The 57671-nt window shown below is 72.3% G+C and carries 49 protein-coding genes (2 of these 49 cut by a window edge); 34 read left to right on the top strand and 15 right to left on the bottom strand.

Features of this window, described 5'->3' with window-relative positions; translation table 11 throughout:
- On the top strand, positions 1-566 hold the 3' portion of the coding sequence (locus ACZ5ID_RS14110) for an acyltransferase domain-containing protein (RefSeq protein ID WP_468897208.1). The gene continues 376 nt to the left of window position 1, outside the view; 566 of the gene's 942 nt are visible here — the last part of the coding sequence; its start codon lies off the left edge, out of view; its stop codon occupies positions 564-566.
- Between the two features lie 46 nt (positions 567-612).
- Here ACZ5ID_RS14110 and ACZ5ID_RS14105 read toward each other — a convergent pair whose 3' ends face one another.
- Positions 613-1029 (bottom strand): hypothetical protein, encoded by a 417-nt coding sequence (locus ACZ5ID_RS14105; protein WP_468897206.1) that lies wholly within the window; start codon positions 1027-1029, stop codon positions 613-615.
- 299 nt (positions 1030-1328) lie between these two features.
- Between ACZ5ID_RS14105 and ACZ5ID_RS14100 the strand changes: the two genes are divergently transcribed.
- The 5 genes from ACZ5ID_RS14100 to ACZ5ID_RS14080 all read left to right on the top strand — a co-directional run bounded on the left by ACZ5ID_RS14100 (position 1329) and on the right by ACZ5ID_RS14080 (position 9755).
- Positions 1329-2621 carry an esterase/lipase family protein gene (locus ACZ5ID_RS14100; protein WP_468897204.1) on the top strand — a complete coding sequence of 431 codons (1293 nt, stop codon included), beginning with the start codon at positions 1329-1331 and terminating at the stop codon, positions 2619-2621.
- A gap of 83 nt (positions 2622-2704) precedes the next feature.
- Positions 2705-3754, top strand: a complete 1050-nt coding sequence (locus tag ACZ5ID_RS14095; protein WP_468897202.1) for an alpha/beta fold hydrolase — start codon at positions 2705-2707, stop codon at positions 3752-3754.
- A gap of 7 nt (positions 3755-3761) precedes the next feature.
- Positions 3762-5345 carry a carboxylesterase/lipase family protein gene (locus tag ACZ5ID_RS14090; RefSeq protein WP_468897200.1) on the top strand — a complete coding sequence of 528 codons (1584 nt, stop codon included), beginning with the start codon at positions 3762-3764 and terminating at the stop codon, positions 5343-5345.
- Between the two features lie 101 nt (positions 5346-5446).
- The gene (locus tag ACZ5ID_RS14085; RefSeq protein ID WP_468897198.1) at positions 5447-8272 is read left to right on the top strand and encodes a DEAD/DEAH box helicase; all 2826 of its coding nucleotides are present in this window, start codon (positions 5447-5449) and stop codon (positions 8270-8272) included.
- 247 nt (positions 8273-8519) lie between these two features.
- Positions 8520-9755 carry an SWIM zinc finger family protein gene (locus ACZ5ID_RS14080; protein ID WP_468897196.1) on the top strand — a complete coding sequence of 412 codons (1236 nt, stop codon included), beginning with the start codon at positions 8520-8522 and terminating at the stop codon, positions 9753-9755.
- Positions 9756-9774: 19 nt separating this feature from the next.
- Here the strand turns inward: ACZ5ID_RS14080 and ACZ5ID_RS14075 are convergent, their stop codons facing one another.
- The 3 genes from ACZ5ID_RS14075 to ACZ5ID_RS14065 form a co-directional block, all read right to left on the bottom strand.
- Positions 9775-11856, bottom strand: a complete 2082-nt coding sequence (locus tag ACZ5ID_RS14075; protein WP_468897194.1) for a TerD family protein — start codon at positions 11854-11856, stop codon at positions 9775-9777.
- 233 nt (positions 11857-12089) lie between these two features.
- Positions 12090-12740, bottom strand: a complete 651-nt coding sequence (locus ACZ5ID_RS14070) for a DUF2293 domain-containing protein (protein WP_468897495.1) — start codon at positions 12738-12740, stop codon at positions 12090-12092.
- 89 nt (positions 12741-12829) lie between these two features.
- On the bottom strand, positions 12830-14041 hold the full coding sequence (locus ACZ5ID_RS14065; RefSeq protein ID WP_468897192.1) for a pyridoxal phosphate-dependent aminotransferase: 1212 nt from the start codon (positions 14039-14041) through the stop codon (positions 12830-12832).
- Between the two features lie 130 nt (positions 14042-14171).
- Between ACZ5ID_RS14065 and ACZ5ID_RS14060 the strand changes: the two genes are divergently transcribed.
- Positions 14172-14837 carry a winged helix-turn-helix transcriptional regulator gene (locus tag ACZ5ID_RS14060; RefSeq protein WP_468897190.1) on the top strand — a complete coding sequence of 222 codons (666 nt, stop codon included), beginning with the start codon at positions 14172-14174 and terminating at the stop codon, positions 14835-14837.
- A 58-nt stretch (positions 14838-14895) separates the two neighbouring features.
- Entirely contained in the window at positions 14896-15537 is a 642-nt protein-coding gene (locus ACZ5ID_RS14055) for a nucleoside/nucleotide kinase family protein (protein WP_468897188.1), read from the top strand.
- Positions 15538-15605: 68 nt separating this feature from the next.
- Here ACZ5ID_RS14055 and ACZ5ID_RS14050 read toward each other — a convergent pair whose 3' ends face one another.
- Positions 15606-16544 (bottom strand): carbohydrate kinase family protein, encoded by a 939-nt coding sequence (locus ACZ5ID_RS14050; RefSeq protein ID WP_468897186.1) that lies wholly within the window; start codon positions 16542-16544, stop codon positions 15606-15608.
- Positions 16541-17446, bottom strand: coding sequence for a pseudouridine-5'-phosphate glycosidase (locus ACZ5ID_RS14045; protein WP_468897184.1), 906 nt, complete (start codon positions 17444-17446; stop codon positions 16541-16543). The genes ACZ5ID_RS14050 and ACZ5ID_RS14045 overlap by 4 nt, the downstream gene beginning before the upstream one ends.
- Before the next feature lie 210 nt (positions 17447-17656).
- Between ACZ5ID_RS14045 and ACZ5ID_RS14040 the strand changes: the two genes are divergently transcribed.
- Entirely contained in the window at positions 17657-18046 is a 390-nt protein-coding gene (locus tag ACZ5ID_RS14040) for a cupin domain-containing protein (RefSeq protein ID WP_468897182.1), read from the top strand.
- Positions 18047-18088: 42 nt separating this feature from the next.
- Here the strand turns inward: ACZ5ID_RS14040 and ACZ5ID_RS14035 are convergent, their stop codons facing one another.
- A complete protein-coding gene (locus ACZ5ID_RS14035; protein WP_468897180.1) occupies positions 18089-18667 on the bottom strand; it encodes a methylated-DNA--[protein]-cysteine S-methyltransferase in 579 nt (192 codons plus the stop codon).
- Between the two features lie 278 nt (positions 18668-18945).
- On the opposite strand from ACZ5ID_RS14035, the gene ACZ5ID_RS14030 reads away from it, so the two are divergent.
- The 6 genes from ACZ5ID_RS14030 (at position 18946) to ACZ5ID_RS14005 (ending at position 26459) form a co-directional block, all read left to right on the top strand.
- Positions 18946-19806, top strand: a complete 861-nt coding sequence (locus ACZ5ID_RS14030) for an MHYT domain-containing protein (protein WP_468897178.1) — start codon at positions 18946-18948, stop codon at positions 19804-19806.
- A gap of 83 nt (positions 19807-19889) precedes the next feature.
- Positions 19890-22022 (top strand): excinuclease ABC subunit UvrB, encoded by a 2133-nt coding sequence (uvrB, locus tag ACZ5ID_RS14025; protein ID WP_468897176.1) that lies wholly within the window; start codon positions 19890-19892, stop codon positions 22020-22022.
- Between the two features lie 118 nt (positions 22023-22140).
- Positions 22141-22719 carry a TerD family protein gene (locus tag ACZ5ID_RS14020; protein WP_101387801.1) on the top strand — a complete coding sequence of 193 codons (579 nt, stop codon included), beginning with the start codon at positions 22141-22143 and terminating at the stop codon, positions 22717-22719.
- Between the two features lie 121 nt (positions 22720-22840).
- A complete protein-coding gene (locus tag ACZ5ID_RS14015; protein ID WP_468897174.1) occupies positions 22841-24772 on the top strand; it encodes a TerD family protein in 1932 nt (643 codons plus the stop codon).
- Between the two features lie 264 nt (positions 24773-25036).
- Complete coding sequence (locus tag ACZ5ID_RS14010; protein ID WP_468897172.1) at positions 25037-26017, top strand: TerC family protein; 981 nt, start codon at positions 25037-25039, stop codon at positions 26015-26017.
- 136 nt (positions 26018-26153) lie between these two features.
- A complete protein-coding gene (locus ACZ5ID_RS14005; protein WP_468897170.1) occupies positions 26154-26459 on the top strand; it encodes a hypothetical protein in 306 nt (101 codons plus the stop codon).
- Between the two features lie 21 nt (positions 26460-26480).
- Here ACZ5ID_RS14005 and ACZ5ID_RS14000 read toward each other — a convergent pair whose 3' ends face one another.
- The 3 genes from ACZ5ID_RS14000 to ACZ5ID_RS13990 all read right to left on the bottom strand — a co-directional run bounded on the left by ACZ5ID_RS14000 (position 26481) and on the right by ACZ5ID_RS13990 (position 29266).
- On the bottom strand, positions 26481-27758 hold the full coding sequence (locus ACZ5ID_RS14000) for an MFS transporter (RefSeq protein WP_468897493.1): 1278 nt from the start codon (positions 27756-27758) through the stop codon (positions 26481-26483).
- A gap of 143 nt (positions 27759-27901) precedes the next feature.
- Entirely contained in the window at positions 27902-28558 is a 657-nt protein-coding gene (locus ACZ5ID_RS13995) for an MBL fold metallo-hydrolase (RefSeq protein WP_468897168.1), read from the bottom strand.
- A 21-nt stretch (positions 28559-28579) separates the two neighbouring features.
- Positions 28580-29266 carry a maleylpyruvate isomerase family mycothiol-dependent enzyme gene (locus tag ACZ5ID_RS13990; protein WP_468897166.1) on the bottom strand — a complete coding sequence of 229 codons (687 nt, stop codon included), beginning with the start codon at positions 29264-29266 and terminating at the stop codon, positions 28580-28582.
- Between the two features lie 193 nt (positions 29267-29459).
- Here ACZ5ID_RS13990 and uvrA point away from each other — a divergent pair, with 193 nt between their 5' ends.
- Positions 29460-32468, top strand: coding sequence for an excinuclease ABC subunit UvrA (uvrA, locus tag ACZ5ID_RS13985; protein WP_468897164.1), 3009 nt, complete (start codon positions 29460-29462; stop codon positions 32466-32468).
- A 399-nt stretch (positions 32469-32867) separates the two neighbouring features.
- On the opposite strand, the gene ACZ5ID_RS13980 is transcribed toward uvrA, so the two are convergent.
- Positions 32868-33770, bottom strand: a complete 903-nt coding sequence (locus ACZ5ID_RS13980) for a carbohydrate kinase family protein (protein ID WP_468897162.1) — start codon at positions 33768-33770, stop codon at positions 32868-32870.
- A 120-nt stretch (positions 33771-33890) separates the two neighbouring features.
- Between ACZ5ID_RS13980 and ACZ5ID_RS13975 the strand changes: the two genes are divergently transcribed.
- A complete protein-coding gene (locus ACZ5ID_RS13975; RefSeq protein ID WP_406550813.1) occupies positions 33891-34319 on the top strand; it encodes a Rieske (2Fe-2S) protein in 429 nt (142 codons plus the stop codon).
- A 70-nt stretch (positions 34320-34389) separates the two neighbouring features.
- Here the strand turns inward: ACZ5ID_RS13975 and ACZ5ID_RS13970 are convergent, their stop codons facing one another.
- Complete coding sequence (locus ACZ5ID_RS13970) at positions 34390-35316, bottom strand: hypothetical protein (protein WP_468897160.1); 927 nt, start codon at positions 35314-35316, stop codon at positions 34390-34392.
- 351 nt (positions 35317-35667) lie between these two features.
- Here ACZ5ID_RS13970 and ACZ5ID_RS13965 point away from each other — a divergent pair, with 351 nt between their 5' ends.
- From ACZ5ID_RS13965 to ACZ5ID_RS13885, 17 genes are all read left to right on the top strand, one after another.
- On the top strand, positions 35668-36333 hold the full coding sequence (locus tag ACZ5ID_RS13965; RefSeq protein ID WP_468897158.1) for a papain-like cysteine protease family protein: 666 nt from the start codon (positions 35668-35670) through the stop codon (positions 36331-36333).
- Positions 36334-36338: 5 nt separating this feature from the next.
- Positions 36339-37181, top strand: a complete 843-nt coding sequence (locus ACZ5ID_RS13960) for a hypothetical protein (RefSeq protein ID WP_468897492.1) — start codon at positions 36339-36341, stop codon at positions 37179-37181.
- Positions 37182-37304: 123 nt separating this feature from the next.
- Positions 37305-39344, top strand: a complete 2040-nt coding sequence (uvrC, locus tag ACZ5ID_RS13955; RefSeq protein WP_468897156.1) for an excinuclease ABC subunit UvrC — start codon at positions 37305-37307, stop codon at positions 39342-39344.
- Positions 39341-40282, top strand: coding sequence for an RNase adapter RapZ (gene rapZ / locus ACZ5ID_RS13950; RefSeq protein WP_406550806.1), 942 nt, complete (start codon positions 39341-39343; stop codon positions 40280-40282). Before uvrC ends, rapZ begins: the two co-directional genes overlap by 4 nt.
- On the top strand, positions 40279-41301 hold the full coding sequence (locus ACZ5ID_RS13945; RefSeq protein WP_406550805.1) for a gluconeogenesis factor YvcK family protein: 1023 nt from the start codon (positions 40279-40281) through the stop codon (positions 41299-41301). Before rapZ ends, ACZ5ID_RS13945 begins: the two co-directional genes overlap by 4 nt.
- On the top strand, positions 41292-42281 hold the full coding sequence (gene whiA, locus ACZ5ID_RS13940) for a DNA-binding protein WhiA (protein WP_283143977.1): 990 nt from the start codon (positions 41292-41294) through the stop codon (positions 42279-42281). The genes ACZ5ID_RS13945 and whiA overlap by 10 nt, the downstream gene beginning before the upstream one ends.
- Before the next feature lie 200 nt (positions 42282-42481).
- On the top strand, positions 42482-45436 hold the full coding sequence (locus tag ACZ5ID_RS13935) for a M14 family metallopeptidase (protein WP_468897153.1): 2955 nt from the start codon (positions 42482-42484) through the stop codon (positions 45434-45436).
- A gap of 266 nt (positions 45437-45702) precedes the next feature.
- Entirely contained in the window at positions 45703-46710 is a 1008-nt protein-coding gene (gap, locus tag ACZ5ID_RS13930; RefSeq protein WP_406550803.1) for a type I glyceraldehyde-3-phosphate dehydrogenase, read from the top strand.
- A 117-nt stretch (positions 46711-46827) separates the two neighbouring features.
- The gene (locus tag ACZ5ID_RS13925; protein WP_468897151.1) at positions 46828-48039 is read left to right on the top strand and encodes a phosphoglycerate kinase; all 1212 of its coding nucleotides are present in this window, start codon (positions 46828-46830) and stop codon (positions 48037-48039) included.
- A 5-nt stretch (positions 48040-48044) separates the two neighbouring features.
- Positions 48045-48821, top strand: coding sequence for a triose-phosphate isomerase (gene tpiA / locus ACZ5ID_RS13920; protein WP_468897149.1), 777 nt, complete (start codon positions 48045-48047; stop codon positions 48819-48821).
- Positions 48822-48931: 110 nt separating this feature from the next.
- The gene (secG, locus tag ACZ5ID_RS13915; RefSeq protein ID WP_190088918.1) at positions 48932-49168 is read left to right on the top strand and encodes a preprotein translocase subunit SecG; all 237 of its coding nucleotides are present in this window, start codon (positions 48932-48934) and stop codon (positions 49166-49168) included.
- A 109-nt stretch (positions 49169-49277) separates the two neighbouring features.
- Positions 49278-49613 carry an RNA polymerase-binding protein RbpA gene (locus ACZ5ID_RS13910; RefSeq protein ID WP_003976875.1) on the top strand — a complete coding sequence of 112 codons (336 nt, stop codon included), beginning with the start codon at positions 49278-49280 and terminating at the stop codon, positions 49611-49613.
- A 130-nt stretch (positions 49614-49743) separates the two neighbouring features.
- Positions 49744-50967: an MFS transporter gene (locus tag ACZ5ID_RS13905; protein WP_468897146.1), complete on the top strand. Its 1224-nt coding sequence runs from the start codon at positions 49744-49746 to the stop codon at positions 50965-50967.
- Between the two features lie 68 nt (positions 50968-51035).
- Positions 51036-52688, top strand: a complete 1653-nt coding sequence (gene pgi / locus ACZ5ID_RS13900) for a glucose-6-phosphate isomerase (RefSeq protein ID WP_468897490.1) — start codon at positions 51036-51038, stop codon at positions 52686-52688.
- 4 nt (positions 52689-52692) lie between these two features.
- Positions 52693-53190 carry a PH domain-containing protein gene (locus tag ACZ5ID_RS13895; protein ID WP_468897144.1) on the top strand — a complete coding sequence of 166 codons (498 nt, stop codon included), beginning with the start codon at positions 52693-52695 and terminating at the stop codon, positions 53188-53190.
- Positions 53187-54755 (top strand): PH domain-containing protein, encoded by a 1569-nt coding sequence (locus ACZ5ID_RS13890; RefSeq protein WP_468897142.1) that lies wholly within the window; start codon positions 53187-53189, stop codon positions 54753-54755. The genes ACZ5ID_RS13895 and ACZ5ID_RS13890 overlap by 4 nt, the downstream gene beginning before the upstream one ends.
- 59 nt (positions 54756-54814) lie before the next feature.
- Complete coding sequence (locus tag ACZ5ID_RS13885) at positions 54815-55660, top strand: poly-gamma-glutamate hydrolase family protein (RefSeq protein ID WP_468897140.1); 846 nt, start codon at positions 54815-54817, stop codon at positions 55658-55660.
- 81 nt (positions 55661-55741) lie between these two features.
- Here ACZ5ID_RS13885 and pgl read toward each other — a convergent pair whose 3' ends face one another.
- The 3 genes in view from pgl to zwf are tightly spaced (at most 7 nt apart) and all read right to left on the bottom strand, a layout consistent with a single transcriptional unit that may run on beyond the window.
- Positions 55742-56524: a 6-phosphogluconolactonase gene (gene pgl, locus ACZ5ID_RS13880; RefSeq protein WP_468897138.1), complete on the bottom strand. Its 783-nt coding sequence runs from the start codon at positions 56522-56524 to the stop codon at positions 55742-55744.
- Between the two features lie 7 nt (positions 56525-56531).
- Complete coding sequence (gene opcA / locus ACZ5ID_RS13875; protein WP_468897136.1) at positions 56532-57644, bottom strand: glucose-6-phosphate dehydrogenase assembly protein OpcA; 1113 nt, start codon at positions 57642-57644, stop codon at positions 56532-56534.
- A protein-coding gene (gene zwf / locus ACZ5ID_RS13870) for a glucose-6-phosphate dehydrogenase (RefSeq protein ID WP_468897488.1) crosses the window boundary here: on the bottom strand, positions 57641-57671 show its end. Its footprint extends 1493 nt past the window's final position; the window shows 31 of its 1524 coding nt (coding positions 1494-1524); its start codon lies off the right edge, out of view — the gene reads right to left on this strand; the stop codon is at positions 57641-57643. Before zwf ends, opcA begins: the two co-directional genes overlap by 4 nt.

Genomic DNA, 57671 nt, shown 5'->3' with positions numbered 1-57671 from the left:
GCCTGGCCCTGCACCGCCGGCGCCACGGCACCGCCGGTCTGGCGGTGCCGCACTGGCTCTGGCACCACTTTCGCGGAGAGCTCTACCAACTGGGGCGGCTGCAGTTCCAGCGCGCCCGGCTCGGCGAGCGCACCGGAGAGGCGGTGCGGGCCGCCGGGCTGCCGCTGGGGCCCGGCGATGCCTGCCTCAGCATCCACATCCCGGACTGCCGGGGTCCGCTCACCCCGCGGGCGTGCGACACCTCGCTCGCGCTGGCCAGGGACTTCTTCGCGCTCCACTACCCCGAGGAGACCTACCGCGTCGCCGTCTGCCATTCATGGCTGCTGGACACGCAGTTGGAGAAGTACCTGCCCGAGGAGTCGAACATCGTCCGCTTTCAGCGCCGCTTCCGCGTTCCGTACCGGGAGACGGAACCGGACGACGGAACTCCGGTGTTCTTCGTCTTCGGGGATCCGGACCTGCCGGTGGAGGCGCTGCTCCAGCGGACCGCCGTGGAGCGCGCGGTCGCGGGCCATCTGCTCGCGGGCGGGCACTGGTACGGCGGACACGGGTGGTTCGAACTGTGACCCGGCAGCCGGACGGGCGGGCCGCCCGGCGACGGCCTCAGCGCCGTCAGTGCACGAAGGCGTAGCTGCGCCAGGGCGGCGTCTTGGGCGCGATGTTGTCCCCGAGGCGACTCGGGAGGTACGTCGCCTCCTTGCCACGGCAGTCGAGCGTCCGGTACAGACGGACATCCGCCAGGGTGTTGTTGTGGACAGTCGTGGCACCCGTCGGCGCCATGCGGTGACAGCCCTTGACCGGCGGGCTGCCGATCTTGACAACCCGCTGCGCCGAGGTCGCGTACGAGAAGGTGCCGACCGCGGTCCGGTTCATGCCGGAACAGCCCGTGGTGGCGAGCGTGAGGAGCGCCGCCGCCCCGGCGGCGGCACCGAGACGCCTGGCAGACGCCGAGCGCCGCCGGGTGGAGCGCCGGGCGGACGGGGACGGCTCAAAGGGGCGTGGCACGAGCTGGGACACAGGCACGGACATGGGCGGTCCTCGTCTGTACGTGTACGGCGGTGGTACGGCGGTCAGTACCGCCACCCTGCCGGTTCGACGACCTCCGGGCATCCTGTGCGCGGCCGGCCGGGCGACCCGCACCCGCGAGCCTCAGCCGACGGCTCGCACCAGAGCGCCCCCCATATCCACTGGCCCGCTTATGTGGTGCGCGCACATCCCGTACCTGTGCACCCGCTGCCTAGCGTCAGGGGTGTAGCCAGATCAGCCTAGGCAAGGGGGGCCCGGACGTGCGCAACAGACACTGCGGGGGATGGAGAGCGGCACTGGCCGTGACAGCGGCACTCGGCGCGCTCCTGACGGCCGGAGGCACCGCCACCGCCGGAAGCGCCGCCGTCGCCGAGAGCACGGCTGCGGGGAGCAGCACCGCCGCCCCGCCCCCGTACCTCACCCTGGAAGCCTCCTACGGCTCCGGCACGGTCACCAACGGCTGGGAGAAGGTCGAGCGCTACCGCGACACCACCCCGGGCTTCCAGCCGGCCGCCGCCGAGGGCTATCCGCCGGACGGGCGGGGCAACCAGGACGGCGTTCGCGTCACGTACTTCGGAGGCGTCGCCCGCCCCACCTCCGACCGCTTCCTGCTCTACTCGGCGCCCGGCTGGAACACCGGCTCCAAGGCCACCCCGGTCCTCCTGGTGCACGGCGCCAACGACTCCGCGGACCGCGCCTGGGCCAATCCCGGCGAGTCCGGCGGCTACGGCTGCGGCGCCCTGTCGTGCCCCTCGACCGGGATGATGCAGTACCTCGCCGCCCGCGGTCACCGCGTCTTCGCCATCGGCTTCGCCCACAAACAGGGCGACAACCTGATGCAGGCCCAGACCGTCGGTGACGCAGTCGCCGTCATCAAGGCCAAGCTGGGGGTCGGCCGGGTGGACCTGGTCGGCTGGAGCAAGGGCGAGCTCGCCACGCGCGCGTACGTGTCCTCCCTCAAGCCTTCCTGGGGTCGTGCCTACGCCGGTGACGTACGGAAGCTGATCACGCTCGGCGGCCCCAACGGCGGCTTCGACTACCCGTACGCCCACGGCTGGGCCCATGACTTCTCGATCTGGCCGGAGTGCGGCGGCAAGATCAACGCGCCCTCCCCGCACTCCCGGATGACCTGCTACGGGACCTACACGGCGCACCCCGAGTTCTCCATGACGCCCTCCGGCGGCTACGACGACTACCCCGGGCAGCGGCAGATGCTGGCCCGCTGGGACGGCGTGTACGGCGTCGACCAGTCGGCGCAGGACTGGTACACGACGTACTACGGAGGCCAGGGCTTCTACACGGCCGGTGACGGCATCCAGCCGGCCATCGACGCGGGCTCGCTGGTCGCGCCGCTGCAGCGGGCTGGTGTTCCCGCCTCCGTGACCACGTACCTGCTGGCGGGCGGCACCCCGGACGTCGTGGGCATCTTCAACGAGAACCGGGGCCCGAGCGACGGGGTCGTCTTCGTCTCCAGCGCGCTCGACACGACCGGTGTAGCCACCGTCGGCGGCAAGACCACCGTGACCGGCGCCAACCACCTCGAACTCGGCTGGAACAGCACCTCGCAGGCCCAGGTCGCCACCTGGCTGGGCTGAGACAGCCGTCGCGCCCCGCCCCGCAGCCACGTACCAGCAGTCGCGTTCCAGCAGTCATGTTCCGAAGCCGAAGGACGGCCCGTATGCCCACGCTCACCGCACGCCGGGTACCGACCGCCCGGCTCACCCAGCACATCCTTGAGGACGCCTCCAGGGACACGGGCGAGCCGGTCGTCTTCGTGCACGGAAACGTCTCCTCTTCCGTCTTCTGGCAGGACGCCATGCTCGCCCTGCCCCAGCGCTACCGGCCGGTCGCCGTCGATCTGCGCGGCTTCGGCGGCACCGACCCGCTCCCGGTGGACGCGACCCGGGGCCTGCGCGACTACGCCGATGACTTGGTGGCGCTCCTTGAGGCGTTGCATATGGAGCGCGCACACTTCGTCGGCTGGTCCATGGGGGGTGGTGTGGTGCTGCAACATATGCGGGACCGTCCTGCCATGGTGCGGTCCGTGACGCTCGTCAACCCGGTGTCCCCGTACGGGTTCGGGGGCACCAGGGGCGTGGAGGGCCGTCTCAACGCTCCGGACGGCGCCGGTTCGGGCGGCGGCACAGCCAACCCCGAGTTCGTACGGCTGCTGGCCGAGCGCGACCGGGGCGAGGAATTCCCGCTCTCGCCCCGCAGCGTGCTCGCGCGCTGCTACGTCAGGCCGCCGTTGCGACCGGACCGGGAGGACGACTACGTGGAGTCGATGCTCAGCACCCGGCTCGGTGACGACCACTACCCCGGTGACAGCAGGCCCAGCGAGGCCTGGCCCGGCACCGCCCCGGGCGGGCGCGGGGTGCTGAACTGCCTCGCCCCGACCCACTTCCGCCTCGACGACCTGCACACCGCTCTCGCCGGGCTCCCTGCCAAGCCGCCGGTGACCTGGGTGCGCGGCGAGGACGACGTGATCGTCTCCGACGCCTCGCTCTTCGACCTCGCCCATCTGGGCGCGATCGGCGCGGTGCCCGGCTGGGACGGCACCCCGGCGCAGCCGATGGTCGCCCAGACGCGGCACGTTCTCGCCCTTTACGCGCGCGTGGGCGGCGCGGTACGAGAGGTCACGGTGCCCGGCGCGGGGCACGCGGTGCACGTCGAACGCCCCGAGGAGTTCGGCGCCGCCCTGCTGGAGACGCTGGCCGAAGGAGTCTGAGGCGCAGATGGAACCGACGGAGCAGATGGAACCGACCAAGCCGGTAGGCCCGGTCAAGCCGGTAGGCCCGGCCGAGGGGGTGAAACCGGCCGAGCGGGTGGAACCGTCCGCCACGCGCGTGTGCATGACCCGGCAGGGCGCGGTGCGCGGCCGGGCCGTGACCGAGACGGTGACGGCCTTCCTGGGGCTGCCGTACGCGGCCCCGCCCTTCGGCCCGCTGCGGTTTCGCGAACCGGCTCCGGCGGCTTCCTGGGAGGGCGTCCGGGATGCCTTCGAGCACGGCCCTTCGGCGCCCAGGGCCCCGTACGCCCCGCCCATGGACGTCCTGATCCCGGACGCCGACGGCGGCCAGGGCGAGGACTGCCTCAACCTCAGCGTCTGGACCCCGCATCCCGGCCCCGGCGGCGGGCTGCCGGTGATGGTCTGGCTGCACGGCGGCGCGTTCTCCAACGGGTCCGGCGTGGGCCCCGCGTACGACGGCACCGCGTTCGCGCGCGACGGCGTCGTCTGCGTCAACGTCAACTACCGCCTCGGTACCGACGGTTTCCTCCGGCTGCCGGGCCGGCCGGACAACCGGGGGCTGCTCGACCAGATCGCGGCCCTGGAGTGGGTACGCGACAACATCGGGGGCTTCGGCGGTGACCCGGACCGCGTGACCGTGTTCGGCGAGTCGGCGGGCGCGATGAGCATCGGCGTCCTGCTCGCGCTCCCCCGTGCGCGTGGACTGTTCCGCCGGGCCATCCTGCAGAGCGGCGCCGCCCACCACTTCCTGCGGCCCGCCACGGCGGACCTGATCACCGCGCGCCTCGCCGCCGAGCTGGGTGTCGAGGCGACCGGGACGGCGCTGACCGAGGCGTTCGCCCGCGTCCCCCTCGCACAGCTGCTGCCCGCCCAGGCCGGACTGCGGGCCGCTATGGGGGCCCGTCCGGACCCGGCACTGTGGGGCGAGGCGGTGCTCAACATGATGCCCTTCGAACCGGTCCTGGACGCGCTTCCGCTGCCGTCGGCCGACTGCGGCGTGGACCTGCTCGTCGGCAGCAACCGCGAGGAGTACCGCCTCTTCCTGGTCCCCACCGAGCGGCTGCGCCTGCTGAGCGAGCGGAAGCTGCGCGGCACGGTGGCGGAGTACGGACTCGACCCCGACAAGGCGCTCCCCGTCTACGCCGGCAGCCGCCCCGGCGCGGCCCCCGGCGAGCTCTTCGACGCGGTGGCGACCGACTGGTTCTACCGGATACCGGCCGTCCGCGTCGCCGAGTCCGTCCCCGGTACGCGGGTGTACGAGTTCGCCTGGCGCTCGCCGCGGTACGGCGGTGACCTCGGCGCCTGCCACGGGGCGGAGCTCGGGTTCGTCTTCGACAACCTGCGCGACCCCGTGTACGCCCCGATGCTCGGCGACCGGCCGCCGCAGGACCTCGCGGACGCGATGCACGGCGCGTGGGCGGCCTTCGCGACGACCGGCGACCCGGGCTGGGACGCCTACGGCCGCACGACCCGTACGACGATGGTCTTCGGCGCCTCGCCCCGCACCCCGGCCGAGCCGGTCCGGGACCCGCGTCCGGCGGAACGTGCCTTGTGGGAGGGGGTGCGCTGAGGGCTCGGTGCCCGATTGTCAGACCCCGCCCGTAAGGTCGTAGAGCAGTCGCGGATCGTGCGCCGATCCATGGCTCTGCGCACGAGGGGAGGTGACCTGACATGACGCGACCCGAGCGGACGCCGCCGACGGCGTGGCCCGGTGTGTCCGCGGCGGCGGTGTTCCTGCCCGCGGGGCTGCCCCGCGAGGGCAGGGTCGCCTTCTGGGACCCGGCGGGCGGACCGCTGCCCGGTGGGGACGGCGGGGCGGGCGAGGTCACCGAGCTGACCGTGGTGCGGCGCCACGGCTCCGGCGCCGCACGGCGTGCCGTCATGGCCCGCCTGCTGCCCGTCACCGAGGCCCTGCCCCTGCTCGTCCGGGCCCGCCACCACCCCGGCGCGCACCCCGCGACCGCCAGCTGGGGCGCCGCCGCGCTGCACGCCCTGCACCTGGTCGCGCGCGGCCGGCTGCTGCCCGGCCTGACCGGGACCGACCACGACGCCTGGCGGGCGGGCCCGCTGGACGCCGACGACATCGCCCAGCTCCGGGCCGTCGCCGCCGCCATGCCGTACGAGGCGTACGGAGTGCCCGTGCCGGGCCGGGGCCCGCTGCGGCTGCCCGACCCCGAGGCGCTGGTGCGCGCGTTCCTGGACGCGGTGGCGGACGGCCTGCCGCGCACCCCGGCCGCGGCCCACGCCGTGGGTCCGGCGTTCGCGGCGTCCGCGCCCCAGCACCTGCCCGGCGCGCGCGTGTGGGCGGCCGAGGCGGCGGCGGGCATGGACGCGGGCGTGCGGGTCTCCCTGCGCCTGGATCTGTCGGGGTACGGCATGTTCGACAGCGGCGACGAGGAGGACGCGCGGCGCGCGGGGTCCGCGGTCGTCCAGGTCCACAGCCTGGCCGACCCCACCCTGGTCGTCGACGCGGCGGAGCTGTGGGAGGGGGAGCGGCCCGAGGCGTTCGGACCGCGCGCGCGGATCGACGCCCTGCTCGCCCTGCGCCGGGCCGCGCGGGTCTGGCCACCCCTGGGGCTGCTGCTGGAGCGGCCGGTGCCGGATGTGCTGGCGCTCACCGAGAGCGAGCTCTACGACCTGCTCGGTTCGGCCGCGACCCGGCTGGACGCGGCGGGCGTCGCCGTGCACTGGCCGCGCGAGCTGGCCCGCAGCCTGAGCGCCACCGCTGTCGTCCGGCCCGCGCCGGGTTCGGCGACCGACGGCACCGCGTTCTTCGACGCCGGGGAGCTGCTCGCCTTCAACTGGGAGCTGGCGCTCGGCGGCGAACCGCTCAGCCAGTCCGAGATGGACACGCTGGCCGAGGCCCATCGGCCGATCGTGCGGCTGCGCGGCCAATGGGTGGTGGCCGACCCCGAGCTCGTACGCAAGGCGCGCAAGCGCGACCTGGGACTGCTCGACCCGGTGGACGCGCTGTCCGTCGCGCTCACCGGCACCGCCGAGGTCGACGGCGAGACCGTGGAGGCGGTGCCGACCGGCTCGCTGGCCGCCCTGCGCGACCGCCTCACCGAGGGCCCGCGGGCCACCGTCCAGCCCCCGGGCCTGGACGCCACGCTCCGCGACTACCAGCTGCGCGGCCTCGCCTGGCTGGACCTGATGACCTCCCTCGGTCTCGGCGGCTGCCTCGCGGACGACATGGGCCTCGGCAAGACGATCACCGTGATCGCGCTCCATCTGCGGCGCGCGCGTCCCGAACCGACCCTGGTGATCTGCCCGGCGTCGCTGCTCGGCAACTGGCAGCGGGAGATCGCCCGGTTCGCCCCCGGCGTGCCCGTGCGGCGCTTCCACGGCAGCGACCGCAGCCTCGTGGAGACGGAGGGCGGCTTCGTCCTCACCACGTACGGCACGATGCGCGGCAGCGCTCCCCAACTGGCCGCGCACACCTGGGGAATGGTCGTCGCGGACGAGGCGCAGCACGTCAAGAACCCCTTCTCGGCCACGGCGAAGGCGCTGCGCACCATCCCGGCGCCCGCGCGTATCGCCCTCACCGGCACGCCGGTCGAGAACAACCTCTCCGAGCTGTGGGCCCTGCTCGACTGGACCACCCCCGGGCTGCTGGGTCCCCTCAAGTCGTTCCGCGCCCGCCACGCGCGCGCGGTGGAGAACGGCGAGGACGCCCAGGCGGCCGAGCGGCTGGCCCGGCTGGTCCGGCCCTTCCTCCTGCGCAGGAAGAAGTCCGACCCGGGCATCGTGCCCGAGCTGCCGCCCAAGACGGAGACCGACCACCCGGTCCCGCTCACCCGCGAACAGGCCTCGCTCTACGAGGCGGTCGTCCGGGAGGCCATGGCCGGGGTCGAGGCCGCCGAGGGCATCGCCCGGCGCGCCCTGATCATGAAGCTGCTGACGGCCCTGAAGCAGATCTGCAACCACCCGGCGCAGTATCTGAAGGAGACCGCGCCCCGGCTGCACGCCCGGTCCGGCAAGCTCACCCTCCTCGACGAGCTGCTCGACACGATCCTGGCCGAGGACGGCTCGGTCCTGGTCTTCACCCAGTACGTGTCGATGGCCCGGCTGCTCTCCGCGCACCTCACCTCGCGCGGAGTCCCCTCCCAACTGCTGCACGGCGGAACACCGGTGGCGGAGCGGGACCGGCTGGTGGACGCGTTCCAGTCCGGCGAGGTCCCCGTCTTCATCCTCTCCCTGAAGGCGGCCGGCACCGGCCTCAACCTCACCCGCGCGGGCCACGTCGTCCACTACGACCGCTGGTGGAACCCGGCCGTGGAGGAGCAGGCCACCGACCGCGCCTACCGCATCGGCCAGACCCAGCCGGTGCAGGTCCACCGTCTGATCGCCGAGGGCACCGTGGAGGACCGCATCGCCGAGATGCTCGCCGCGAAACGCGCGCTGGCGGACGCGGTCCTGGGCTCGGGCGAGAGCGCCCTGACGGAGCTCACCGACCGGGAGCTGGCGGACCTCATCTCGCTGCGGAGAAGCGCATGAACGGACACCCGCGCCCCGGCCGGCCCACGCCCGCGACGGCCGCACCCACGACGGCCCGGCTGACGCCAGCCGGGCCGACGCCAGCCGTACTCACGACAGCCCGGCCCGCGACGCCCGCGTCCGCGACAGCCGTACCCGCGACGGTCCGCCTCACGACAGCAGGCCCCGCGACAGCAGGCCCCGCGAGATCAGGCGCCGCCACAGCAGGCCCCGCGACGCCCGGCCCCGCCGCCGACAGGAGGCCCGTATGAGTCCGCTCCCGGCGACCCGCTACGACGACCGGCGCCGCACCTTCCCGGCCCTGGGTGCCCGGTCGGAACGGACCGGCACCTGGTGGGGCGGGGCCTGGATCGAGGCCCTGGAGGGCCTGGCCCTGGACCCGGCCCGGCTGGCCCGTGGCCGCAGGTACGCGCAGGCGGGGAACGTCGACGCGATCACCGTCACCCCCGGCCGCATCACCGCGTACGTGCACGGCTCCCGCCCCCGTCCGTACCGTACGGAACTGCGTCTGCGCACCCTGCCCGACGGGGCCTGGGAGGACTTCCTCGACACCGCTGCCCAGAACCCCTCCCACATCGCCGCGCTGCTCGACAAGGACCTGCCGCACACCCTCGCCGACCAGGTCGATCTGCTTCCCGCCTCCGGTGACCTGGTCCCCGACTGCTCCTGCCCCGACGACGGCTACCCGTGCAAGCACGCGGCGGCGCTCTGCTACCAGACGGCCCGGCTCCTCGACGAGGACCCCTTCGTCCTGCTGCTGATGCGCGGCCGGGGCGAGCAGGAGACGCTCGCCGCGCTGGCCCGCCGCAACACCGCCCTGTCGGCGGTGGAGCGGGAGACGCCGGCGCCCGAACTGCCCACGGTCGCCGCCCGGGAGGCGGTCAGGTCCGGGGCGCGGCCCGAGCTGCCGCCCCCCTTCCCGGTCCCGGCGCGCGCGGGCCATCCGCCGGCCTTCCCCACCCTCCAGGGCGCCCCCGACCCGCTCGCGCTCGACCTGCTGGCCACCGAGGCGGCGGCCCGGGCGCACGCCCTGCTGACCACCGGCGAGGACCCGATCGCGTCCCTGTCGGCCTGGCAGGACGCGGTCCGTCTCGCGGCGGCGCACCCCGGCTCCGGTGTGACCTCCACGACCCGGGCGCTGTACGCCGCGCTGTCCCGGGCTACTGGGCGGACCACCACCGATCTGGCCCGCGCGGTGGCCGCCTGGCGCCAGGGCGGCCTCGCGGCGCTCGCCGTCCTGGAAACCCCCTGGGACCCGCCGGCGGGCCCCTTCGACCGCGCCCGCCCCGCCCTGATAGCGGCAGGCCACGCGGGCTTCCGCCCCTGGCGCAACCACCTCTCCGCCTCCACCACCCAGCTCCGCTACGGCCGCGACGGCCTCTGGTACGTATACGAGTCCGACCCCGGCAGAGAGGACTGGTGGCCGCGGGGGATACCGGGCTCCGACCCGGTGGCGGCACTCGACGCCTGGTCCGACCGCTGAACCATCCCGAAGGGCCGGGTCAGGCAGTGACTTCCAGAGGCGGGGCGGACCTGGGGCGCCGGGAGCCCCCGTGCTGCTCCAGCCTGGCCACCACGGTGGTGTGGAAGCGGTCGACCGCGGCGTCCACGCTGCGGATGAAGCCGCTCTCTGAGTTGCCGCGGGCATTGCCCACGCTCTTGGAGAGCGACAGCCGGAATCCGGTGATGCGCTCCGGTCCCTTCGCCAGCAGGTCTCCCGGCTCCAGCCGGAGCTTCTCCAGTGTCCCGCGCGGCCCCACGGCCTCGCCTTCCAGCAGTGTTTGTACATGGAGGTCAGCCGGTGCTTCGCTGAGCTGCTTCATCAGCCGTTTCACCCATGAAAGCGGGTAGCCCTGGTCGGGGGCGGCCACCTCGATGGAGGTCCGCAGCCTGCCCATGCGCAGATCGGCACTGATGGTGAGAATGCCGGGCACGCCGTCGATCCGGATCTCGGCGTCCAGTTTTCCGTCCACACAGAACCGGTCCGCCACCTCGATGCGACGCGACCGCGGGTCGGTCCCGCGCTTGGTGCGCTGAACCGGCACCACCTTGGCGCCGAGTTCCCCGCCGATGCGGAGGCAGACCTGACGTACCAGCCGCTCCCAGCTCTCCACGACCTGCACCGTCCGGGGGTCGCCGGGCGACAGGGTCTCCTCGTCGATCCCGTTGCGCACCGGGACCCAGGCGGGGCCCATGTTCTGGAAGCCGTGGCAGCCGGAGTTCTCGTGCTGGAGATAGTGGAGGAGTTCCTGCAACAGCCAGGCGTGCGATTCCTGGCGCACGCCCTCGTGGCGGAGCAGCATCTGCGCCTGCTGGGTCACCTCCGCCCAGGAGAGGTGCCACAGCGCCACTTTGTGCTTGCGCCGTCCGTCGACCTTCACATCGACCAGAGGGCTTCCTTCGAGGGCAACGTCGTTCGAGAGCGTGATGACGGCTTCGTAACCGCGTCGGGAGGCGATGTCCACGTAGTCCTGGATCTGCTCGGGCTTGAGCGCGTTGCCGTTCGTCTTCGTCTCCACGAGTGCGGTCCACAGTTTTCCGGCGCGTTCGACACGGAGGATTCCGTCAGGGCGCTTCGGGCTCTCGCCGTGCGGAAGTGAGACCTCGGTGAAGGTCTCCATGCGCCCTGCGGGCGCGCCGAAAGCGGCGGTGAGCCGGCGTCCGAATTCCGGAACCTGGGCCATCACCGACAGCAGGACGGATGTCGCCCGCACTTCGCGTTCCCGGTCGCTCTTGAGCGATGAGGCGGGGAAGAGACGTGCTGTCCGCCAGTTGTCGTTCTCCGCCAGGGAGGGCTTTGCCGTCCGGGGGAGGGTGACCTTCTTCTTGGCCGTACGCACCCTGCGGACCGGGGCAGGGGCCGTCGACTCCGGTTCCCGGGGCGCCGGGACGGCCAGGGGCGCGGCGACCGGCTTCGTGAAGGCCGCTGCCTGGACGGCGCCCGGGATCTCTGCGGGCGAGGTTCCAGCGGAACGGTTCCCGTCGGTGTCCCGTACGTCGCAGGCCTGGCCGTCGGTGGCACCGACGGCCTCGTCGTCCCGGTCGTCGTCCTCGTCGACCTCGATGCCGTAGTCGGTGGCCAGCCCCGCCAGACCGGTGTCGTAGCCCTGGCCGACGGCCCGGAACTTCCACTCGCCGTTGCGCCGGTAGATCTCACCGAAGACGAAGGCGCTCTCCACGGTCGCGTCGTCGATGGAGAATCCCAGAACGTCGTCGCCCGATCCGTCCTTGAGGGTGAGCCGAATGCTCTCCAGCTCGCCGAAGTGGGCCCGTCGATGCCGGCTCGCAGCGATGACGGCGCGGTCCACGTCGGCGGGGAGCGGGGTGAGATCCAGCCGGATGCGGTCCTCGGTGCCGTTCTCGGTAGGGGCCGATCCCAACAGCTGCACACTGCCGTCGGGTGCGGTGGGGTTGTTGTAGAAGTAGAAGTCGCTGTTGCCGCGGACTTTTCCGTCGGTGCCGATCAGGAGTACGGAGACATCGGCGTCACCTTCACCGCTGGGACTGCTCCAACTCAGACTCACCATCACGGAGTCGGCGTGCTCGCTGAGCGAGGACAGGCTGACGTTGGAACCCTTGGCCATTTCGTGCACGCGAGATCCCCCCACGGGACGCGAGGGCTGTACGGGCAGGCCCGAACTGCCCTCTCTTTCACGGGATGTTGAGGCTCTTCCCCAAGAGCCGGAAGTGCAGCCTACTCATCCGGAACCCGAAGACTGGGACATCCGCGTAAACACGTCACGTCTTGTATCAATGGGTCCGGACCGGTCAGCCAACCGCAGGGGAGTCGCGCCGCTCGACGGACCGTCTCCGGGAGCTACGTCCCGCCCTCCGCCCACCCCGCCAGCACCCCCTCGATCCGTGCCGCCACCCGCGCCCGTGCCCGGTTGCGCGGCACCCTGGCCATCAGGAGCTGGTCGTAGGGGGTGTCCAGGTGGCGTACGGAGGCGCGGACCGCCGCCGTCACCGCGTCCTCGTCCAGTGCGCGGCCCGCCGCAGTGCGGCCCACCCGGCCGCTGCCGCGCACCGAGGCGTGGACCGCGATGTCATGGGCCCGGGCGGGCGGGCAGCCGGGGAACAGGCGCAGGATCTCGGCCTCCAGGGCCGCGGTGAAGCGGACGTCCTCGGCGGCGCGCCGGAGCGCGTCGCGGGCGCGGCGGCGCGCACGGGCCTCGGAGTCGGCCAGACAGCGCTCCTCGGCGACGGCGAGCGCCGCCTCCTCGACGAGCACGCCCCGGCGTTCGTACCGGTGCCGTCGGCGGTTGAAGCGGATCACGACCGCCGAGAGCGTGCTCTCCTCGCGGGCGCGGCGCGTCAGGGCCGTGTCGCCGCGCGGCAGGAACACGAGGTGTCCGAGGTCGGCGCAGTCCAGGCAGCGCGGCGCTCCCGTGTCCGGGACCAGCCGGGGCAGGGGGCCCCGGTCGCAGTCGGCGCAGCGGTGCCGTCTTCTGGGTTCTATGACGAGAATGGCCCGCCTCCCTCACGCGCGCCCCCCTGCCCCCCTCTCCTGGATCCCTCAATGGCCGCCCGCGCAAACCGTGTCCGCCCCGGCGGCGCTCACTGCCGGTATCCGCTGAGGAAGCGCCCGATCCGGCTGATGGCCGCGTCCAGGTCGTCGGCGTGCGGCAGTGTCAGGATGCGGAAGTGGTCCGGGCGCGGCCAGTTGAAGCCCGTCCCCTGCACCACCTGGATCTTCTCCCGCAGCAGCAGGTCAAGGACGAACTTCTCGTCGTCTTCGATCGGGTGAACCTTGGGGTCGATCCGGGGAAACGCGTACAGCGCGCCCTTCGGCTTCACACAGGACACACCCGGGATCTCGTTCAGCTTCTCCCAGGCCCGGTCGCGCTGTTCGTGCAGCCGGCCGCCCGGCGCGGTCAGTTCCTGGATGGACTGACGGCCGCCGAGCGCCGCCTGGATGGCGTACTGGGCGGGTGCGTTGGGGCACAGCCGCATGGAGGCGAGCATGGTCAGGCCCTCCAGGTAGTTCCTGGCGTGCTGCTGGGGGCCGCTGACGACCAGCCAGCCGGAGCGGAACCCCGCGACGCGGTACGTCTTGGACAGCCCGCTGAAGGTGAGGACGACCAGGTCGGGAGCGAGCGCCGCGGCACAGTGGGCGACGGCGTCGTCGTAGACGATCTGGTCGTAGATCTCGTCGGCGAACACCATCAGCTGGTGGCGGCGGGCCAGGTCGAGGATGCCCTCGATGACCTCCTTGGGATACACCGCGCCCGTGGGGTTGTTGGGGTTGATGATGACGACCGCCCTGGTGCGGTCGGTGATCTTCGACGCCATGTCGTCGAGGTCGGGGTACCAGTCGGCCGACTCGTCGCAGATGTAGTGGACGGCCTTGCCGCCCGCGAGCTTGGTGACGGCCGTCCAGAGCGGGAAGTCCGGCGCGGGGATGAGGACTTCGTCCCCGTCCTCCAGGAGCGCCTGCACGGCCATGGAGACCAGCTCGGAGACGCCGTTGCCGAGGAAGACGTCGTCGACGGAGACGTCCGGCAGCCCCATCGCCTGGTAGCGCTGGGCGACGGCGCGCCGCGCCGAGAGGATGCCGCGCGAGTCCGTGTAGCCGTGGGCCCGCGGCAGCATCCGGATCATGTCCTGGAGGATCTCCTCGGGCGCCTCGAAGCCGAAGAGCGCCGGGTTGCCGGTGTTGAGGCGCAGCACGCTGTGGCCCGCCTCCTCCAGCGCGTTGGCCTGCTCGATGACCGGGCCGCGGATCTCGTAACAGACCTCGCTCAGCTTGCTCGACTGCCGGAACTCCATGCCGTGGCCCTCCCGAGGTGCCCAGATCCCTCTGGTGTGACTCGCCTGTCCTGCGTCACTCGAATGTGCGTCACTTGGTTTTACCAAGTTGGAGCTTGGAAAGTCCAACATCTTGTCTAGACTGCGTCGTATGCCACGTCAGCCACGCCGTCGAAGCTACGACCAGTACTGCGCCGCTGCCCGCGCCCTCGACGCCGTCGGGGACCGGTGGACGCTGCTGATCGTCCGGGAACTCCTCGCGGGCCCGCGCCGTTATACGGATCTGCACGCGGATCTCCCGGGCGTCTCCACGGACGTGCTGGCCTCCCGCCTCAAGGACATGGAGCGCGAGGAGCTGGCGACCCGCCGCAGGCTGCCCCCGCCGGCAGCCGCGACGGTGTACGAACTGACCGCGCGCGGACGCGAGTTGCTGCCCGTGCTGACCGCCCTCGCCGCCTGGGGCGCGCCGGACCTCGCCGAGCGGCGGCCCACCGACGCCGTGCGGGCGCACTGGTTCGCGATCCCGCTGATCCCGCTGCTGTGCCGCCTTCCCGGCGGCCCGGCGGTCCTCGACGTACGGTTGGACGAGGGCGAGTTCCACGTCCGGACCGACGGGGGCGCAGCCGCCACGGACGGCGCCGGCGCTGCGGTGTACGGGGAGGGGCCGGCGCCGGACGCCGACGCCCGGCTCGTCCTGGACGCCGACACCTGCCGCGCGCTCGCGGAGGGCGCGCTGACGGTCGAGGAGGGCGTCAGGGCCGGACGGATCGAGGTGACGGGCGAGGGGCCCGTCGCGGCGGCGCTGCGGGGCGCGTGAGCGCGCTTGCACCCCGGGCCCCCGCCGCGTACGCGCGAGCGGCCCGCATCATGGAGGCGTGCGACTCGAAGCGATCACATGGGAACGGCTGACCGAGGCCCTGGCGGAACGGTCCGTGGACGCGCGGTCCGAGGGCGGCGGCCCCTGGCTGCGCGTCGGCGTCGACGGCGCGCCCGCGGCCCGGCCCGGTGAGCTGGCGCACGCACTGGCCGAGGCGCTGCGCCTACGGGGCCGTTCGGTGCTCGTCCTGTCCACCGAGGGCTTCCTGCGGCCCGCCTCGCTGCGTTTCGAGTACGGCCGCGAGGACCCGGACAGCTACGCCGACGGCTGGTTCGACACGGCGGCGCTCTGGCGGGAGGTGTTCGGCCCGCTGGAGGCCGGGGGCAGCGGCCGGGTGCTGCCCGACCTCTGGGACCCGGTGACCGACCGGGCGACGCGGAGCGAGTACCGGGTCCTTCCGGAAGGGGGCGTGCTGGTGGTGCACGGGCCACTGCTGCTGGGGCGCTGGTTCCCCTTCGACCTCACCGTCCACCTCCGTCTCTCGCCGGGCGCGCTGCGGCGGCGCACGCCGGAGCGGGACCGGTGGACGCTCCCCGCGTTCGAGCGGTACGAGGAGGAGGTGCGGCCCGCCGAGGCCGCCGACGTCGTCGTGCGCGCCGACGACCCGAAACACCCGGCGTGGGACGGCGCGGCCCGCTAGGGCGTGTTGCGGAAGTCCCGCCTGCCCCGCGGGCGGACGGCGCCACTTTCGCAACACGCCCTGACGGATCAGCCGGGCGCCGGCGGCCGTCCGCCCACCACGGTCACCGCCAGCGCGCCCGCCCGGCAGCCGGCCTGAGCGGCCTCGGCCGGGCCCGCGCCCGCGAGGAGCGCGGCGAGGAAGCCGCCCGTGAAGGCGTCGCCCGCGCCCGTCGAGTCGACGGCGGCCGTGTCCGGCTCCGGTGCCGCCACCCGGGCGACGATCTCACCGCCCACCGCCACCAGCGCCCCGACCGCCCCGAGCGTCACCGCGACCAGCGGGAACCTTCGGCTCAACTCGGCCGCCGCCCCGGCCGGTTCGGCGAGGCCGCTGAGCAGCCGCGCCTCGTCGGCGTTGGGCAGCAGCGCCTGGACGCCCTCGGCCGCGGCCAGGAACCGCTCGACACCCAGCTCGGCCAGGAACCCCGCCGACGCCGGATCCAGACTCACCGGAACCCCGGCCTCCAGCGCTGAGCGGCACGCTGTGCGGGCCAGTTCACGGCTGGCGTCGGCGAAGAACAGATAGCCCGAGAGATGCAGCCGTCCGACGCCGTCCAGGAACGCCGGGTCCCAGTCGGCGGGGGATATGCGCAGCACGGCGCCGCTGTCGGTGAGGAAGGTGCGCTCGGCGGTCGCGGCGTCGACCAGCGAGACCACGGTGGCGGTGGGCGTCACCGGGTCCGCGACCAGCAGCGGCCGTACGCCCGCCCGCCGCAGCCCCCGCTCGTGCCAGTCCAGCGCGTCGGTCCCGACCCGGCCCAGGACGCGCACGTCCGTGCAGCCCGAACGGGCTGCCCAGCAGGCGGCGTTGGCGCCCGCACCGCCCGGAACCGTACGGATCTCGGCCGCCGTGTCCGTGGCCGGAGCCAGCGGCCCGCGGTGCCGGGCCACGACATCGGTCACCACGTCCCCGACGACCAGCAGGCCTCGCGGAGCAGCCGGTTCCGGTCCGGCGGGCGCGTCCGTCACAGCGCCGCCGCGATCGCCGCCGCCAGCCGTACGTTGCCGCGCACCGCCGCCACGTTCGCCTCCAGGGACGCCCCACCGGTGCGCCGCACCAGATGGTCGAGCAGGAACGGGGTGACGGCCTGGCCCGTGACGCCCTGCTCGCGGCAGGCGGCGAGGGCCTCGGCCAGTACCCGGTCGTGCAGCTCCGGATCGAGCTGCTCGGCCTCCGGGACCGGATTGGCCACGATCAGCGCCGAATCGAGGTCGATCGCCTCATGGGACCGCAGGACGTCGGCGACCTCCCGCGGGGTGTGCACCGTCCAGTCGACCGGCTCACCGGAGTCGGCCAGATAGAAGCCGGGGAAGCGGTCCGTTCCGTAACCCACCACCCCGATGCCGAGCGTCTCCATCCGCTGGAGCGTCGCCGGGACGTCGAGGATCGACTTCACTCCCGCGCACACCACCGCCACCGGGGTACGGGCCAGGAGCTGGAGGTCCGCCGACTCGTCCTGGGTCTCCGTCCAGCCGCGGTGGACCCCGCCGAGGCCGCCGGTGGCGAAGACGCGGATGTCCGCCCAGTGCGCCAGATAGGCGGTCGCGGAGACCGTGGTGGCCCCGCTCGCGCCCGTGGCCAGCGCCATGGGCAGATCGCGGTGGCCCAGCTTGCGCAGACCGCCGCCCGCGACCCGCTCCAACTGGTCCTTGTCCAGGCCGACGTGGGGGCGCCCGTCCAGCACCGCGACCGTGGCGGGGACGGCGCCCTGGGCCCGGACCAGCTCCTCCAGCTCCGTGGCCACCCGCAGATTGCGCGGGCGCGGCAGTCCGTGGGCGATGATCGTGGACTCCAGAGCGACCACGGGACGCCCCTCGGCCCGGGCCTCCCGCACCTCGGCGGACACCTTGAGTACGTCGTCGTAGGACATGCCCCATCCCTGGCGCGCCCGCGCACCGCGTAAACGTCCCCGGGGCGATCACCCGTGCGAGGCGCGCGGCAGGAGGTCCGCGGAGGCGGTGGCCGCGAGGCCTACGGGGCCCGCCCCCGCGACCCACTCGGCAGGAGTCCGCTCCCGGTCGGCGGTTCCGGCCGGAGGCGGCGTCGGGGGCGGCGCGGCAGGTGGCTAGATTGGCGCGCCATGACGACCAATGATCACATCGAGACCCCTTCCGCCGACGCGTTCGCACCGGCCTCCTTCGTCGTGCACATCCCGGACGCCGAGCTGGAGCCCGAACCCCTGGACCCCGGCCAGATCGTCTCCGGCACCCCGGAGGTCACCGGAAAGGTGCTCTGGGAATCGCCCGACGGCAAGCAGGTGCGCGGCATCTGGCAGATCACGCCCGGGGTGGTGACCGACACCGAGGCGAACGAGCTCTTCGTGGTGGTCGGCGGACGGGCGACCGTCGAGGTGGCGGGCGGCGACACCCTGGAGCTCGGCCCGGGCGACGCGTGCGTGCTGCGGGAGGGCGACCGGACGACCTGGACCGTGCACGAGACGCTGCGCAAGGCGTACCACATCAGCCTGTAGCCCCCTGCGGCTCCCGCCGGTCGGCCGCCCGCCCCGGAGCGCTCAGAACAGCGGCTGCGGCAGCACCCCCTCCAGGGCGAGCAGCCGCCGCTTGGTCTCCAGGCCGCCGCCGAACCCGCCCAGCCCGCCGTCGCTCTCCACCACCCGGTGGCAGGGCACCACCACGGGCAGCGGGTTGGACCCCATGGCGGCGCCCACCGCCTGCGCCGCCCGGGGGCGGCCGACCCGGTCGGCGAGGTCGCCGTACCCCACCACCGTCCCGTACGGAACGGTCGCCTCCAGTGCTTGCAGCACCTGCCGGTTGAAGCCGGAGGACAGCGACCAGTCCAGCGGCAGGTCGAAGACGCGCAGATCACCCGCGAAGTACGCCTCCAGCTGCCGTATGGGCTCGGCGAGCGGGCCCGTCCCGTGGCCGCGGGCCGGGGACGGTTCGGCCCCCAGCCGGGCCGCCAGGCCCCGCAGGGCCCTGTCCCGGACCGCCTCCCGGGCGTGGAAGACCACGCTCACCAGCCCCTGGTCGGTCGCGGCCAGCAGCAGAGGGCCGATGCCGCCGCCGACGACCGCCCACTCCACCCGCCCCGGCCCCCGCGGGGCGCCCTCGAACCGCACGTCGCTGTCCATGCCGTCACCGTACGGCGCGCCACTGACAACGCCGCCCGGCCGGCTCCGGGCGCCAGTCCGTCCGGACACCGGGGGGCCGTTCGCCGCCCGGCGGACCGGGGTCCGTTTGCTCTCGTGGAACTACGGAAAACAGGCCCTCCCGGTTCAAGGTGTCGACAAATTGGCGCGAAAATGTTTGCCTGTCGCTCGGCGAGCCTTAATGTCGCCCCGAACCAGGGCCTCGGCGACAGCAGTGGGCCTCTTCAGTCGGTAGTCGGTACGGGGTGAAGGGCACACATATGCACGGGACGGTCGACGGCTTCACCTACGGACTCGTCACGCCGGTGGTGGCGTTCCTCATGGCCTGTCTGGGCGGCGCGCTCGGGCTGCGCTGCACCGCCAGGTCCCTACGGGCCGACCGGCCCTTCAGAGCGCTGTGGCTGGCGCTCGGGGCCACCTCCATAGGCTCCGGCATCTGGACCATGCACTTCATCGCGATGATGGGCTTCTCGGTCCGCCAGGAGGTGCTCGGCTACGACCGGCCGATCACGTTCGCCAGTCTGGGCCTGGCCGTCGTGATGGTCGGCATCGGCATCTTCATCGTCGGCTACCGGGGCGCCACGCCCCTGGCACTGGTCACCGGCGGGACCATCACCGGGCTCGGCGTGGCGTCGATGCACTACCTCGGCATGGCCGGAATTCGACTGCACGGGGAGTTCGCTTACAACACCCTCACCGTCAGCCTCTCCGTGGTCATCGCGGTCGTCGCCGCCACCGCCGCGCTCTGGGCGGCCGTCTCCGTCAGGGGCTTCCTGGCCAGCCTCGGCGCCAGCGTCGTCATGGGCCTGGCCGTGAGCGGTATGCACTACACCGGCATGGCCGCGCTCAGCGTCCATCTGCACGAGGGCGCGGGCACCACCACCGGGGACTCACCGGCCACCGTGCTGGCGCCGATGCTGATCGGCCCGGTGGCCTTCCTGGTGCTCGCGGGCGTCGTCGTGATGTTCGACCCGCTCGTGGTGATGGGCAGGCCCGAGTGGGAGAAGCGACCGCCCCGCCCGGCGCCCGCCCCCCGCCACCTCCCGTCCTTCCCCGAGCGCACCCAGTGGGCCGCCCCGCACCGGCCCGGCGAGGGCTCCTCGTCCCCGCACGACTGGTGATCCGGGGCCGCGGGCACCCGGCCGCACCCCCGCCGCCGGGCCGATCACGCCCGACTGTCAGTGGGGGGTCGTACGGTGGTTGCATGCGGCCCGTTTCCAAGATCGAACGTACGGTGGCGCCTTTCGAGGTCGTCAGCCCCTACCAGCCCAGCGGCGACCAGCCGGCGGCCATCGCCGAGCTGGAGCGGCGCATCCGCGCAGGTGAGAAGGATGTCGTCCTGCTGGGTGCGACCGGCACCGGAAAGTCGGCGACGACTGCCTGGATGATCGAGAAGCTCCAGCGCCCCACGCTGGTCATGGCGCCGAACAAGACGCTGGCGGCCCAGCTGGCGAACGAGTTCCGCGAGCTCCTGCCCAACAACGCCGTCGAGTACTTCGTCTCGTACTACGACTACTACCAGCCCGAGGCGTACGTCCCGCAGTCGGACACGTACATCGAGAAGGACTCCTCGATCAACGAGGAGGTCGAGCGGCTGCGCCACTCGGCGACCAACTCGCTGCTGACCCGCCGCGACGTGATCGTGGTGGCCTCCGTCTCGTGCATCTACGGCCTGGGCACGCCGCAGGAGTACGTGGACCGGATGGTGCAGCTGAAGGTCGGCGAGGAGATCGACCGCGACCAGCTGCTGCGCCGCTTCGTCGACATCCAGTACACGCGCAACGACGTCGCCTTCGCGCGCGGCACGTTCCGGGTGCGCGGCGACACCATCGAGATCTTCCCGGTCTACGAGGAGCTGGCCGTCCGGATCGAGATGTTCGGCGACGAGATCGAGGCGCTGTCCACCCTGCACCCGCTGACCGGCGAGATCATCAGCGAGGACCGGGAGCTGTACGTCTTCCCCGCCAGCCACTACGTGGCGGGTCCCGAGCGCATGGAGAAGGCGGTCACCGGCATCGAGAAGGAGCTGGAGCAGCGCCTCGCCGAGCTGGAGAAGCAGGGCAAGCTCCTGGAGGCCCAGCGGCTGCGGATGCGGACCACGTACGACATCGAGATGCTGCGCCAGATCGGCAGCTGCTCCGGCGTCGAGAACTACTCGATGCACTTCGACGGCCGCGAGCCCGGCACCGCGCCCAACACCCTGCTCGACTACTTCCCGGACGACTTCCTGCTGGTCCTCGACGAGTCGCATGTGACCGTCCCCCAGATCGGCGCGATGTACGAGGGCGACGCCTCCCGCAAGCGCACCCTGGTCGACCACGGCTTCCGGCTGCCCTCCGCGATGGACAACCGGCCGCTGAAGTGGGAGGAGTTCCTGGGCCGCGTCGGCCAGACCGTCTACCTCTCCGCAACCCCCGGCAAGTACGAGCTGTCGCGCGGCGACGGCTTCGTGGAGCAGATCATCCGCCCCACCGGCCTGGTCGACCCCGAGGTCGTGGTCAAGCCCACCGAGGGACAGATCGACGACCTGGTGCACGAGATCCGCAAGCGCACCGAGAAGGACGAGCGCGTCCTGGTCACCACCCTCACCAAGAAGATGGCCGAGGACCTCACCGACTACTTCCTGGAGATGGGCATCCAGGTGCGGTACCTGCACAGCGACGTCGACACCCTGCGCCGGGTCGAGCTGCTGCGCGAGCTGCGCGCGGGCGAGTACGACGTGCTGGTCGGCATCAACCTGCTCCGGGAGGGCCTGGACCTGCCCGAGGTGTCGCTCGTCGCGATCCTCGACGCCGACAAGGAGGGCTTCCTGCGCTCGGGGACCTCGCTGATCCAGACCATCGGCCGCGCGGCGCGCAACGTCTCCGGCCAGGTCCATATGTACGCCGACAAGATCACCCCGGCGATGGAGAAGGCCATCGAGGAGACCAACCGCCGCCGGGAGAAGCAGGTCGCGTACAACAAGGAGCGCGGGATCGACCCGCAGCCGCTGCGCAAGAAGATCAACGACATCGTCGCGACCATCGCGCGCGAGGAGGTCGACACCGAGCAGCTCCTCGGCTCCGGCTACCGCAAGGCCAAGGACGGCAAGAGCGCCAAGGCGCCGGTGCCCGCGCTCGGCGCCAAGGCGGCCAAGGCGAAGGCCAAGGCGGGCAAGGGCGGCACGGTCCTCACCGACCGCCCGGCGGCCGAACTCGCCGAGCAGATCGAGGAGATGACCGAGCGGATGCGCGCCGCAGCCGCCGAGCTCCAGTTCGAGATCGCCGCCAGGCTGCGGGACGAAGTGGGGGAGCTGAAGAAGGAGTTGCGCCAGATGCGGGAGGCGGGTCAGGCCTGACGGTCCGGCACCCGGTGTGTTGCAAGACCGACACAAATCCGCCCCGCGCGGTGGCGCACATCGCGCCACTGCGTAGGGTCGGGGCCGAGAACGTAGGAATGCGGAGAGGGGACAGCGCGTGACGGTCAATCTGACCAAGGGCCAGGCCATCAGCCTGGAGAAGCAGGGTGGCGGCACCCTGACCGCGGTGCGGATGGGGCTCGGCTGGCAGGCGGCGCCCCGCCGCGGCCTGTTCGGCTCGCGCACCCGGGAGATCGACCTGGACGCGTCGGCGGTGCTCTTCGCCGACAAGCAGCCGGTGGACGTGGTGTTCTTCCGCCACCTCGTCAGCGACGACGGCTCGGTGCGCCACACCGGCGACAACCTGGTGGGCGGCGCCGGCCAGGGCGGCGACGACGAGTCGATCCTCGTCGACCTCCAGCGGGTCCCGGTCCACATCGACCAGATCGTCTTCACGGTGAACTCCTTCACCGGCCAGACGTTCCAGGAAGTGCAGAACGCGTTCTGCCGCATCGTCGACGAGACCAACGGCCAGGAGCTGGCGCGCTACACGCTGGACGGCGGCGGCCAGTACACCGCGCAGATCATGGCGAAGGTGCACCGCGCGGGCGCCGGCTGGCAGATGACCGCCATCGGCAACCCGTCCAACGGACGCACCTTCCAGGACCTGATGCCGGCGATCCTGCCGCACCTGTAGGCGCGGCTCCCCGCAGACACCGGCGGCCGTCACGGCCGCACCCGCAGCTCCCGGCGGCAAGGCCGCCGGGAGCTGCCCCGCACCACCGTGCACCACCGGCACTCGACGAGGGGACGAAGCGATGACGGCCGAGCTGGTACGGGGACAGAACCACCCCCTGCCCCGGACCCGACTGGAGATCCGGGTGTCGGCCGGCACCCCGGTCGTCGCCGGTGCCACCCTGGGCGACGAGAGCGGCACCGTGCGCGGGACCGAGTGGGTGGCCCACCCCGGCACGCCCACCCTGCCGGGCCTGGAGGTCTCCCGGCAGGCCGCCGCCGACCACCGCCTCGCCGTGGACCTGGAGGCGCTGCCACAGGGCGTGCACCGGGTGAGCGTGCTGCTGGCGCTGCCGCCGGGAGGCGGACCGAGCCGTTTCGCGGCCGTCGCCGCGCCCTTCGTGGCCGTCACCGGCCTCGACGGCACCGAGGTCGCCACCTACACGATCACCGGCCTGGACGCGGAGTCGGCGGTGGTCGCCCTGGAGCTCTACCGGCGCGACGGCGTGTGGAAGGTCCGCGCGATCGGCCAGGGCTACGCGGGCGGCCTCGCCGACATGCTCGTCGACCAGGGCCTGCCGCAGGCCCGCGAGCTCGCCGCCGTCGTCCTGGACGCGGTCGCCCTGGGCGCCTCCCGCTCGGTCGCGGCGCCCCCGCCGCGGACGGCCGACGCCCGTACGGCCGACGAGGGACAGGTGCGTACGGCGGCGGGCGCCGGCGGGAGCGACGCGGGCCCCGCGGGCGCCGCGCCCGCCCCGGAGGCGCCCCAGCAGCCCCTCACGGACAGCGGGCCCGTCGACTACGCCCACCCGCGCCGCAAGAACACCACGCCCCCGCCGCCGCCTCCCACCGCGGCGCCCGCCGCCCCCGGCGAGCCCCCGTCCCCGGTGGCGGGCGACGCCACCGGCTGGTCCATGGACGAGCGGCTCTACAACCAGGTGTGGGGCATGTTCGAGGACCTGGCCCGCACCACCGCCGCGTACCGCAGCGCCGTCGACTTCGCGGACTCGCGGATGGAGCAGGAGCTCGACCGGGCCCTGGCCGATCCGCGCAGCCGGATCGGCTCCACCGGCGACCTGGCCCGCCGGGAAGCCGAGGCCCGCCGCGAGCAGCTCGTCGCCCGCGCGCGCGAGGCGTTCGACCGGGACGTGGCGCAGTTGACCGCCGAGTCCGAGGTCGTCGAGCCCGCCCTGCCGGCCGCGTACGCCCGCTGGGACAACCCCGTCTGGCACGCCTACCGGGTGCCGATGGAGATCCCGATGGCCCTGCGCGTCGGGGACCTGCGGCTGCCCGAGCGGCCGGAGCTGCGCATTCCGATGCTGGTGCGGCTGCCGCTGGAGCGCGGGCTGTGGATCGACTCCGGCCGCTCCGGCTCCGAGGCCGCCGCCTTCATGGACGCCGAGCAGGTCAAGCGGCTCGCCAGGGAGACCGCGGTGGCGCTGGCGGCCCGGCTCCTCGCGGTGTACCCGGCGCACGAGTTCGCGGTGCACGTCGTGGACCCGGCGGGCGCGGCGGCGGGGGCGTTCGCGCCGCTCACGCGCGCGGGGGTGCTCGCCGCGCCGCCCGCGGCCGGGGCCCAGGGGGTGGCGGACGTGCTCGCCCGGCTCACCCAGCGCGTCGACCTGCTCCAGATGGCCGCGCGGGGCGGTGCCGGGGCGGACGCGCTGCCGCCCGGCACGGACACCGCCGAGCAGCTCCTGATCGTCAACGACTTCCCGCACGGCTTCGACGACCGCGCGGTCAACCAGCTTCGCTACCTGGCCGACGAGGGCCCCTCGGTCGGGGTCCATCTGCTGATGGTCGCGGACCGCGAGGACGCCGAGGCGTACGGGCCGGTGCTCCAGCCCCTGTGGCGGTCGCTGCTGCGGCTCACGCCGGTGCCGGAGGACCACCTGGCGGACCCGTGGGTGGGGCACGCCTGGACGTACGAGCCGCCGTTGGTCCCGGCCGGCAGCGCGGTCCTGGGGCAGGTGCTCGATCAGGTCGCGGACGCGAGGCGCGCCTGGCCGCGTTGACGTCCTTCCCCTGCCGACAGGGCTGTTCCGGGCCCGCGACCACCAGCGCCTTGGTTCTTCTTTACCCTTCCCTTTACCTTCTCTTGGTGATTGGGGTAGGGTTCTTGGTGCGGAGGGGAGTACTCCCGACTGCGGCGTTCCCGTCAGTACGGACCGACCTGACCGGTTCCGGGGCGCCGGCCCAGAGGCGACGGCACGACCTGGGTGGAGGAGACCTCCGGCAGCGACGACGCTGATCTGTAGCGGTACGAAGCCGGAGGCACTGTGGACGTTTCGATGACCCTGTGGGTACTGACCATTCTCGGTCTGTGCGCCCTGATCGCGGCCGACTTCTTCATCGGACGCAAACCCCATGACGTGTCGGTCAAGGAGGCCGGGATCTGGACGGTGGTCTGGATCGTGCTCGCCGCGCTCTTCGGAGTGGGCCTGCTGGTCTTCGGCAACAGCCAGGCGTCCGGCGAGTTCTTCGCGGGCTTCATCACCGAGAAGTCGCTCTCCGTGGACAACCTCTTCGTCTTCATCCTGATCATGGCGAAGTTCTCGGTGCCGACCCAGCTCCAGCAGCGCGTCCTGCTCTTCGGCGTGCTGATAGCCCTGGTGCTGCGGGCGGTCTTCATCGCGGCCGGCGCCGCCATCATCGCCAGCTTCTCCTGGGTCTTCTACCTCTTCGGCGCCTTCCTGATCTACACCGCCTGGAAGCTCGTCCAGGAGGCGCGCTCCGACGAGGAGGACGAGGAGTTCGAGGAGAACCGGCTGCTCAAGTCCGTGGAGCGGAAGTTCGGCGTCGCCGACCGGTACCACGGCACCAAGCTCTTCATCCAGGAGCACGGCAAGAAGGTCATGACGCCGCTGCTCGTCGTCATGCTCGCCATCGGTATGACCGACGTGCTGTTCGCGATGGACTCCATCCCCGCGATCTTCGGTCTGACCCAGGACCCGTACATCGTCTTCACCGCCAACGCCTTCGCGCTGATGGGCCTGCGCCAGCTGTACTTCCTCATCGGCGGACTGCTCGAGAAGCTGGTCCACCTCAGCTACGGCCTCTCGGTGATCCTCGGCTTCATCGGCGTGAAGCTGGTGCTGCACGCCCTGCACGAGAACGGGGTGAACGTCCCGGAGATCTCCATCCCCGTCTCGCTGGGCGTCATCTGCGGCGTACTGGTGATCACCACGGTCACCAGCCTGATGGCCACCAGGAAGCAGACGGCGGCCGAGGCGGACGAGAAGAAGAGCGTCGGGGTCTGACCCCGGGGCGCGCGGTGCATCGGCACCGGCGCGCGCACCGGCCGAGCGGGCGCCCGGTTGCCGCGCCCCTCGGCCGGTGCTTGCTTGGACGCAGAGAGCCCCCGGTCCGCGGGGGCCCTGCGGACCAGGAGGACCCATGAAGTTCGCGCAGATCATCGACTTCGAGACCGAGCGGGCGGACGAGATGCGCGAGCTCATCCGTCAGTACGAGGAGCGGGCCCGCTCGGAGGGCCGCAAGCTCGGCCCCACGCACCGCACCCTGCTGCGCGACCGGTCCAACCCGAACCGCTATCTGGCTGTCGTCGAGTTCGACTCGTACGAGGAGGCCATGGCCAACAGCGACGCTCCGGAGACGAGCGAGCTCGCGCAGCGGCTCGCGGCGCTCTCGACGAGGCCGCCCGTCTTCACGGACTGCGATGTGGCGGAGTCGGGGGCGCTGTAGCGGCGGCGTCCCGGTGGCCCCCTAGGCGGGCGCGGCCTCCGGTCGCGCCGGGGCCGCTCCGGCCACCGGCCGGGTCTCCGGCAGGAGCGCGACACAGCCCAGGCTCAGCAGCGCCACCCCGGTCAGATACGCCGCCACGCCCCACGGCGGCCCCCCGCCGCGCGCGAGGGCGGTCGCCATCAGCGGGGTCAGGGCGCCACCCAGCACCCCGCCCAGGTTGTAGCCGACGGCGGCGCCCGTGCAGCGCACCCGGGGCTCGTAGAGCTCGGGCAGATAGGCCGCGATCACCGCGAACATGGTGACGAAGGCGAGCAGCGCGCCCAGGGACCCGGCGAGGATCAGCAGCGGCTCGCCGGTCTGGAGCAGCGCCACCATCGGGAACATCCACAGGGCGCAGCCCGTGCACCCCGCAAGACAGAGCGGCCGACGTCCGTACCGGTCGGCGAGCAGGGCCGGAACGGGGGTCAGCGCGCCCTGGACGGCCACGGCGGCCAGCACACAGAGCAGCATGACCGTACGGCTCACCCCGAGCCGCTCGGTGGCGTACGACAGCGCCCAGGTGGTCACCGCGTAGAAGACGGCGTAGCAGACCGAGAGCGCCCCCGCCGTCAGCAGCACCAGCCGCCAGTGGTCGCGCAGCACCTCCGCCAGCGGCAGCCGGGCGCGGTCGCCGAGCTCCTGGAACCGCGGGCTCTCGGTGAGCGAGGAGCGCAGCAGCAGTCCGCCCGCGGCGAGCAGCCCCGCCCCCCAGAACGGCACCCGCCACCCCCAGGAGCGGAACTCGGCGTCGCTCAGCCCCGCCGACAGCGCCAGCGTCACCCCGTTGGCCAGGAGGAACCCCAGGGACGGGCCCATCTGCGGAAAGGACGTCCACAGCACCCGGCGCCGCGCGGGCGCGTGCTCCACGGTCAGCAGCACGGCCCCGCCCCACTCGCCGCCCAGGCCGAACCCCTGGACGAAGCGCAGCAGGAGCAGCAGCACGGGGGCGGCGGCCCCGATCGTCGCGTACGAGGGCACGCAGCCGACGGCGACCGTGGCGAGCCCGGTCAGGAACAGTGAGAGGAACAGCACCGGCCGTCGTCCGTACCGGTCACCGATGTGGCCGAAGACGACAGAACCGAGCGGACGGGCGATGAACCCGATCCCGAAGGTGCCGAAGGCGGCCAGGGTGCCGACGAGCGGCGAGAACGTCGGAAAGAAGAGCGGGCCCAGGACGAGGGCCGCGGCCGTGCCGTACACGAAGAAGTCGTAGAACTCGACAGCCGTCCCGGCGAGCGAGGCGGCGGCGAGCCGGGCCATGGAGGGTGGCGCGTGGCTGGAGGGGGCGGTGGGGGAGAAGCGCATGCCGCGCCAACTACCCGCGCGTATCGGCGGTTACGTGTCGCTGCGCAGGGCGTGCGGAAGCGCGCCCGCGCTGTGACGAGCGCCGCGGCGCGGTCCGGCTACCAGCCGCGCGCGTGCCACTCCGGCAGCTTGGGGCGCTCCTCGCCGAGCGTGGTGTCGTTGCCGTGGCCCGGGTACACCCACGTCTCGTCCGGCAGGACCGCGAAGAGCTTGGTCTCCACGTCGTGCATCAGGGCGGCGAAGGCCCGCGGGTCCTTGTGGGTGTTGCCGACCCCGCCCGGGAAGAGGCAGTCGCCGGTGAACAGATGCGGGTGGCCGTGCGGGTCGTCGTAGACCAGCGCGATCGAGCCGGGGGTGTGGCCGACCAGATGGCGGGCGGTCAGCTCGACCCGGCCCACGCGGATGGTGTCACCGTCCTCGACGAGGACGTCGGTCGGCACGGTGATGCCCTCGGCGTCGTGGCGTCCCGCGTAGGTCCTCGCGCCGGTGGCGGCGACGACCTCGGCGAGCGCCTGCCAGTGGTCGCCGTGGCGGTGGGTGGTGACGACGGACTTGATGCCGTCGTCACCGATCAGCGTCAGCAGGGTCGAGGGGTCGGCCGCCGCGTCGATCAGGAGCTGCTCACCCGTGGCGCGGCAGCGCAGCAGATACGCGTTGTTGTCCATCGGGCCCACCGCGACCTTGGAGATCATCAGATCGCCGAGCTCGTGGACATCCGCAGGACCGCCGACCCTGACCGTTCCGCTGTACGTCATGGGCTCAGCGTAGCCCGGGGCCTACAGGGGCGGCAGGGCGGGCAGCGGGCCGCCGGTGACCTCCAGGGCCGCTCCGCTCCTGCGGCCCGCGAGCCAGCCCAGCAGGTCCCAGGCGGGGCCGCCCACGGTCACCGCGGGGCCCTGGGTGCCGCCGGTGCGCAGGGTGTGGCCGTTGCCACCGGTGAGGGTGACCGGCGGCAGAGCGGCGTGCCCCGAGAAGCGGTCGGCCAGGAACTGGATCTCGCGCCGGACGAACTCGTCGGGCAGGTCCTCCAGCTCGTAGCCGGTGCCCAGGTCGACGTGGTGCAGCTCGACCTCGATCAGTCGCCGGAAGGGGATGCGGGCGGCCTGGTCCAGGACGCCGTTGCGGAGCTCGACGGTGCGGGTCCAGTCGGCGTCCCTGGCGCCCTCCTCCTGGAAGCGGGCTGCGCTCTCGCGCAGGTCGGCGAGGTGCACGTCGAGCGGGCGCGCGGCATCGCGCGCGATGTCGGCGTCGCGGGCCTCGGCGCTCTCGTACATCGGGCGCCCGGCGAGGACGTTCACCAGCGCGTCGGCGTTGCGGGCGAGGTGGGCGAGCACGTGCCCGCGGCTCCAGCCGGGCAGCCGTGACGGCTCGGAGAGCGCCGCGTTGTCCATTTTGCCCGCTGCGGTGAGCAGTCGTTCGGTGGCTTCCCGTACAGAGGCCAGGTCGTGCGCATGATCAATCATGGGGCCGACGATAGTCCCGCCACTCATTCGGGTGAAGGCGCTTGGACGAGTCCGTAAATCGAATGCGCGTGCTATAGGCTCGTCGGTGGCATCAGGCATCCTTGGTAATAGCAATCCATCGCCCAGGCGACCCCCCATAGTCTGAGACGGGGGCTCCGCCCCCTGCTTCTCTTCAAGAAAGGTGCGGACCGGCGTGGCCGACCGTCTCATCGTCCGTGGCGCGCGCGAGCACAATCTCAAGAACGTCTCGCTCGACCTCCCGCGCGACTCCCTCATCGTCTTCACCGGGCTCTCGGGGTCGGGCAAGTCGTCCCTCGCGTTCGACACGATCTTCGCCGAGGGGCAGCGCCGTTACGTCGAGTCGCTCTCCTCGTACGCCCGCCAGTTCCTCGGCCAGATGGACAAGCCGGACGTCGACTTCATCGAAGGTCTGTCGCCCGCGGTCTCCATCGACCAGAAGTCGACCTCGCGCAACCCGCGCTCGACGGTCGGCACCATCACCGAGGTCTACGACTACCTGCGTCTGCTCTTCGCGCGCATCGGCAAGCCGCACTGCCCCGAGTGCCGCCGGCCGATCACCCGCCAGTCGCCGCAGGCCATCGTCGACAAGGTGCTCGAACTGCCCGAGGGCAGCCGCTTCCAGGTGCTCTCGCCGCTGGTGCGCGAGCGCAAGGGCGAGTTCGTCGACCTCTTCGCGGACCTCCAGACCAAGGGCTACAGCCGCGCGCGCGTGGACGGCGAGACGGTCCAGCTCTCCGAGCCGCCCAAGCTCAAGAAGCAGGAGAAGCACACCATCGAGGTGGTCATCGACCGCCTCACGGTGAAGGACTCCGCCAAGCGCCGCCTCACCGACTCGGTGGAGACCGCGCTCGGCCTCTCCGGCGGCATGGTGGTGCTCGACTTCGTCGACCTCGCGGCCGACGACCCCGAGCGCGAGCGGATGTACTCGGAGCATCTCTACTGCCCGTACGACGACCTGTCCTTCGAGGAGCTGGAGCCGCGCTCCTTCTCCTTCAACTCGCCCTTCGGCGCCTGCCCCGACTGCACCGGCATCGGTACGCGCATGGAGGTCGACCCCGACCTGATCATCCCGGACGAGGACAAGTCCCTCGACGAGGGCGCCATCTCCCCCTGGTCGCTCGGCCACACCAAGGACTACTTCGCCCGGCTGGTCGGCGCGCTCGCCGACGAGCTCGGCTTCCGTACGGACATCCCCTGGGCGGGGCTGCCCCAGCGCGCCAAGAAGGCGCTGCTGAACGGCCACAAGACCCAGATCGAGGTGCGCTACCGCAACCGGTACGGACGGGAGCGGGCCTACACCACCGCCTTCGAGGGGGCGGTGCCGTTCGTCAAGCGGCGCCACTCGGAGGCGGAGTCCGACGGGGCGCGCGAGCGCTTCGAGGGCTATATGCGCGAGATCCCCTGCCCGACCTGTCAGGGCTCGCGACTGAAGCCGCTGGTCCTCGCGGTCACCGTGATGGACCGCTCCATCGCCGAGGTCTCCGCGATGTCGATCAGCGACTGCGCCGACTTCCTGGGCGAGCTCAAGCTCAACGCGCGCGACAAGAAGATCGCCGAGCGCGTCCTGAAGGAGGTCAACGAGCGGCTGCGCTTCCTCGTCGACGTCGGCCTCGACTACCTCTCGCTCAACCGCGCCGCCGGGACGCTCTCGGGCGGCGAGGCCCAGCGCATCCGCCTCGCCACCCAGATCGGCTCCGGCCTGGTCGGCGTGCTCTATGTGCTGGACGAGCCCTCGATCGGTCTGCACCAGCGGGACAACCACCGTCTGATCGAGACGCTGGTCCGCCTGCGCGACATGGGCAACACCTTGATCGTCGTCGAGCACGACGAGGACACCATCAAGGTGGCCGACTGGGTCGTCGACATCGGCCCCGGCGCAGGTGAGCACGGCGGCAAGGTCGTCCACAGCGGCCCGTTGAAGCAGCTCCTCGCCAACAAGGAGTCGATGACCGGGCAGTATCTGGCGGGCAAGAAGTCCATCCCGCTGCCGGACGTACGCCGTCCCGTGGACCCCTCGCGCAAGCTCACCGTGCAAGGGGCCAAGGAGAACAACCTCCGGGACATCGACGTCTCGTTCCCGCTGGGTGTGCTGACGGCCGTCACCGGTGTCTCCGGCTCGGGCAAGTCGACCCTGGTCAACGACATCCTCTACACCCACCTCGCGCGCGAACTGAACGGCGCGCGGACCGTGCCCGGGCGGCACACGCGCGTGGAGGGCGATGACCTGGTCGACAAGGTCGTCCACGTCGACCAGTCGCCCATCGGACGTACGCCCCGGTCGAACCCGGCGACGTACACCGGCGTCTTCGACAACGTGCGCAAGCTGTTCGCGGAGACGATGGAGGCGAAGGTGCGGGGCTACCTCCCGGGCCGCTTCTCCTTCAACGTCAAGGGCGGGCGCTGCGAGAACTGCTCGGGCGACGGCACGATCAAGATCGAGATGAACTTCCTGCCGGACGTGTACGTGCCGTGCGAGGTCTGCCACGGGGCGCGCTACAACCGGGAGACGCTGGAGGTCCACTACAAGGGCAAGTCCATCGCGGAAGTCCTCGACATGCCGATCGAGGAGGCGCTGGACTTCTTCGAGGCGGTGCCGACGATCGCCCGCCACCTGCGGACGCTGAACGAGGTGGGGCTCGGGTACGTCCGGCTCGGCCAGTCGGCGCCGACGCTGTCGGGCGGTGAGGCGCAGCGCGTGAAGCTGGCGTCCGAGCTCCAGAAGCGGTCCACGGGGCGGACGGTGTACGTGCTGGACGAGCCGACCACCGGTCTCCACTTCGAGGACATCTCGAAGCTGATCAAGGTCCTGTCGGGGCTTGTCGACAAGGGGAACTCGGTGATCGTCATCGAGCACAACCTCGACGTCATCAAGACGGCGGACTGGGTCGTGGACATGGGCCCCGAGGGCGGCAGCGGTGGCGGTCTGGTGATCGCCGAGGGTACGCCGGAGCAGGTCGCGTCCGTGGCGGCGAGCCACACCGGGAAGTTCCTGCGGGACATCCTGGGGGCGGACCGGATCAGCGACGCGGAGCCGGTCGCGCCGGTGTCGGCGCGGCGGGGGGTCAAGCGGGCGCCCGCGAAGAAGACGGTGGCGGCGAAGGGGGCCGCGGGGTCGGGGTCTGCCAAGGCCTCTGCGAAGGTTCCGGCGAAGAAGGCGGTGTCGCGGGCGCGGAAGGCCTGAGCGTCTCGGTCCCGGGGGAGTGTCCCCCGGGGCCCCGGGATCCCGGCTGGTTGGCGGGTGTCCGGCCGGCCGGGCCGGGTGGGGCGCCTGCGGCGGGCTGGATTCCCCACCCCGCCCCTTCCCGTAAGCCCTCGCCGGGCGGCCGGGTTTTTTGGGTGCGGGCCGTGGTGGGCTTGTCGCGCAGTTCCCCGCGCCCCTGGGGGTCGGCGGGTCGGCCCCGGTTTTTTGGGTGCGGGCCGTGCGGGCTGGTCGCGCGGTTCCCCGCGCCTCTGGGGGGTCGGCGGGTCGCCGGTTCTTTGGGTGCGGGCCGTGGGGGCTGGTCGCGCCGTTCCTCGCGCCCCTGGCCACTTCGGCGCCTTCGGTGATCGGGGAGTCGGTGGTCCTGGCGGAGGCGGTGGGTCAGGGTAGTCGTGGTGCGGGGGGCAGCGTCGCTGCGTGGGGTGGTTCCGCGCCTCGGTTCGCGCAGGTCAGGGCTGCCGCGTGGGCCGCGTAGGCCAGGGCCGACCGCCAGGCCGCCGCGGGCAGCGGACCCCGTCCCGCCACCACGTGCAGCAGCGCCGCGTTCACCGTGTCCCCCGCCCCGATCGTGTCGACCACCTCGACGCGCTCGCCGGGGACGGAGACCTCCTCCCCGGCGCGGGTCCACACCGTCAGCCCCGCCGCGCCCCGCGTCAGCACCACCGCCTCCGGGCCCGCCGCCAGCCACTCCCGTACCCCGCCGCCCAGCCACGCCGCGTCCTCCTCGGACAGCTTCAGCAGGGACACATACGGCAGCCAGGAGCGGAAGCGGGCCCGGTAGGCGTCCGGGTCGGGGATCAGGCCGGGACGGATGTTCGGGTCGAGCAGGGTGAACAGGCCCCGCCCCGACTCCCGCCGCAGCAGCGCCTCGTACGCGCTCGCCCCGGGCTCCAGGACCAGCGAACACGTGCCGAGCGCCAGCGCGCGTACGCCGGAGGGGAGGGCCGGCGGCAGCTCGAAGAGGCGGTCCGCGGTTCCGGAGGCGTAGAAGCCGTAGCCGGCGCCCCCGTCCGCCCCGACCGTCGCCACCGCCAGCGTCGTCGGCTCGGGGCCGCGCTGGACCAGCGAGGTGTCGACACCGGCGGCGCGCAGCCCGTCGAGCAGGGCCTCGCCGAAGCCGTCCGTCGACACCCGGGAGCAGAAGGCGGCCTCGGCGCCGAGCCGTCCCAGGGCCACCGCCGTGTTGTACGGGCCGCCGCCGCGCCGGGGCGACAGGGGGCCCAGCCGGTCACCGGCACGCTCCGGGACCAGGTCGATGAGGGCTTCTCCGGCGACGACGATCACGCGGCCGAACGTACACCCATCCGGACCCGCCCCGACTCGGCACCACCCCGCCCCTGGCCCCACCACCCCCGCCGGTATCGTCGGATACGTCACCAACCCCCCATGACCCGTGGAGACCCCATGTCCGGCCAGCCCGCCGCCCGTCGCACCGTGCTGAAAGGCGCGGCCCTCGCCGGGGCCGCGGGGCTGGGTGTGGCCGCCTGCTCCACCGACTCCAAGCTCGGCCACGCCCAGACGCCGACCCCGACCGCCCCGGTAGCCCTGGGCGCGCCCGAGGAGATCCCGGTCGGCGGGGCCAAGCTCTACCGTGAGCAGCGCCTGATGGTGTCCTGCCCGGCCAAGGGCGAGTACAAGGCGTTCAGCGCCCAGTGCACCCACGCCGGCTGCGTCCTGGACAAGATCGAGGACGGGCACGGGAACTGCCCCTGCCACGGCAGCCGCTTCAACGTCATGACCGGCCAGCCCGTGCACGGACCGGCGACCGTGCCGCTGCCCGCCGTCCCGGTGAAGGTGAAGGACGGCAGGCTGGTGGCCGGTCCCGACGCCTGAGCGGGGCATCCCGCCGCGCCTGGGGCGTGGTGCGAAAGTCCCGCCCGCCCCCGCGACGCCCGCACGCGCGCTAGGCCCAGTCCCAGTCGATCCCCAGGATCCCCGGCCGCACCCCCTGCTCGACCAGGTGCACCGTCCGGTGCTGCCCGCTCAGCGTCAGATCGCCCCGGGCCGAGCGGGCCGAGCCGGCCGAGTTCCGGGCGAAGCGCCGGCACCGTACCGGCAGGGCGTGCTCGTCGAAACGGACCTGGAGCACGTACTGCCCGCCCGCGAAGCTGAAGCCGCGTACGTACTCGCTGCTCGGGCCCGCCGTGCCGTCCTCGAAGCCGTAGCCGAAGAGGTACGTCTCCCCGGCTCTGAGCCGGGCGTCGAAGAGCAGCTCGGCCACCAGGACCCCGGTGTCGGCGTCCCAGCGCACCCGGCCGGTGCGGCAGTTCTCGACGGCGCGCACCCGCACCCGGGACGGGTCGCAGCCGGGGTCGCCGTGGTGGATGGCGAGATAGCGGTCGATCCCGTCCCGGTGGGCCCGCACCACCTGCTGGGAGTCGCGGCCGAGCAGTTCGCGGCCCGCCCCGACGCGTACCCGCTCGTGGTGGCCGACCGTGTGCAGGCCGCCGTCCACCGGTGACTCCAGGTCCGTGATCAGCCGCTCGACGATCCCGGAGGCCTCCACCAGCGAGCGGTAGGAGCGGGCCGCCGGGCGCTCCGCCCCGTCGCGGGCCTCGCCGTCGTCGAGCAGCCGCAGCAGCGAGCGGTCCGGCAGCCCGAGGACCTCCTCCAGGGCACGCACGGCCCGCAGCGACTCGGCGCGCTGCGGCCGTCGGGCACCCTGCTGCCAGTAACTGAGGCTGGTCACACCGACCTTGACCCCGCGCCCCGCGAGATGGTGCTGGACGCGCTGGAGCGGAAGACCGCGAACGGCGAGCGCGGTGCGCAGCGCCAGATGGAACGGGCCGGTGTGCAGCACCTGTGCGAGATCGGCATCGGTGTGGAGCATGGGGGACTCCTCGGGACGGCTTCGGATCCGGTGGGGGGTGGCCGTACGGGTCCGGTCCCGCCGTGTCGGTGGCCGGGAGGGCCGTACGGACCTGGTTCAACCGCGCTGCCGGTCAGGGGGCTTCGGGCCGCACAGTGAACGTTCACGGCGGGGGGTGGTCACGGGTCGCCGCGGGACCCGGGTGGCCTGGTGGGCCGGGAAGGCCTGTTCACATGGAGGCCACTCCGTTCACACCCGCGTCTCACCCCGCATTGAAGCGCGTTGACCAGCCCACGACAACGTTCGATGCTCACCGAAAGCGTCCGGACGCGCTCCTCCAATCCCCACACCCCCCGCTTCGGGAGGAACGCGATGCACAACCGCAAGAGACGGCTTCCGGCCCTCGCCCTCGTGGTGACGGCCCTGCTCGTCGCCCCCACGGCGAGCGCCGTCGCATCCCCGCACGAGCACGCCGCCACCGCAGCCGCCACGTCCACGACCGCCGCCGACACCCGTACCGCCGCCGATACGCCGTCCGCCGCCGCGGTGACGACCGCCACGTCGAAACGGCTCGACATCACCATGCAGGCCCAGCAGAAGGACAACTGGTGCTGGGCCGCGTCCGGCAACACCATCGCCACCTGGTTCGGGCGCTCCTACAGCCAGAACCAGTTCTGCAACGCCGCCTTCGGGCGCCAGCAGGGGTACGACTGCCCGAACTGGCAGGCGGACCTGGGCAATGTGCAGACCGCCCTGGACTGGGCCGGGATCAGCTCCGGCTCCTACGTGAGCGGCTGGCTGCGCTACTCGACCGTCCAGACCGAGATCAACGCCAACCGGCCCATGGAGAGCCGCATCCAGTGGTCGAGCGGCGGCGGTCATATGCAGGTGATCTACGGGTACGACACCGCGAACAGCTGGGTGTACTGGGGCGACCCCTGGCCCTCCAGCAACCGCTACAACTGGGCCTCGCACGCCTGGTACGTCGACAACGACTCGTTCTCCTGGACCCACTCGCTCTACCGGATCGGGGCGTGACGACGATGACCCTGCGACGTCTGTCCTCCTCCTGCGCCGCCGTCGCGGCGCTGCTCACCGGGCTCACCGGACTCTGCGCCCCGGGCGCGGCGGCCGACCCGAACCCCCTCGCGTCGGCGGACTCCAGGGCCGCCGCCCACCGGGCCGCGGCGGCGCCCGCGACCCTCGCCACGCTCTCCCGCTTCTTCGCCCGGGACGGCAAGGTGTCCCTGGCCGCCGTCGCCCCGCGCATCCAGGGCGAGCCGGTGCCCGTCTACGCGCTCTCCCCGGAGTTCGTCGCCGGGCGGGCGGGGGCGCCGGTCGCGAAGCTGGAGTACCTCGCCTCCACGGCCGTCTCCTCGGACGGGCAGAAGGCCTCCCTGTGGGCGGTGCCGCAGGGCGGGACCTGGCAGGTCGTGAACATCGCCACCGGTGACGACGAGGCCCGCTACGCCGCGGCGGGCGCGAGCCGGCTGCCGGGCGGCACGGTCTTCCAGGAGCCGCAGATCAACGCCTGGTACGTCCAGAAGGGCGCCACCGTGCTCCCGCTGGACGAGGACGCCGTGCGCGCGGTCGGCGCCCGGGGCACCACGCTGGCCGCCTACAGGCAGCGCGTCCGGCGGGCCTACGGCGACAAGCTGCCCGGCTCCGCGTACGCGAGGTCCGGCAAGGCCGGCGGGTTCGGGCGGACCCCCGAGGAGACCCGGGCCCAGGCCGCGGCTGCCTCCTCCGCCGCGGCTGTCTCCGCAGGCCACGGTGGCGGTACGGGCACGGCCGCCTCGGTGACCGCCGGCGCGGGCGCGCTCGCGGCGGCGGGCCTGGGCGCGGTGGCGCTGCGCCGCCGCAGGCGCGGGGTGAACCCGGCGTAGGCCGCCGGACGGACCGGGTGACCGGCCGCGGATCGTACGCGGCCGGTCACGCGGTTCCCCGCGCCCGAAGAGGGCCCGCCCCGTGAAACCGCGTTGTCGGTCCCCGCCAGTAGGGTGGTGGCCATGGCAGACCCCTCCACCTACCGCCCCAAGCCGGGACAGATCCCCGACTCGCCGGGGGTCTACAAGTTCCGGGACGACCACCGCCGGGTGATCTACGTCGGCAAGGCCAAGTCCCTGCGCCAGCGGCTCGCGAACTACTTCCAGCCGCTCACCAGCCTGCACCCGCGCACGGCGACGATGGTCACCACGGCCGCGTCCGTGGAGTGGACGGTCGTCTCCACCGAGGTCGAGGCGCTCCAGCTCGAGTATTCGTGGATCAAGGAGTTCGATCCCCGCTTCAACGTCAAGTACCGCGACGACAAGAGCTATCCCTATCTGGCGGTCACCCTCAACGAACAGTTCCCGAGGGTGCAGGTGATGCGGGGCGCCAAGAAGAAGGGCGTGCGCTACTTCGGTCCGTACGCGCACGCGTGGGCGATCCGCGAGACCGTGGACCTGATGCTCCGCGTCTTCCCGGTGAGGACCTGCTCCGCCGGGGTGTTCAAGCGCTCCACCCAGATCGGCCGGCCCTGTCTGCTCGGCTACATCGGCAAGTGCGCGGCCCCCTGCGTCGGCCGGGTCACACCCGAGGAGCACCGCGAACTGGCCGACGACTTCTGCGACTTCATGGCCGGGCGCACGGGTACGTACATCCGCCGCCTGGAGAAGGACATGGCGGCGGCGGCCGAGGAGATGGAGTACGAGCGGGCCGCGCGGCTGCGCGACGACATCGGGGCGCTGCGCCGGGCCCTGGAGAAGAACGCTGTGGTGTTCGCCGACGCCACCGACGCGGACCTGATCGCGGTCGCCGAGGACGAGCTGGAGGCGGCCGTGCAGATCTTCCATGTGCGCGGCGGACGGGTGCGCGGCCAGCGCGGCTGGGTCACCGACAAGGTCGAGGCCGTCGACACGGCGGGCCTGGTGGAGCACGCCCTCCAGCAGCTGTACGGGGAGGAGACCGGCGACTCCGTACCGAAGGAGGTGCTGGTCCCGGCGCTGCCCGAGGACGCCGAGTCGGTCGGCGCGTGGCTGGCCGGGCGGCGCGGGTCGCAGGTGTCGCTGCGCATCCCGCAGCGCGGCGACAAGAAGGACCTGATGGCGACGGTCGCGCGCAACGCGCAGCAGGCGCTCGCGCTGCACAAGACCAAGCGCGCCTCCGACCTGACCACCCGCTCCCGGGCCCTGGAGGAGATCGCGCAGGCCCTTGACCTGGACAGCGCGCCGCTGCGGATCGAGTGCTTCGACATCTCCCACCTCCAGGGCGAGGACGTGGTGGCCTCCATGGTCGTCTTCGAGGACGGCCTGGCCCGCAAGAGCGAGTACCGGCGCTTCCAGATCAAGGGCTTCGAGGGCCAGGACGACGTCCGGTCCATGCACGAGGTCATCACCCGCCGCTTCAAGCGGTACCTGGCGGAGAGCGCCCGGCTGGGGGAGTGGGCGGACGGCGAGGAGGGCGCTGCCGGACCGGCTCCCTCCGGTGAGGTCCCGGCGCCCGGCGAGGCCCCGGCGGAGGCCGGACCCCGTACCGAGGACGGGCGGCCCAAGCGGTTCGCCTATCCGCCGCAGCTCGTGGTGGTCGACGGCGGGCAGCCGCAGGTGGCCGCCGCCAAGCGGGCCCTGGACGAGCTGGGGATGGACGATGTGGCGGTCTGCGGGCTCGCCAAGCGTCTGGAGGAGGTCTGGCTGCCGGACGACGACGACCCCGTCGTCCTGCCGCGCTCCAGCGAGGGGCTGTATCTGCTCCAGCGCGTGCGTGACGAGGCCCACCGGTTCGCCATCACCTACCAGCGGGTCAAGCGGACCAAGCGGTTCAAGGCGAGCCCCCTGGACGACGTGGCGGGCCTGGGCGAGTCCCGCAAACAGGCTCTGATCAAGCATTTCGGCTCGGTGAAGCGGCTGCGGTCGGCGACAATCGAGCAGATCTGTGAAGTTCCCGGGATAGGCCGCAAGACGGCCGAGACCGTGGCGGCGGCCCTGGCACAGGCAGCTCCGGCCGCACCCGCCGTGAACACGGCGACAGGAGAGATCATTGAAGAGGACGACGGGGGATCCGCGAAATGACTGAGCACGACCGAACAGACGCAGAAGCTGGAGCCGCACACGTGAGTACGGGCACGACGAACGACGCCGTAGAGCCGGCCATCCCCGAGCTGGTGATCATCTCCGGCATGTCCGGCGCCGGACGCAGCACCGCCGCCAAGTGCCTGGAGGACCTCGGCTGGTTCGTCGTCGACAACCTGCCGCCCGCGCTGATTCCCACCATGGTGGAGCTCGGCGCCCGCTCCCAGGGCAATGTGGCCCGCATCGCCGTCGTCGTCGACGTGCGGGGCCGCCGGTTCTTCGACAACCTCCGCGAGTCGCTGGCCGACCTGGACTCCAAGCAGGTCACCCGGCGGATCGTCTTCCTGGAGTCCTCGGACGACGCGCTGGTGCGCCGCTTCGAGTCGGTCCGCCGCCCGCACCCCCTCCAGGGCGACGGCCGGATCGTCGACGGCATCGCGGCCGAGCGCGACCTGCTGCGCGAGCTGCGCGGCGACGCCGACCTGGTGATCGACACCTCCAGCCTCAACGTCCACGAGCTGCGCGCCAAGATGGACGCCCAGTTCGCCGGGGACGAGGAGCCGGAGCTGCGCGCCACGGTGATGTCGTTCGGCTACAAGTACGGTCTGCCGGTCGACGCCGACCTGGTGGTGGACTGCCGCTTCCTGCCGAACCCGCACTGGGTGCCGGAGCTGCGCCCGTACACGGGCCTGAACGAGGAGGTGTCCGGTTACGTCTTCAACCAGCCGGGCGCCAAGGAGTTCCTCAACCAGTACAGCGAACTGCTCCAGCTGATCGCCACGGGCTACCGCCGCGAGGGCAAGCGGTACGTGACGATCGCCGTCGGCTGCACGGGCGGCAAGCACCGCTCCGTGGCCATGTCCGAGAAGCTGGCCGCCCGTCTCGCCTCCGAGGGAATCGAGACCGTCGTCGTCCACCGGGACATGGGGCGCGAGTGAAGGTGTACCGACGGCGCACGCGCGGGCCGGTGCCGGGCACCGGCCGCAAGCGTGGCGCCCAGCCCAAGGTCGTCGCCCTCGGTGGCGGCATGGGCCTCTCCGCGTCGCTCGCGGCGCTGCGCCGGATCACCGGCGACCTGACCGCCGTCGTCACCGTGGCCGACGACGGCGGTTCCAGCGGCCGGCTCCGCGAGGAGCTGGGCGTGCTGCCGCCGGGCGATCTGCGCAAGGCCCTGGCGGCTCTCTGCGGCGACGACGACTGGGGCCAGACCTGGGCCCGGGTCATCCAGCACCGCTTCCAGTCCCAGGGCGAGCTGCACGAGCACGCGGTCGGCAATCTGCTGATCGTCGCCCTGTGGGAGCAGCTGGGCGACCACGTCCAGGCGCTCGACCTGGTCGGCAGGCTCCTGGGGGCGCACGGCAGGGTGCTGCCGATGTCCGCGGTCCCACTGGAGCTGCAGGCGCTGGTGCGCGGCCACGACCCGGACCGCCCCGACGACGTGGACACCGTCCGGGGCCAGGCCACGGTGGCGCTCACCCCGGGCGAGGTGCAGTCGGTCAACCTGGTGCCGCACGACCCGCCGGCCGTCCCGGAGGCGGTGGAGGCCGTCCTGGACGCCGACTGGGTGGTGCTGGGGCCCGGCTCCTGGTTCTCCTCGGTGATCCCGCATCTGCTGGTGCCCGAGCTGCTCGACGCGCTCACGGTGACCAAGGCCCGCAAGGTGCTCTCGCTGAACCTGGCGCCCCAGCCCGGCGAAACCGATGGCTTCTCTCCGCAGCGTCATTTGGAGGTTTTGGGACGACACGCCCCTAAACTCGCCCTGGACGTGGTGCTGGCCGACGTGGCCGCCGTGCCCGACCGCGAGTCCCTCGCCGACGCCGCCAAACAGCTCGGCGCCGTGGTCGAGCTGGCGGCGGTCGCCGCGCCCGACGGGTCCCCCAAGCACGACCGGGAGCTGTTGGCCGCCGCGTACGACCGTATTTTTCGGATGCATGGAAGGATCGGCCCATGGCGATGACGGCAGCGGTGAAGGATGAGATCTCCCGGCTTCCCGTCACCCGGACCTGCTGCAGAAAGGCGGAGGTCTCGTCGATCCTGCGGTTCGCCGGCGGCCTCCACCTGGTCAGCGGTCGCATCGTGATCGAGGCGGAGCTCGACACCGCGATGGCGGCGCGCCGCCTCAAGCGGGACATCCTGGAGATCTTCGGCCACAGCTCCGAGCTGATCGTGATGGCTCCGGGCGGTCTGCGCCGCGGTTCGCGCTTCGTCGTACGGGTGGTGGCGGGCGGCGACCAGCTGGCACGCCAGACCGGTCTGGTCGACGGCCGGGGCCGCCCCATCCGGGGTCTCCCGCCGCAGGTGGTCTCGGGGGCCACTTGTGACGCCGAGGCGGCCTGGCGCGGGGCCTTCCTCGCCCACGGCTCGCTCACCGAGCCGGGCCGCTCCTCCTCCCTGGAGGTGACCTGCCCGGGGCCGGAGGCCGCCCTCGCGCTGGTCGGCGCGGCCCGCAGGCTTCAGATCGCCGCCAAGGCCCGCGAGGTGCGCGGTGTGGACCGCGTGGTCGTGCGCGACGGGGACGCGATCGGCGCGCTGCTCACCCGCCTCGGGGCGCACGAGTCGGTGCTCGCCTGGGAGGAGCGGCGGATGCGCCGGGAGGTCCGGGCCACCGCCAACCGCCTGGCCAACTTCGACGACGCCAATCTGCGCCGCTCGGCGCGGGCCGCCGTCGCCGCCGGGGCCCGGGTGCAGCGCGCCCTGGAGATCCTGGGCGAGGAGGTGCCGGAGCACCTGGCCGCCGCCGGACGGCTGCGCATGGAGCACAAGCAGGCCTCTCTGGAGGAACTGGGCGCTCTCGCCGAGCCGCCGCTGACCAAGGACGCGGTCGCGGGCCGGATCCGCCGGCTGCTGGCCATGGCGGACAAGCGGGCGCAGGATCTGGGCATCCCCGGCACGGAGTCCAATCTGACCGAGGAGATGGCCGACGGCCTGGTCGGCTGACCGGGGGGAGTACCGCTCCGTTTCGCGTCGGCCCGGCTCCCGTACCGGCGGCGCCCCCAGGCTCCACCCTGTCGCGAACGGCGCCCACTTGGTGGGCGCCGGTTCCGGTTCCGCCCCCCTCGCGCGGTATTGACATGATCATGAAGTGTCATGAGCCTGGCGTCTGTCACTTTCGTGGCACACAACAGCAAGGGGGGCCAATGAGACGCAGAGCGAGAGCGATCCTCGCCGCGGCTTCACTGCTCACGGCCGGCCTGGCGGCGGTACCAGCCGCCCACGCCAGTCCGGGCGGCAAGGGCGGCACCGGCGAAGGTCTGTCCGTCTGGTACGCCGACGTCACCAAGGCACAGCTGCCGCTCCTGCTCGCGCAGGGCGCGGACGGCCGGGAACTGACCGCGCAGGTCCCCGCGAAGGGGACCGCCAAGGTCGAGCTCTACCTCACGAAGACGCAGGCCGGCACCTTGCGGCAACAAGGCGTCGACCTCAGCGAGCACACGCTCTCCACGACGACCGAGAAGCGCCTCAAGGCCCAGGGGGACGGTGTCTTCCGCCCCTACAGCGGGGCGGGCGGCCTGCGGCAGGAGATCGTCGACACCCAGCTCGCCCACCCCGCCCTCACCAAGGTCGAGTCGATCGGCAAGACGGTCAAGGGCCAGGACATCCTCGCGCTCAAGCTCACCAAGGGCGCGAACCGGGCCAAGGACGGCTCCAAGCCCTCCGTGCTGTACATGTCGAACCAGCACGCGCGTGAGTGGATCACTCCGGAGATGACCCGGCGGCTGATGCACTACTACCTCGACAACTACGGCAAGGACCCGCGGATCACCAAGATCGTGGACTCCACCGAGCTGTGGTTCGTCCTCTCCGCCAACCCCGACGGGTACGACTACACCTTCACCGGCACCCAGCAGCGGCTGTGGCGCAAGAACCTGCGCGACAACAACGGCGACGGGAAGATCACCGCGGGCGACGGCGTCGACCCCAACCGCAACTTCCCGTACAAGTGGGGCTACGACAACGAGGGTTCCTCCCCCGACCCCGCCGACGAGACCTACCGCGGCCCCTCCGCCGGCTCCGAGCCGGAGACCAGGGCGCTGGACTCCTTCGAGAAGCGGGTCGGGTTCTCGTACGCCATCAACTACCACTCCGCGGCCGAACTGCTGCTGTACGGCGTGGGCTGGCAGGTCGCCACCCCGACCCCGGACGACGTCCTCCTCAAGGCGCTGGCCGGCACGCCCGCCAAGCCCGCGATCCCCGGTTACCGCTCACAGCTCTCCTCCGAGCTGTACACCACCAACGGCGAGGCCGACGGACACGCGGGGAACGTCAACGGGATCCATATGTTCACCCCGGAGATGTCGACCTGTCAGACGGCCTCCCGGATCGACCCCGCCGACCAGTGGAAGCCGGGCGACTGCCAGTCGGTCTTCAACTTCCCCGACGACGAGAAGCTGATCCAGCAGGAGTTCGCCAAGAACATCCCGTTCGCGCTGGCCGTCGCCGACACCGCGCGCCACCCCGACCAGCCGGTCTCCCCGGTCGGCATCGACGCCCCCGACTTCACCCCGGACGCCTTCACCACCTCGTACGCGCGCGGCGAGGACCAGGAAGTCGCCGTCACCGTACGCAGGTCGGTGCACGACAAGAGGCTCAACTACCGCGTCGACGGCGGCCGTACCCACACCGAGGACCTCAAGGCCTGGAAGGGCGGCGACGTCTACGGCGGCGAGGACGACATCCACTTCGGCCAGTACCGGGCCACCGTCGAGGGCGCGGACACCGGGTCCAAGGTGGAGGTCTGGTTCACCGGGCGCACCCGGGCCGGCAAACGGACCTCCAGCACGCCCTTCACCTACACCGTGGCCGCCCGGCCCCGGGGCGACACCCTGGTGATCGCGGAGGAGGGCGGCACCGCGCCCGCCCAGCACGCCGCCGCGTACACCAAGGCGCTCGCCGACAACGGCCGCCGGTCCGCGGTCTGGGACGTGGCCACCCAGGGCACCCCGAGCGCGCTCGGCGTGCTCAGCCACTTCAGGACGGCCGTCTGGTACACGGGCGCCGAGCGGCCCACCGCCGCCGTCACCCTGGCCGTGCGCGACTTCCTCAATGAGGGCGGCCGGCTCGTCAACGCCGGTGAACAGGCGGGCGGCACGGTCGACCTCGGCGGCGCCGACTCCGACGACTTCGCCCAGTACTACCTCGGCGCCTACAACCGCGTCGGCCTGAAATCGCCGCCGGCCTTCCAGGGCGCGGGGAAGCTGGCGGGGGCCAAGGCGCCGCTGGGCAACGCCAGCGACAACCCGCTGAACCTGGCCGGGGCCTACACGATCACCTCGGACACCCTCAAGCCCGACCGGTTCCCGCAGTTCAAGAGCGCCGCCGCGGGCACCTACCCGGGCATCCGCACCCCCTTCGAGCCGGCCGCGGGCGACTGGTTCGCGGCGGCGGTGCACCAGGACAACGCCTATATGCGGCTGTCCAGGACCGTCGATCTGAGCGGCACGGCGGCGGCCGACAGGCCGAGCCTGCAGTTCCAGCTCAGCTATGACACCGAGCCCGGCTTCGACAACGTGGTCGTCGAGGCGCACACCGTGGGGCAGGAGGACTGGACGACCCTGCCGGACACCAACGGCGGCACCAGCCAGGCGGTACCCGCCCAGTGCGAGCAGGGCTACTACGTCCAGGCGCACCCGTTCCTGGCGCACTACCTGAGCGTCGGCGCGAGCGCCTGCACGCCGAGCGGCACCTCGGGCGCGTGGAACCGGTTCACCGGCTCCTCCAACGGCTGGCAGCCGGTCTCGGTCGACCTGAGCCCGTACGCGGGCAAGCAGGTCGAGCTCTCCGTCTCCTATGTGTCCGACCCGGGCACCGGGGGCGTGGGCGCCTTCGTCGACGACACCAGGCTCGTCATCGGCGGAACCGCCCAGGGCGCCGAGGGCTTCGAGACGGCGCTCGGCCCGTGGAGCGTGCCGGGACCGCCGGCCGGCAGCCCCGGAAACGCCGGCGACTGGGCCCGCTCCCAGGCGCTGTTCCACTCCCAGGCGGCCGTCACCACCCACGACACCGTGCTGCTCGGCTTCGGCCTGGAGCACGTGCCGTCGGCGGCCGACCGCAAGAACGTGATCGGCAGGGCGCTCCGCGCCCTGCGGGACTGATCCGCCGGGCACCTCCGTACTCCGGACCACGGAGGTGCCCCCGGCCCGTCCATCACGCTCCGTAATCGGGACCAAAGTCCCGTCGACGGCCCTTACCCGTTGGTAGGTATGGGCCGTCGGCCATGTCCGGGCCGTCGTGGCCGCTCACGGGAGTGCGCTCGATGTCACTCCACGGCTCCGGGAGAGGTAGGGTCATAAGCGGTCGGGGACATCCCATACAACTCGCCGGCGTCGAAAACCGGCGTACCTAACGAGGAGATCGGTTCGTGACGATCCGCGTAGGCATCAACGGCTTTGGCCGCATCGGGCGCAACTACTTCCGCGCGCTGCTGGAGCAGGGTGCTGACATCGAGATCGTGGCTGTCAACGACCTGGGTGACACCGCGACCACTGCTCACCTGCTCAAGTACGACACGATCCTGGGCCGCCTCAAGGCCGAGGTCACGCACACCGCCGACACCATCACCGTGGACGGCCACACCATCAAGGTGCTCTCCGAGCGCAACCCGGCCGACATCCCCTGGGGTCAGCTGGGCGTCGACATCGTCATCGAGTCGACCGGCATCTTCACCAAGAAGGCCGACGCCGAGAAGCACATCGCGGGCGGCGCCAAGAAGGTCCTCATCTCGGCTCCGGCCAAGGACGAGGACATCACCATCGTGATGGGCGTCAACCAGGACAAGTACGACGCGGCCAGCCACCACGTCATCTCCAACGCCTCCTGCACCACCAACTGTGTGGCGCCGATGGCCAAGGTCCTCGACGAGAACTTCGGCATCGTCAAGGGTCTGATGACGACCGTCCACGCGTACACGAACGACCAGCGCATCCTGGACTTCCCGCACTCGGACCTGCGCCGCGCCCGCGCCGCCGCCGAGAACATCATCCCCACCACCACCGGTGCCGCCAAGGCCACCGCGCTGGTGCTGCCCAAGCTCAAGGGCAAGCTCGACGGCATCGCCATGCGCGTCCCGGTCCCGACCGGTTCGGCCACCGACCTCGTCGTGGAGCTGGAGCGCGAGGTGACCAAGGACGAGGTCAACGCCGCGTTCAAGAAGGCCGCCGAGGGCGAGCTCCAGGGCATCCTGGAGTACACGGAGGACGCGATCGTGTCCTCCGACATCGTCGGCGAGCCGGCCTCCTGCACCTTCGACTCCTCCCTGACCATGGTCCAGGAGGGCAAGTCGGTGAAGATCCTCGGCTGGTACGACAATGAGTGGGGCTACTCGAACCGCCTCGTCGACCTCACCGTCTTCGTGGGCGGCCAGCTCTAAGTCTGATAAGTCTCAGGGCAGGCAACTCGATGTGAGCACAGGGCTCGGGCAGCGCGACGATGCGCCGCACGAGCCCTGTCGCTTGCCTCGTCCTTCTCCAAGGAGTCGCAGAAACACATGAAGACGATCGACGAACTTCTCGCCGAGGGCGTCTCCGGCAAGCGGGTATTCGTCCGCGCCGACCTCAACGTGCCGCTCGACGGCACCTCCATCACCGACGACGGCCGTATCCGCGCCGTCCAGCCCACGATCGCCAAGCTCGCCGAGGCCGGCGCGCGCGTAGTCGTCGCCTCGCACCTGGGCCGCCCCAAGGGAGCCCCGGACCCGGCCTTCTCGCTCGCCCCGGCGGCGCGGCGGCTCGGGGAGCTGCTGGGCGCGGACGTCGCCTTCGCCACCGACACCGTGGGCGACTCCGCCAAGCAGACCGTCGCGGCGCTGGCCGACGGCCAGGTGGCCGTCCTGGAGAACCTGCGCTTCAACGCCGGTGAGACGAGCAAGGACGACGCCGAGCGCGGAGCCTTCGCCGACCGGCTCGCCGAGCTCGCCGACCTCTACGTGGGCGACGGCTTCGGCGCGGTGCACCGCAAGCACGCCTCGGTCTTCGACCTGCCCGCGCGGCTGCCGCACGCGGCCGGCTTCCTCATCGCCACCGAGGTCGGCGTCCTGAAGAAGCTGACCGACGACGTCAAGCGCCCGTACGTGGTCGTCCTCGGCGGCGCCAAGGTCTCCGACAAGCTCGCCGTCATCGACCAGCTGCTCGCCAAGGCCGACCGCATCCTCATCGGCGGCGGCATGGCGTACACCTTCCTCAAGGCCCAGGGCCACGAGGTCGGCATCTCGCTGCTCCAGGAGGACCAGCTCCCGGTCGTCACGGAGTACATGGAGCGCGCCGCCAAGAGCGGCGTCGAGCTGGTCCTGCCGGTCGACATCCTGGCCTCGTCCGACTTCCCGGACCTGAAGACCAAGGCGCCGGCCGACTTCGTCACCGTCGACGCGGACAAGATCCCCGCCGACAAGGAGGGCCTGGACATCGGCCCCCGCACCCGTGAGCTGTACGCGTCGAAGATCGCGGACGCGGAGACGGTCTTCTGGAACGGCCCGGTCGGCGTCTTCGAGCACCCCGACTACGCGGGCGGCACCCAGGCGATCGCGCGGGCGCTGCTCAACTGCGACGGCTTCACCGTCGTGGGCGGCGGCGACTCGGCCGCCGCCGTGCGCACCCTCGGCTTCGACGAGAACGCCTTCGGTCACATCTCGACCGGCGGCGGCGCGAGCCTCGAATACCTTGAGGGCAAGACCCTTCCCGGCCTTGCCGCACTGGAGGACTGAACACCGTGACCACGCGTATGCCGCTGATGGCCGGCAACTGGAAGATGAACCTCAACCACCTTGAGGCCATCGCGCACGTCCAGAAGCTCGCCTTCGCCCTGGCCGACAAGGACTACGACGCCGTCGAGGTCGCGGTCCTGCCGCCCTTCGTGGACCTGCGGTCGGTCCAGACCCTGGTCGACGGCGACAAGCTCAAGATCAAGTACGGCGCCCAGGACATCTCGGCGCAGGACTCCGGTGCCTACACCGGTGAGATCTCGGGCGCCATGCTGGCCAAGCTGAAGTGCACCTATGTGGCCGTCGGCCACTCCGAGCGCCGCCAGTACCACAACGAGAGCGACGAGCTCTGCAACGCCAAGGTCAAGGCCGCGTTCAAGCACGGTCTGACCCCGATCCTCTGCGTCGGCGAGGGCCTGGACATCCGCAAGGCCGGTGACCAGGTCTCCTACACGCTGGCCCAGCTGGACGGCGGCCTCAAGGACGTCCCGGCCGAGCAGGCCGAGTCCGTCGTGATCGCGTACGAGCCGGTGTGGGCCATCGGCACCGGCGAGGTCGCCACGCCCGAGGATGCCCAGGAGGTGTGCGGGGCGATCCGCGGCCGTCTCGCGGAGCTCTACTCGCAGGAGCTGGCCGACAAGGTCCGCATCCAGTACGGCGGCTCGGTCAAGGCCTCGAACGTGGCCGCGATCATGGCGCAGCCGGACGTGGACGGCGCCCTCGTGGGCGGCGCGGCACTGGACGCCGACGAGTTCGTCAAGATCGTCCGCTTCCGCGACCAGTGAGTATGCGGTAGCGCGGATCCGTCGTACCCTTGCGGGGGCCGGGCTCGGGATTATGGAATACGTCCCCCCGGCCCCCGTCGCCATATCAGTCCTAGGAAGTTGGTCCAGCCGTGATTGTCGGGTTTTCGATTGCCCTGATCGTCTTCAGCCTGCTGCTGATGCTGCTGGTGCTGATGCACAAGGGAAAGGGCGGCGGCCTCTCCGACATGTTCGGTGGTGGAATGCAGTCGTCCGTCGGCGGTTCCTCGGTCGCCGAGCGCAACCTCGACCGCATCACCGTCGTGGTCGGTCTGTTGTGGTTCGCGAGCATTGTCGTTCTCGGTCTGCTGATGAAGCTGGACAACTGATCTGTCGTCTCCGCGTTCCGGGGCGGGTGTAACCACAATCGCTGGACGCGCGTTGGGCCTTACGTAGACTGGGGCATCTTCGAGCACCATCACGCAGGGAGTTACGACCGTGGCAAGTGGCAACGCGATCCGGGGAAGCCGGGTCGGAGCGGGGCCGATGGGTGAGGCGGAGCGTGGCGAGTCCGCGCCGCGTCTGCGCATCTCCTTCTGGTGCTCGAACGGGCACGAGACGCAGCCGAGCTTCGCCAGTGACGCACAGGTTCCGGAGACGTGGGACTGCCCGCGCTGCGGTTTCCCGGCCGGCCAGGACCGGGACAACCCGCCGGACCCGCCGCGCACGGAACCGTACAAGACCCACCTCGCCTATGTGCGGGAGCGGCGCAGTGACGCGGACGGCGAGGCGATCCTCGCGGAGGCGCTCGCCAAGCTTCGCGGCGAGATCTGACGGCGAAGGGCCCGGCGGGCGAACCCGAGTTCGCGCGCCGGGCCCTTCGGTTTGCGCCGTCACCGCAGGTCACGGCGGATTGTCAGTGGCTCCCCCTACCGTGTGAATCAGTCGATCACCTGGGGGAGTTGTGGCAGCACTGGAGAGCGCCGTCGGGGCGGTGGCCGAGGCGCCCGCGTGGCGCGGGGGGTTCGGGCGGCTGTGGTCGGCCGCCGTCGTCTCCCGGTTCGGCGACTCGCTGCGCACCGCCGCGCTGCCGCTGCTCGCGGCCTCCCTGACCGCCGATCCGATGCTGGTCGCGCTGGTCACCGCGTGCGGCTTCCTGCCCTGGCTGCTCTTCGGGCTGTTCGGTGGCGCCGTCGCCGACCGGGTGGACCAGCGCCGGGCGATGTGGGCGGTCGACCTGACGCGCGGCGCGCTGATGGCCGCCTTCGCCGTCGCGGTGGCCCTGGGGCACGCCTCCATAGCCCTGCTGATCGCGCTCGCCTTCACGCTCACCGCCCTGGAGACGCTCTTCGACAACGCGGCGACGGCCCTGCTGCCCGCGCTGGTGCCGCGGCCCGCGCTCGGCCGCGCCAACGCCCGGCTGATGACCGGCCAGCAGCTGGCCGGCGGCTTCCTCGCCGCGCCCCTGGTGCCCCTGCTCCTGACGGCGGGCGACGGCGTGCCGTACGTGGCGGACGCGCTCACCTTCGCCCTGGCGGCGGCGCTGGTGGCCTCGCTGCGCACGGCTGCGCCCGAGCGGCCCGCCCGCGAGCCCGGCTCCACCCTGCGCGCCGAAACGGCCGAGGGCCTGCGCGCGCTGTGGGGCGAGCGGAGCCTGCGGGTGCTCTGTGTGGCCACGACGCTCTGCAACATCGGCGTGGGCGCCCTCGTCGCCACCCTGGTCCTGCACATCACCGGCTGGCTCCACGCCGGCCACGGCGGCTACGCGGCGGCGATCGCGGCGTACGGGGCGGGCAGCGCGGCCGGCGGTCTGCTCGCCACCCGGCTGGCGCGCCGGCTGGGCCGGATGAGGAGCGTGCTCCTGGCGGGGGCGCTCCAGACGGTGTGCCTGGCCGCGATGGGGTCCATACGGGAACTGTGGGTATCGATCGCGGCGATGGCGGTGTTCGGGGTGATGGGAATGGTGTGGAACGTCAACCAGGTGACCCTGATGCAGGAGCGCACCCCGCAGGCCATGCTGGGACGCACCGGCGCGGCCTTCCGCACGCTCGCCGTGGCGGGGGCACCGCTGGGCGCGCTGCTGGGCGGGGCCGCGGCCTCCTCCTGGGGGCTCAACACCCCCGCCCTGGTGGCGTCCGGATTGTTCCTGGCCGCCGTGGCCGCTCTGATTCCTGCCCTTACGTCCTGATCAACTAGGTTGGAGGGGCAGCGGGGCAGGTACGTACGTGAGTACGAGGAAGTGGGCTGATGTCACAGATGAACGCAGAAAGCCGTACCAGGCTCAACCGGATGCCCGAGTGGACCGCGCTGGGCAAGCACCGCGAGCAGTTGGGGGACACCCATCTGCGGGAGCTGTTCGCCGCCGACCCCGGCCGCGGCACCGGGTACACCCTGACGGTCGGCGACCTGTACCTCGACTACTCGAAGCACCTCGTCACCGACGAGACCCTGCGGCTGCTGCGCGAGCTGGCCGCCGCCGCCGACGTGGCGGGGCTGCGGGACGCCATGTTCCGCGGCGAGAAGATCAACACGACCGAGGACCGCGCGGTGCTGCACACCGCGCTGCGCGCCCCGCGCGGCACGGTCGTCGAGGTCGACGGCGAGGACGTGGTGCCGGGCGTGCACGCCGTCCTGGACAGGATGGCGGCCTTCGCCGACCGCGTCCGCTCCGGCGAGTGGACCGGCCACACCGGCAAGCGCATCAAGAACGTCGTCAACATCGGCATCGGCGGATCCGACCTCGGTCCGGCGATGGCGTACGAGGCGCTGCGCGCCTTCACCGACCGGGGCCTGACGGTCCGTTTCGTCTCCAACGTCGACGGCGCCGACCTCCACGAGGCGGTCCGCGACCTGGACGCGGCCGAGACGCTGTTCATCGTCGCGTCCAAGACCTTCACCACGATCGAGACGATCACCAACGCCACCTCGGCGCGCGACTGGCTCCTCACCGAACTGAGGGCCGATCAGGAAGCGGTCGCCAAGCACTTCGTGGCGCTGTCCACCAACGCCGGCAAGGTCGCGGACTTCGGCATCGACACGGCCAACATGTTCGAGTTCTGGGACTGGGTCGGCGGGCGCTACTCGTTCGACTCCGCGATCGGCCTCTCCCTGATGATCGCGATCGGCCCGGACCGCTTCCGCGAGATGCTGGACGGCTTCCACCTGGTCGACGAGCACTTCCGCACCGCCCCCGCCGAGGCCAACGCGCCGCTCCTGCTCGGTCTGCTCGGCGTCTGGTACGGGGCGTTCTTCGACGCCCAGTCGCACGCGGTGCTGCCCTACAGCCACTACCTGTCGAAGTTCACCGCCTACCTCCAGCAGCTCGACATGGAGTCCAACGGCAAGTCGGTGGACCGCGACGGCAACCCGGTCGACTGGCAGACCGGCCCGGTGGTCTGGGGCACCCCCGGCACCAACGGGCAGCACGCGTACTACCAGTTGATCCACCAGGGCACCAAGGTCATCCCGGCCGACTTCATCGGCTTCGCCGAGCCGGTCGCCGGCCTCCTGCCGGGCCTGGTCGCCCAGCACGACCTGCTGATGGCCAACTTCTTCGCCCAGACGCAGGCCCTGGCCTTCGGCAAGACCCCCGAGGAGGTCCGGGCGGAGGGCGTGGCCGAGGAGCTCGTGCCGCACAAGACGTTCCGCGGCAACCACCCCACCACCACCATCCTGGCGCGCGAGCTCACGCCGTCCGTCCTCGGCCAGCTCATCGCGCTGTACGAGCACAAGGTGTTCGTCCAGGGCGCGATCTGGAACATCGACTCCTTCGACCAGTGGGGCGTGGAGCTGGGCAAGGTGCTCGCCAAGCGCGTCGAGCCCGCGCTGACCGAGGGGGCGGACGTGCCGGGCCTGGACGGGTCCAGCAAGGCACTCGTCGCCAAGTACCGGACGCTGCGGGGCCGGTGAGGCCATGGCGGGGCAGGGGGTGGTGCTGAGACCGCCGAGGAACGCGCTCGACCCGGCGGCCGTCCGCTGGTGGCGCGCGCAGTGGCTGGCGCTGACCGCGGTGCCGGCGGTGGTCCTCGCCGTCCTCGGCGTGCTCATCGCCCCCGCCCGGCTCTGGCTGCTCGCGGCGGCGGCCGGGCTCGCGGCGGTGGGCGCGCTCTGCGCCGCCCTGCTGCCCCCGTGGTGGTACCGGGTGCACCGCTGGGAGGTCACCGACGACGCGGTGTACGTACGGACGGGGTACTTCTGGCGTGAGTCGCGGATCGCGCCGATGTCCCGGATCCAGACCGTGGACACCGTGCGCGGCCCGCTGGAGCGGTCGTTCGCGCTGGCCACGGTCACCGTCACCACCGCCTCCGCCAAGGGCGCCCTGAGGATCACCGGCCTGCACCACGAGGTGGCGGCCGAACTGGCCGAACGGCTGACCAGGATCACCGGGGCGACCCCGGGGGACGCCACATGAGCGGCGGCGCCCCGGACGCCGCCGCTTCCGCCGAGGCACCCGGCCCGGCCGACCTCTGGCTCCGGCTGGACCGGCGGCGGGTGCTCGTCTTCACCGCCCTGGGGGCCGGACTCGCCGTCGGCGCCGGGCTGCCCACGGCACTCGCCATGCTGGGCAGGGTGTCGGGCGGCTGGGCCGTCGCCGTGCTCTTCGGCTGGCTCGTGCTACCGCTCGCCGCCGGCGCCCTCACCGGATACGTGGGCTGGCGCCGCACCCGGTACCGGATCGGCCCCGAGCGGGCCGAGCTGCACACCGGGCTGCTGCTGGTGAAGCGCCGCTCGCTGGCCCGCGAGCGGATCCGCAGCGTCGACCTCACCGCCAACGTGCTGCTGCGCGTCCTCGGCCTGGTCAAGGTCAGGATCGGCACCGGGGAGCACAGCGGCGGCGAGTCCACCCTCGAACTGGACCCGGTCAGCCGGGCCGAGGGCGAACGGCTGCGGCGGGTGCTGCTCGCCCGCGAGGCCCCCGGGCCCGACGGCGCCGACCGCACGGGCGAGCTGGCGGCGCTCGACACGGCCTGGATCCGGTACGCGCCGGTGTCGTTCGTGGCGCCGGCCCTCGCCGGGGCCGCGCTGGGCGGACTGCTGCAGCTCAGCGACTGGTTCGGTGTCCAGGACGAGGTGCTGCACTGGGCCGGGGACCGCTTCCGGGACACCCCGCTCGGCTGGGCCGTCCTCGCCGTCGTGGCCCTGGCGCTGGTCGTGGGCGTGGCCGGGGCGCTCGGCCTCTGGGTCGAGATGTGGTGGAACTACCGCCTGGAGCGGGAGCCGGGCGGCACCCTGCGGGTGCGCCGGGGCCTGTTCACCTCCCGCTCCCTCTCCATCGAGGAGCGCAGACTGCGGGGCGTGGAACTGGTCGAGCCGCTGGGCGTCCGGCTCTGCGGAGCGGCCCGGCTCGACGCGATCGCCACCGGGCTGGCCCGCGGCGAGGACGACGAGCACGCCGACCACAACACCCTGCTGCCGCCCGCGCCCCGGGCGGTCGCCGCCGAGGTGGCCGCCCGGGTGCTGCGCGAGCCGGCCGCCCCGACCGGCGCCGCCCTGACCCCGCATCCGCCCGCGGCCCGGACCCGCCGGGTGCGGTGGGCCCTGCTCGCCGTCCTGCTCCCGGTGGCGCTGCAGGCCCTGCTCGCGGCGGCGCTGAGCCCGGTCCTGCTGTACGGGGCGGCGGGGGTCGCGGCGCTGGGGGTGCCGCTCGCGGTGGCCCTGGCCCTGGACGCGTACCGGAGCCTGGGACACGGCGTCGACGGCGCCTATCTGGTGGCCCGTTCGGGTACGGTCCGCCGGGCCACCGTCGCCCTCCAGCGCGGCGGCGTCATCGGCTGGACGGTCAAGCAGTCCGTCTTCCAGCGCCGCGCCGGGCTCCTCACGCTGACCGCCACGACGGCCGCGGGCGCCGGTGCGTACTCGGTCCGGGACGCCGCCGAGGCCGAGGGGCTGGCCTTCGCGGCGGAGGCGGTCCCGGGCCTCCTGGAACCGTTCCTGATACGGCGGCCGGGGCCGGACGAATCGGCCGAAGCGCGCTGACAGGGCCGGAGGGCAGCCCCGCGGCCGTTCGCCCGTACGGCCCAAGGATGATTGCGTACATGACTACTACCAGCCGCCGTACGATCCTCACCGCCCTCGCCACCGCCACCGTCGCCGGTCCGCTGACGATCGGGCTCGGCGCGAGCGCCGCCCACGCCACCGGTGCCAACGACCTCTACGACTCCAACACCGACCTCTACACCCAGCTCGCCGGAAAGGAGGGCACCGACTTCGCCAGACGCTACAAGCGCCACGAGCAGCTCGACAGCGACCAGAAGACGGCCGTCCGGTACGGCCGTACCGCCGTCCTCGCCCTGCACGGCGGCGGCATCGAGGGCGGCACCTCGGAACTCTGCCTGGGCATCGCCGGATACGACCCGGCCACCCTGGTGGCCAAGGGCGGCCCGGCGTACGACTACTGGATGTTCGAGGCGATCCGCAGCAGCGACAACAGCGAGCTGCATGTGACGTCGAAGAACTGCGACGACAAGGTGGCCCTGTCCATCGCCGCCGCCAACCTCAACGTCGTCAGTCTGCACGGCTGCACCGCCACCCAGGCCGGGGCGCCCAGCACCCGGCCCGAGGCGGTCGTGGTCGGCGGTCTCAACGGCACCTTCAAGACGTATCTCCACGACGCGCTGCGCGCCGCCGGGTTCCAGACCATCGACGGCTCGACCGAGCCGGACCTCGCGGGCGTCGAGCCGTCCAACATCTGCAACCGGACCCTCCTCGGCAAGGGCGCCCAGCTGGAGATCACCACCGAGCTGCGCAAGTCCATGTTCACCGTGAACACCATCGCGGGCCGCGCGACCAGCACCACCCCCGTCTACGACGGTTTCGTGGCGGCGGTCCGTACCGCCATCGCCCGGCTGGAGGCGTCCGGCGGCGAGCAGATCATCCTCTGACACCCGCCCCGGCACACCGCACACGGAAGGGCCCGGTCCACCAGGAGGTGGACCGGGCCCTTCCGGCCAGCGGCGCCGGTGTCAGGGAGACGCCGGCGGGTACAGCGCGCGCGGCAGCCGGGAGGCCGCCGCCGAGTCGAGCAGCCAGAGGGTCCGGCCACGGCCGTACGCACCCGCGGCCGGGGCCTGCACCTCGCCCGCGCCGGACAGGGCGATGGCCGCGGCACGCGCCTTGTCCTCGCCCGCCGCGAGCAGCCACACCTCACGCGCGGCCCGGATCGCCGGGAGCGTCAGCGAGATCCGCACCGGCGGCGGCTTGGGCGCGCCGTGCACCCCGACCACCGTCCGCTCGGTCTCGCGCACCGCGGGCAGCTCCGGGAAGAGCGACGCCACATGGGTGTCGGGTCCGACTCCCAGCATGAGCACGTCGAACGTCGGCACCCCGCCGTGGTCGCCGGGGCGGGCCGCGGCGGCCAGCTCCTCGGCGTAGGCCGCGGCGGCGGCGTCGACGTCCTTGCCGTACCGGCCGTCGGAGGCGGGCATCGCGTGCACCCGCTCCGGGTCGACCGGCACCGCGTCGAGCAGCGCCTGACGGGCCTGGGTGACATTGCGCTCCGGATCGCCCTCGGGCAGGAAGCGCTCGTCACCCCACCACAGGTCGATCCGCGACCAGTCGACCGCGTCCCGGGCCGGGGAGGAGGCGAGGGCCGCGAGCAGCCCGTTGCCGTTGCGGCCCCCGGTGAGGACCACCGACGCCGAACCGCGGGCGGCCTGGGCGTCCACGACCTTCGTGATCAGCCGGGCCGCCGCGGCCTGCGCCATCAGCTCCTTGTCGCGGTGCACGACGAGCTGAGGGGTACTCACTTCGCACTCACTTCGTCGCCGCCTTCTTGGCCGGGGCCTTCTTCGCGGCGGGCTTGGCGTCCGAACCGTTCGCGTCACCCGAGGCATCCGAAGCATCCGAAGCCTTCGAACCGTCGGAGCCGTCCGACTTGTCCGCACCCTTGGACGCCCCGCCGGAAGCGGACCCGGAGGTGGCCGGGGCCTTCTCGCCGGCGGGCTCGCCGAGCCGGTCCACGCCGAACTTCAGCGCGGAGGCGTAGGTGTCGTCCGGGTCCAGACGGCGCAGCTCCTCGGCGATGAGCTCGGCCGTCTCGCGCCGCTTGAGCGCCACCGCGCGGTCCGGCTGGCCCTGGATCGAGAGCGTGGCCAGCGAGCCGTCGGGGCGGTCCAGGATGATCGGACCGCAGTCCGTCTCCATCCGTACGGCGGTCAGGCCCGGACCCGAGGACTGCGAGCGCTTCACCGGCACGTCGAGGCGGTCCGCGAGCCACATGGCGAGCAGCTCGCAGCTCGGGTTGAACTCCTCGCCCTCCACCTCGACCGAGGTGACCTCGCACGCCACCTGGTCGAGCGCCGCGGCCAGCATCGAACGCCAGGGCGTGATGCGGGTCCACGCCAGGTCGGTGTCGCCCGGGGTGTAGGTCTCGGCGCGGGCGGTCAGCTCCTCCCGCGGCTGTTCGGCGGTGTAGGTGTCGGTGACCCGGCGCTGGGCGAGGGCGCCCAGCGGGTCGTTGGCCGGGTCGGTCGGCGAGTTCACCGGCCACCAGACGACGACCGGCGCGTCCGGCAGCAGCAGCGGCAGCACCACCGACTGGGCGTGGTTGATCACCTCGCCGTACAGCCGCAGCATCACCGTCTCACCGGTGCCCGCGTCCGCGCCGACCCGCACCTCGGCGTCCAGACGCGACTGGGTGCGGTCGCGCGGCGAGCGCGAGACGCGCTTGATGACGACGAGGGTGCGCGAGGGGTGCTCGCGCGAGGCGTCGCTAGCGGCGCGCAGCGCGTCGTAGGCGTTCTCCTCGTCGGTGACGATGACCAGGGTCAGGACCATGCCGACGGCGGGTGTGCCGACGGCGCGGCGGCCCTGGACGAGCGCCTTGTTGATCTTGCTGGCCGTGGTGTCCGTAAGGTCGATCTTCATGGCCGGCGCCAGCTCCGTCCGTCTCGT

The sequence above is a fragment of the Streptomyces sp. NPDC031670 genome, from assembly GCF_055580545.1.
This window is presented reverse-complemented; position numbering and strand designations above follow the sequence as displayed.

What these genes read in the sequence shown, in the direction of transcription:
- ACZ5ID_RS14105 (WP_468897206.1), bottom strand. Translation starts at nt 1,029, where the DNA reads ATGTCCGTGCCTGTGTCCCAGCTCGTGCCACGCCCCTTTGAGCCGTCC.
- ACZ5ID_RS14095 (WP_468897202.1), top strand. Translation starts at nt 2,705, where the DNA reads ATGCCCACGCTCACCGCACGCCGGGTACCGACCGCCCGGCTCACCCAG.
- ACZ5ID_RS14090 (WP_468897200.1), top strand. Translation starts at nt 3,762, where the DNA reads ATGGAACCGACGGAGCAGATGGAACCGACCAAGCCGGTAGGCCCGGTC.
- ACZ5ID_RS14085 (WP_468897198.1), top strand. Translation starts at nt 5,447, where the DNA reads ATGACGCGACCCGAGCGGACGCCGCCGACGGCGTGGCCCGGTGTGTCC.
- ACZ5ID_RS14080 (WP_468897196.1), top strand. Translation starts at nt 8,520, where the DNA reads ATGAGTCCGCTCCCGGCGACCCGCTACGACGACCGGCGCCGCACCTTC.
- ACZ5ID_RS14075 (WP_468897194.1), bottom strand. Translation starts at nt 11,856, where the DNA reads ATGGCCAAGGGTTCCAACGTCAGCCTGTCCTCGCTCAGCGAGCACGCC.
- ACZ5ID_RS14065 (WP_468897192.1), bottom strand. Translation starts at nt 14,041, where the DNA reads ATGGAGTTCCGGCAGTCGAGCAAGCTGAGCGAGGTCTGTTACGAGATC.
- ACZ5ID_RS14060 (WP_468897190.1), top strand. Translation starts at nt 14,172, where the DNA reads ATGCCACGTCAGCCACGCCGTCGAAGCTACGACCAGTACTGCGCCGCT.
- ACZ5ID_RS14045 (WP_468897184.1), bottom strand. Translation starts at nt 17,446, where the DNA reads ATGTCCTACGACGACGTACTCAAGGTGTCCGCCGAGGTGCGGGAGGCC.
- ACZ5ID_RS14040 (WP_468897182.1), top strand. Translation starts at nt 17,657, where the DNA reads ATGACGACCAATGATCACATCGAGACCCCTTCCGCCGACGCGTTCGCA.
- ACZ5ID_RS14035 (WP_468897180.1), bottom strand. Translation starts at nt 18,667, where the DNA reads ATGGACAGCGACGTGCGGTTCGAGGGCGCCCCGCGGGGGCCGGGGCGG.
- ACZ5ID_RS14030 (WP_468897178.1), top strand. Translation starts at nt 18,946, where the DNA reads ATGCACGGGACGGTCGACGGCTTCACCTACGGACTCGTCACGCCGGTG.
- uvrB (WP_468897176.1), top strand. Translation starts at nt 19,890, where the DNA reads ATGCGGCCCGTTTCCAAGATCGAACGTACGGTGGCGCCTTTCGAGGTC.
- ACZ5ID_RS14015 (WP_468897174.1), top strand. Translation starts at nt 22,841, where the DNA reads ATGACGGCCGAGCTGGTACGGGGACAGAACCACCCCCTGCCCCGGACC.
- ACZ5ID_RS14005 (WP_468897170.1), top strand. Translation starts at nt 26,154, where the DNA reads ATGAAGTTCGCGCAGATCATCGACTTCGAGACCGAGCGGGCGGACGAG.
- ACZ5ID_RS14000 (WP_468897493.1), bottom strand. Translation starts at nt 27,758, where the DNA reads ATGGCCCGGCTCGCCGCCGCCTCGCTCGCCGGGACGGCTGTCGAGTTC.
- ACZ5ID_RS13995 (WP_468897168.1), bottom strand. Translation starts at nt 28,558, where the DNA reads ATGACGTACAGCGGAACGGTCAGGGTCGGCGGTCCTGCGGATGTCCAC.
- ACZ5ID_RS13990 (WP_468897166.1), bottom strand. Translation starts at nt 29,266, where the DNA reads ATGATTGATCATGCGCACGACCTGGCCTCTGTACGGGAAGCCACCGAA.
- ACZ5ID_RS13975 (WP_406550813.1), top strand. Translation starts at nt 33,891, where the DNA reads ATGTCCGGCCAGCCCGCCGCCCGTCGCACCGTGCTGAAAGGCGCGGCC.
- ACZ5ID_RS13970 (WP_468897160.1), bottom strand. Translation starts at nt 35,316, where the DNA reads ATGCTCCACACCGATGCCGATCTCGCACAGGTGCTGCACACCGGCCCG.
- ACZ5ID_RS13965 (WP_468897158.1), top strand. Translation starts at nt 35,668, where the DNA reads ATGCACAACCGCAAGAGACGGCTTCCGGCCCTCGCCCTCGTGGTGACG.
- ACZ5ID_RS13960 (WP_468897492.1), top strand. Translation starts at nt 36,339, where the DNA reads ATGACCCTGCGACGTCTGTCCTCCTCCTGCGCCGCCGTCGCGGCGCTG.
- uvrC (WP_468897156.1), top strand. Translation starts at nt 37,305, where the DNA reads ATGGCAGACCCCTCCACCTACCGCCCCAAGCCGGGACAGATCCCCGAC.
- rapZ (WP_406550806.1), top strand. Translation starts at nt 39,341, where the DNA reads ATGACTGAGCACGACCGAACAGACGCAGAAGCTGGAGCCGCACACGTG.
- whiA (WP_283143977.1), top strand. Translation starts at nt 41,292, where the DNA reads ATGGCGATGACGGCAGCGGTGAAGGATGAGATCTCCCGGCTTCCCGTC.
- ACZ5ID_RS13935 (WP_468897153.1), top strand. Translation starts at nt 42,482, where the DNA reads ATGAGACGCAGAGCGAGAGCGATCCTCGCCGCGGCTTCACTGCTCACG.
- ACZ5ID_RS13925 (WP_468897151.1), top strand. Translation starts at nt 46,828, where the DNA reads ATGAAGACGATCGACGAACTTCTCGCCGAGGGCGTCTCCGGCAAGCGG.
- pgi (WP_468897490.1), top strand. Translation starts at nt 51,036, where the DNA reads ATGAACGCAGAAAGCCGTACCAGGCTCAACCGGATGCCCGAGTGGACC.
- ACZ5ID_RS13895 (WP_468897144.1), top strand. Translation starts at nt 52,693, where the DNA reads ATGGCGGGGCAGGGGGTGGTGCTGAGACCGCCGAGGAACGCGCTCGAC.
- ACZ5ID_RS13890 (WP_468897142.1), top strand. Translation starts at nt 53,187, where the DNA reads ATGAGCGGCGGCGCCCCGGACGCCGCCGCTTCCGCCGAGGCACCCGGC.
- ACZ5ID_RS13885 (WP_468897140.1), top strand. Translation starts at nt 54,815, where the DNA reads ATGACTACTACCAGCCGCCGTACGATCCTCACCGCCCTCGCCACCGCC.
- opcA (WP_468897136.1), bottom strand. Translation starts at nt 57,644, where the DNA reads ATGAAGATCGACCTTACGGACACCACGGCCAGCAAGATCAACAAGGCG.